Source organism: Marinilabilia rubra, from assembly GCF_003121985.1.
Classification (GTDB): domain Bacteria; phylum Bacteroidota; class Bacteroidia; order Bacteroidales; family Marinilabiliaceae; genus Marinilabilia; species Marinilabilia rubra.
In genome coordinates this window covers 230685-277382 of sequence record NZ_QEWP01000007.1, presented here as the reverse complement: position 1 = coordinate 277382, position 46698 = coordinate 230685, and the positions used below count along the sequence as shown (strand labels likewise).

Here is a 46698-nt window from a genome sequence, read left to right as displayed (position 1 = left end):
TTTATTGTTAAATAAATCACAGCAAATATATGAAGAAAATTCGACTATCATCCCGAAAGGGGTGAGTTGCGTCTGCTTACCAATCTTCAAATCAAGCACTTAGGCTTTGTAAGCCTGACGGCTATGCTCTCATGAGGTCGTAGCTGCTTCCATTGGGATACGCTCCTACTACTGTAAAATCCGAACTGTGAGAGATACATTTATGTCCAACTCCCGCCGGAATAACGACGATATCCCCGGCTTCTATTTTTACCTTTTCTCCATTTTTTCCTCCTACATGGAGCAATGCACTACCCTGAAAGCAACCTAATACTTCGTGACTTGTACTGTGATAGTGATGATATGGGAAAATGCCCCAACGCCATGAATTATACCAATTGTTTTCTTTAAAGTGCTTTTCCAGCCATGTGGCACCTTTATCCTTACGACCTTCAAAAGCATCACGGTAAAGCAACAAAGGATGTTTGCTGTTTGGTATATTTCCATCATCCTTAAAATGAAATTGTTCTGGAGTTGTTGAATTCATATTTGATTGAGCTTTTTTGGATAAACCAAGGATCAAAAACATCCCGGCCAATCCACTTGTTTTGAGAAATGATCTTCGGCTTTCCATATTTTTATCCCGCAGAAGTTTTTAAATCATATGAAGCTTAAAAGGAAATTTAAGGTCGTATTATATTTTACCGGGTAAAAAGCCCGTTTTAGCTTTGTTTTCTTATCAGTCGAAAACCATAGGTTTATGAAATCTGAATATTCATAAGTACGTGTGCACTTAAATTTCTGATATGTTTTTAATAGTTTGAGAACTATCGACTATAACTATTCACTAACCCCTATTTATACCCTCTTAATTGTGGAACCACTTTACTTCCATATAGTTCAATGCTTTTCATCAGGTCTTTATGTTTAGGGCCACCTACATCTATGTGAGCAATGAAGCGATCTAAACCAAACATTTCGATGGTGTTAGAAATTTTATCTGCCACTTCATTGGGTTCGCCCATATAAAGAGCTCCTTCAGGACTCATTCCTGCCAGAAACTGTCGCCGGGTAAAAGGTGGCCATCCTCTTTCTTTGCCAATCCGGTCCATCTGAGCCGCATAAAGCGGATAGTAGTTTTCCAGAAGCTCATCTCTTGATTTGGTTAAAAACGTATGTGAATGTACGCCTATTTCCATTTTTTCTTCATCATGGCCATGCTTGAGATATTCCTCCTTGAAAAAATCCACCAGAGTTTTGAATTGTCTGGGCATGCCACCAATAATGGCAAACATTATAGGCAGTCCGAGTCTGGCAGCCCGTTGAATGGATTCAGGAGTTCCTCCCACTGCAATGGAGACTGGCAATGGTCTTTCCGGTCTGGGGTAGATGGTTTGCTCTTTTAGAGGCGCCCGGAATTTCCCTTCCCAGGTAATGGACTCTTGCCGATTCAGTTTAAGAAGAAGATCCAGCTTTTCATCAAACAGTTGGTTGTAATCCTTCAGTTCGTAACCAAACAGTGGAAATGACTCGGTAAAACTGCCCCTTCCGGCAATGATTTCAGCCCGGTTATTGGATAGCAGATCAAGGGTAACATAGTCCTGCCATACTTTAACCGGATCGGCCGAGCTTAATACCGTTACGCCACTGGCCAGTTTTATTTTGCTGGTAGCCGTTGCTAAAGCAGAAAGCACCATTTCAGTTGAAGATACAGCATAATCTGGCCTGTGATGTTCCCCAAGCACAAAACTGTCGAGCCCCAATTTTTCAGCCAGTTTTACCTGTTCTATCATCTCATTTAGGCGCTCCTTTGGGGACTGAAAATTATTATTTTGATTGTTGAAGGTGAGGTCACCAAACATGCCTATTCCTAACTCCATGTTCATTGAATTTATGGTTTTTCAATAAACCGGGAATGAAAGGGTAATGTTTATATTTTGATAGTTAAAAATGGCGGTTTAAAACTGCCAGACCTGATTATTTTTTAACAAATTTCACCACCTCCCTCAAGTTTTTGTTTGAGCCGGCAAAGAAGTAAGTACCGGGTTTCAGTCCTGAAATATTGAGAGTAACTTCATTGTTTCCATTGCACTTACCAGCCATGATTTCTTTCCCCTGAATGTTGTTAATGGTATAAATGAAACGATGACCTGAGGGGTTTTTCAGGATGATCTCATCTTCTGCAGGGTTAGGATATATTTCGAATATTTTGTCAGTTGATTTAGTCTCCGTCTTAGCTAATGAAGTGGGGGGATCCGGTAATTCAAGTTTATACAATCGGTATTGGCCGTTGTAGTAGGCATGAAAGTAAAGATAACCGTCTATTTCAGTAAAACTCCCGGGATCTGAACTATTGGATAAATATCCCAGATTATAGACCATAGAGGTGCCTTCCGCCGTCCCGTCGGTTTGCCATAGTTCAGTACCATTGGTGCCATCATTGGCTGAAAAATAAAGACGACCAGCTGCTTCGTAAAACTTCGAAGGATACGAATGCCCATAAGGGGTACCTCCCGGTTCTTCATTAATATTTTTAAGCATGTAGGTGCCTTCTTCGGTTCCGTCGGATATCCAGAGTTCCTGGCCATATGTACCGTCATGTGCCTGAAATATTAGCTTGCCATTGTAGCTGATCAGTTCATCAGGGAATGAAGACCCGCTGCTTCCGGGCCATATGTCCTTCACGAGGTAAGCCTTTCCGGTGTTTTGGTTATAAGCCCAGAGTTCGGAGCCGTAATCGGAATGATAGGCTCTGAAAAAGACCAGCGTGTCAACCTGGGTAAGGTGGTAAATGGAAGAGCCCGATCCTCCCGGATTTATTTCATCGGCCATTTCAATTGTTCCGGGAAGCCCTGTTGACCTGGCCAATTCGCTGCCAAAACCTGTAAAAGTATTGCTGAAGTAAAGTGTATCTCCTGCAACGATGATTCCGGAAGGATTGTTTCCTCCAATAATTAAGGTGTTGGCTGATGTGGCATCAGAGCGGTAAAGAGCATTGGGTGATGCTTCACAATCTTCGGCGGCAAAGATGAGAATGTCTTTAAAATCGGTCAGTTCATGGGGATAGGATGGCTGGTTTTCACAAATATCTTTAACCATGTCCGTGCCTTCTGAAGTACCGTCAGATACCCAAAGCTCCAAGCCGATAGTTGGTCTGTAGGTTCTGTAAAAAAGCAGTCCCCCGGATTCGGTTAACATGTGGTTATTCTCTATTCCGGCATCGTCCACGTCGGCGATCCATTCTGTCCCTCCTTCTGTACCATCGGTTTTGAAGAGTTGTTTAGTTACGCTGAGACTGTCGGCAATAAAAAACAACACATTGTTTACCACCTCAAAACTATGAGGATATGCCCGTCCCGCAGGATTCAAATCCATAACTTCATAAGTGCCTGCTTCTGTGCCATCAGATCGCCAAAGTTCTGAGTCAAAATCGCCTGAATGTCCCGGAAAGTAGAGAATGTTGTTGAGCACGGCAACCGATTGACCTCTGACTTCAAACGTTAGGGTTGAAGAAACCAGCTCGGGCTCCTGGCCTGTGACAGTCAGAAAAAGACCGAAGATAAGAATGGAAAGTGTAATTGTTTTTTTCATGACGGATGGGTTTAATTGAAGAAAATCGGTGAACGAGGGGGTAAAGTATATTTAAGTTATGACAAACAGATGGGGTTGTCAAGCAGTTTTTAAGGCTGAATGTATGTTGTTGAAAGGATTGAAAACGAAAACATGAGGTTTTCAAAGGGTGCAATTACTTTTTGGTTGAATTATCCGGGTTGAGTGAGTTACTTCCTCCTCCTTTTTGTTCCCCTTATAGCCTCTTCTTCCCAGGGATTATCGGGCCACACATGCTTGGGATAGCGGTTTTTGAGTTCTTTTCGTACTTCATAATAGGTGTTGTCCCAGAAACTTCGGAGATCGCTGGTAACCTGAACGGGTTTGAAACCGGGTGAAAGAAGATGAAGCAGTACGGGAGTTTGACCGTCGTTGATACGGGGGGTATCGGCCAAACCGAACATCTCCTGCAGGCGGACTGCCAAAACCGGTGCAGAACCGTCAGCCTGATAAGTCAGCTTGATGTTGGAACCACTGGGCACCTTGATGCGTGCCGGAGCCAGCCTGTCAAGGGCTGCCTGTTTGTCTATATCCAGATGATAGTGTAGCGAACTTTTGAGGTCCAGCTTTTTAAGATCTTCGTTGCGTTTGACATTGGTCAGATAGGGTGCCAGCCAAATTTCGCAGGTTTTAAGCAGGGTAGCAGTGGATACATCCGGCCAGTTTTCATTGTTTCGCCACTGGCGGAGGCTTAGTACCCGGTTTTGCCATTGTTCTACTTCTTGGTTAAAATCCAACAGTTTTTCTCCTTCTTTGAGGATGGCTGCGCAAATTGCTTTTGTAACCAATTCGGGATTTGGGTCGGTTATCTTTTTTGACTGCAAAACAAGGCTGCCGATGCGTAAATCCTGAGAAGCGATCAAACCACCTTTGCGGGTTTCCCATGTGATGGTGGAAGAAGCTTTCAGCATGGGACGCAAGTCGCCGGGATTGAGCGGTGCAGCCAGGAAAATCTTTCCCATACCGCTGCGTGCATCCAGGTGTGCTACAGCCAGCCATTGCTCATGTCCAAGGTCGTCTTTGTGGGAAGCCATGGCGTAACTCCCGTTGGAGAGCTGAAACCGTGCCTCATTGCCGGGACGGGCTGAGGCGATGCGTTCCGGGTAGGCATGGACCAGCATCAGTCCTGTATCAAACGGATCGAATGTCCCATTATCTGGTTTGCTGCTAAACATTTTGTTGTAATAATCAGCCACTTTTATTATTTGGTTCCAGCGTTTATTATGGCGTTTCTCCCTGCGTTGACGCCGCAACTCTTCAATGCGAAGGTTGATATCAATACCTGTTTCGCGTGGCATTGGATCCCGCTCTTCAAGTATGGCTGCCAAATCAGCTGCCAGTGGCAAATGCCTTGATTCTTTTGCCTTGAGAAGCATATGAGCAATTCGCGGATGACAGGGGAGTGTGGCCATATCTTTACCGTGTGGGGTAATTTTATTGTTTTCGAGCGCTTCCAGTTGTTGCAGAGTATCCAAAGCTTCCAGTACATGAGTTTTAGGGGGAGGCGTGGGCCAGTTAAGACTGTAAACATCATCTATTCCCCATTGAGCCATATCGAGCATCATCGAAGCCAAGTCGGATTCCTCAATCTCCGGAACCCGGTGTTCCTGCATGCGGTGTTCATCGGCCAAAGTCCACAGGCGGTAGCATTTTCCGGGGCCCAGTCGCCCTGCCCGCCCTGCCCGTTGATCAGCCGCATCCTTAGTGATTTCAATGGTGGTAAGGCGTGACAATCCGGTGCCGGGGTCGAATTTTATGGTGCGGCCATAGCCACAGTCCACAACTATTGAAACGCCTTCAATGGTTAAACTGGTCTCAGCAATGGAAGTGGCCAGCACCACTTTTCTTTGTCCGTTGGGATGAGGTAAAATGGCTGCAAGTTGTGCTTTTGGGGGCAATTGTCCGTAAAGCGGATGGATAGAAACCCCTTCCAGGTTATTCTTCAGGATTTCCTCGCAACGTCGAATTTCGCCCTCTCCGGGCAGGAATGCAAGAATGTCTCCCTTGTTGTTTTTTACAGCGGTTGAAATGACATTTGCTACATTCTCAGGGATCACCATCATATCCCGGTTACCAGTGTGTTCTATTTCCACAGGGAATTGTTTGCCGCTGCTTTCCACAGCGGGGGCCTTTAGCATCTGCGTAAGCTGAGGCATGTTGAGAGTAGCCGACATGACCACCAATCGCAGGTCGGGACGTAATATTTGCTGGGTTTCATGACTTAATACCAGAGCGATATCAGCAAAAAGACTGCGTTCATGGAATTCGTCGAAAATGACCATGGCGGTACCTTCCAGGGCATTGTCGTTTTGAAGCATCCTGGTTAGAATGCCTTCTGTAACGACTTCAAGTTGTGTTTGTTTACTGGTTTTATTATCGAAACGGATGCGATATCCAACGCGCTGGCCAACCTCTTCGCCTAACAGCGAAGCCATGCGCATGGCAATGGTCCGCGCTGCCAGTCGCCGTGGTTCAAGCATGATGATTTTTTTCCCGTTGACCCAGGGCTCATCCATCAGTGCAAGTGGCAAAAGCGTACTCTTTCCGGCTCCCGGAGGTGCCCCGAGAATGAGGGTATTTCCTTTTGCCAGTACATCCCTGACTTCAGGAATGACTTCGTTTATAGGTAGGTTAATATTGGAAGAATTGAATTGCACGTCCCCTTATTTTAGTTGTGACAAAGATACCAGATTAGGGGCGTACTAAAAAAGTGGTTTTTCAATCCATTAATATTATTGCAACTGATAGAGTACAATAGATCGTTAGATTTTTAGACATAAGATGAATCGTATGATATTGAAAATCTGCACCTTAGTACAAACAGTTGTTTATATATAAATAACTGACTACAAGTGCCTTATAAAAGTTTAACGGAGTATTGAGAGTAAGAAATCAAAAAATATTTAGAGCATGAGAAAATGTTTTAGCTTAATTGTATTGGCGGTAATTATTCTTTCAGGGCAGGTTGCTGCCCAAAATTTTTCGGGAGAATTAAACAAAATGGGTTCCTCCATGAGAAAGAATCTTGGAAAATATAATGTTCTTGCCGGAGTGAACACTATGAGTCTCACTTTTGATGATGGTCAGGGCAGAATAAATAAACCAATATTCGGGAACGCTTATGGTTATTATATTGGGGGAAGTTCTTATAAAATCATATCCGAAAATGATCAATCCTTCTGGTCGAGCAGCACCCAATTTATCTTTGGAAAACAGACCATTAATTCTCCCTCCTCCTCTCCCTCCTTAATTCAGGATTCATTGAGCATTTTTAATTTCTCCGGATATTCGGGGTATTTTTTTAAAGCTCCATTGCGGCTTACTTACAATCGAAAATTGGACAAAAATATCTCATGGGGAATTAGTGCAGGGGCCGTTTTAAAGGTTCCCATGATGTATGGAACCATATCCAACGGAGACAAAACCGAGGATCTTACATCGGTTTACGGTCAATACCTTTTTGACTATGGATGGACTGTTGGTTTTGAACTGGGATTCCGGTCAGCATTTGTAGCCTGCGATTTTTCACAGGGGATAAGCAATATGTCGGATAGTGGGGGAGATACAAGTATCAGTGATAATGGAAGTATTGCTTTGACGGTTGGCTTACGTTTAGGAACGCCGAAAGGGAAAGAAGATGCCAAACTAATCAACTCTCTGCAAAAGAAATTGACAAAAAAATAGAGAAATTACATAGGGACTACTGAAAAAGTCAAAAGGTCATAATTTGCAAGCCGCCCAAACGAAATAGTATTGAAATACTTCTGGATTCGGGCGGTGCAGTAAACTTTGTTCTTTTGATTAGCTGTTTTTTTATGATTAAGTGCAAAGAAATCCGAGTTTGATGTGGAATAACCTTACATTTAGGAGTTTGTTGATATGATTAAAAGTTTTAAACGCTAATAAAGTAGGCCTTTTTCAGCGCTCCCTGCATAGCAGTTGTGATTAGGAAACAATATTAGAATGAAAAAAGGCCTCCGAAGAAATCTGGAGGCCTTTTTTTAAATTAAAATGATTTAATCAATTTCGAATGATATTTTAGCATTTACTGCATAGGAAACAATTTTGTTGTTTTCCACATTGGCATTCATGTTTTCGATGTAAACCGATTTGATGTTCTTAACGGTTTTTGAGGCTTGCTCAACTGCTTTTTGTGTTGCATCATCAAAACCCTTTTCTGATGCAGCAATTACTTCAATAACTTTTACCATCTTCATAAGCATTGATTTTTATTGGTTCAACAATTTTATTTGTTTCTGTAGTATTTGCCCATATATTCGGCTTCATCCAACTTTGACCCGTCAATGGCGCTGTAAAACTCCTCAAGACTGTTTATACCTTCAGGAGGTAGTTTCTTTTTGAGGGCAAAAATCCGGAAAAAATATCGGTGCTCGGTACCCGGAGGCGGGCAAGGTCCGTTGTACCCGATTTTCCCGAAATCATTTTTCCCCTGAATGGCTTCGTTGTCAAGATGTTTTTTTTTGGGGATTATTTTTTCAAGTTCATGGCAATCGGGGGGGAGATTGTAAACAATCCAGTGACAAAAAGTTCCTCCGGGAGCATCCGGATCTTCCATGATTAAAGCAAATGAAACAGTGCCTTTGGGTTCCCCGTCCCAACGAATACGTGGAGAGAGATCCTCTCCGTCGCAGGTATGGTCTTTGGGGATAGCTTTGGCATTCTCAAATGCTGTGGTAGTAATGTTAAAAGCCATAGTAAATCTTTTTATTCGTATTGAATAACTTCAACCGGACAGCTATCTGCTGCCTCTTCTATTTCACTGGCGTGATCATCGTAATTAACGCCTTGCTTTACTACTGCTTCATCATCGCCCATTTCAAAAACATCAGGGCAAATATCTACGCACATTTCACAGGCAGTGCAACCTTCTTCGATCCATACTTTTTTAATGGCCATAATTCTATTTTTTGAGATTAATAAATCAATACTCCGTTAAACTTTTGTAGACAGCTATAAATCACATGCATTGTTGCTTTAAAGTTATGTTTATTAGCGTTATATGGTTTGTCTTAAATCTGATATCTATCCCGAAGCATCGGGACTAACGATCTATTGTAAATTATTGCTTTAAACACATTGTCTAATGATTCGAAAGAAGTTACAAATTATGGGCTGGAAGGTCAATGGTTTTTGGGGATGAATTTTTGAAATAAAAAAAGGATTGCTGCAATTTTTGCAACAATCCTCTTTTGACAATTTTTTCAGGAAAGTATAATTATCACTTTCCCAATATATTCTTAACCTTCCAGTGAAGCATCCAGGCTAATGGCTACCCCTTGCTTCAAGGCTTTTGAAACCGGGCAGTTTTCTTTTGCATCTTCAGCAATTTTATGGAACTCATCTTTATTGATACCCGGAACTTTTCCTTTTGTAGTAAGGTGGATTTTTGTGATGCTGAATCCTTCTGCACCTTTCTCAATGGAGGCTTCTGCTTTTGTTTCTACACTATCAGGAGTATGACCAGCCTCCGACAAGGCATGTGAAAATGCCATGGAAAAACAGCCGGCATGGGCAGCAGCGATTAATTCTTCGGGACTGGTGCCGTCTTTGCTTCCTTCAAAGCGGGATTTGGCTGAGAAACTACCTTCCCATGCACCTTCGCCTACATTCATTTTTCCTGATCCCTTTGCCAGGTTTCCTTCCCATATGGCTGATGATTTGTGTACGCTCATAAAGTTATATTTTTCAGGGTTTAACTTAATTTGTTTCTTTAACTGTTAGTTCAACAAATTAATTTTTAAAAAGTTGTATTTAATGTAAGAATGTTAGATAAACAGTAGTTAGTTTGTTATCAATAGTTTTAGTTTAGAGCGGACAGTAATAGTTAGTAGCGAGCTAAGGAATAATTTGAATTGAGAGATATATTGCCCTTAAAAATTTGTCAGATTTTTAAGGTTTTAATGGTAAAATAACCCTCATAAATCTAACCTTACTGCCGTCAGGCAGGTATCTGTAAATCGTATCATCTATTTTTATGAAAAAGACAGGATTGCTTATTATTAATACCCTTTCATTGATTTATGCTTTGGTAATGAATTATTTATCCGGAACAGGTGCCATTGCCGGACGAAATGTGGGGGAAGTCAGCCGGATGTATGATAATCTTTTTACTCCGGCAGGTTATGCCTTTGCCATTTGGGGATTGATTTATTTATTGCTAATGGCTTTTGTTGCGCATCAGTGGTATGCATGGTTGATTAAAAGAGAGGACAGGGAATTGAAGCAGACCGGTATCTGGTTTGCAGTCTCCAATATTGCCAATGGTTCATGGATTGTGGCCTGGCTAAATCTTAATATGGGGATCTCCCTTTTGATAATGGGTATTCTTCTGTTTTCATTGATTATGCTTACCAGGAGGTTGAATCTTGAACGTTGGGACGCTCCAATACGAATTATTGCTTTGGTGTGGTGGCCTGTAACGGTTTATCTGGGCTGGATCATTGTGGCAACAGTTGCCAACACCACTGTTTTTCTGAAAAGCCTTGGATGGGATGGCAGTCCAATTTCCGAAGTTGCGTGGGTTAAAATTTTAATCGTTGTTGCAACTTTGATTTATCTTTTGCTGATCTGTTACCGAAATATGAGAGAAGCTGGAGCTGTGGGGATTTGGGCCTTAATAGCGATTGCTGAACGTCGCTGGAGCGACCACCCGGATATTGCCTGGTGGGCCCTCGTTGCCATTGGGGTTTTGTTTGTTGTATCGGCATTGCAGGCCTGGCAAAACAGAGCTACCTTGCCGGTTATAAGGAAGTGGTACGGAAATTAATTTCAATTACAGCGGTTTCTCCCCTGGCCCTGACCTCTCCGACCCATTCCCTGACCCATTCCCTGACCCTGACCTTTTCCCATACCCCGACCTCTTTTGAATTTATTGATGTTGGAAATGACTTCATTGAATCTTTCTTTTTGCCGGGGATTGCAAAGATTTTTAATGGCTAAAAAATGATCGGCTGTGGCTTTCTTCAGGTGGAATTGAATGGATCCCGCTTTTACGGCCAGGGAATCAAGTTTTTCTTCATTTGGTGAATTGCTTTTCAATTCATTAAGTATGGCAAGATCGATGCTGTCGATTAGTTGCATGTATTTGTGCATCCGGCTTCTATAACCGGCTTCAATTTCAGAAAGAGATGATATCTGTTCTTCCGATAAATTAAGACTGTTGGCCATTTGTCGGAAACCTTGTCCCTGACCGGCTCCCATCGTAAATGGCGCTGGATTTGATGAGGTGGTGTTATTAAAATACGGGGAGCCGGAGAATGGATTAAACCACCTTTGAATGGCCCATCCTACGATAAAAGCAGCCATCAGAATTAAAACTGTTGCTATGAGCGTTTTTTTATTCATCTTGATAGGTATTGATCCAGATTTCTTCTAATTGAGTTCCCGGGTTATCGCTAAAATAATACTCGGAGGCAATAATTTCTGCACTATCAAACATATTTGACTGGTTTTGGAATAGTTCAGCAGAAAAAAAGCCGAGAATCACCAAAATAACAGACATAACCGTTACGAACACAGGTCTTATCATTTTAGGCCTTGTTCGTTGGTTTTCAATTTGTACCCTAATCCGTGTGTTGATGTATGGCGATACACTGACCTGCTTTTCTTCTTCAATAAAAGCAAATAAAGCCTTTGTTTTTTTAAAAGCCTCCATGCATGAAGCACAGGTTTCTATGTGTTGGTGCATTTCAGAAGTCACATCTTTAAGGGGCTCCCGAAAAGCCAGTTTGTTATTAAAGTCATTACACTTCATGGTTTGCTTGCTTTCATATTTTTACTCTCTATTTTCTGTCAACTATACTTTGTAGTTTTTTTCTCGCTCTGAAAACCAGGCTTTCAACTGCTTTCTGCGAAATACCCAATACTTCTGCAACTTCTTTCATGTTCAAGTCCTGATAATAAAACAGGACAAAGGCTTTTTTTTGTTTATTGTTAAGCTGGTCAACAGCTTTTTTAATTTCTTCTTTCTGCTCCTTTACCGTGATGGCTTCTTCTGCATTGCTTTCGGTAGAAAACGGCTCGTTTCCTGCTTCGTTTAAACCGATAAAGGAACGGATTTTATTTTTTCTGATGACATTAATGGCTTTGTTGACAGCAATCCGGTACAACCATGTGCTAAATGCCGATCTCTGGTCAAATCCATCCAATGCATTCCAGGCTTTTACGAAGATTTCCTGTGTCAGGTCTTCTGCATCATCGGGGTTATGCAAAAATCCCATTGCCGATTGGAATACCTTTTGCCGGTACCTGTCCACCAAAGTGGAAAAGGCTTCGGTATGACCTTTTTTTGCCTGTATTACCAATTGATTATCTGTCGGCACCTTCTGCATTGGGATTTATTGGATGCAATGTTTTATTGGTTGGTTAATATTGTAGAGACACGAGATCTCGCGTCTCTACAATATTATATAAACAAATTTAATTATTCCGGGGACTTCCCTGACCCTTGCCGGAGCCATCTTGCAATCGCTGGCGTCCGGTTCCATTTTCCAGATTATCGCAAGTTCCGTTTTCATTGTTGTCCACGAAATTTCCATTGCCACCACGTCCCTGGCCACGACCTTGTCTGTTTCCGTTTCCACAATGGCCCAATCCTTTTCCGTTTCTACGACCTTGCCCCTGACCATTGCCCGGGCCCAAACCTTTTCCGGGACGGTTACCATCGTAATTGTCGCAAACACCATCACCATTGTTGTCTACAAATCCTGAGCGGACATTTTGGGTGGTTTCTTGTTTGGTGTCATTGCCACCATTGTTTTGTGCTTGTAAACTAGTTGCGGCAAAAGCCATTCCGGTTATCAATGCTAACGATAAAGCTAACTTTTTCATGATCCTTGTTTTTATAAGTTAATAATAAATTTTGAGCAATCTGAAAATTCCGTTTTGGTTAACCTTTTATGAATTTCTTTTCTGCTTTTACCCTTTTGACACCTCACTTTGAACAATCATTCGTTTAAAAGTTATTTTTTAAACAATACTACGTTAAACTTTTGTAAAAGGCTGTAAGACAATTTTTTGAGATTATGCACATAATTGTTTTAAAGCCCCGAATATTAGCATTATATGATTCGACTTAATTCTTATATCTAAAAATCTAAAGGTCTATTGTCATAGATGGTGGATAAGAATTCTGTTTCTTCCCAACAGGCCTTTTGCTATTGGCGGATTCATTTTTCATTCTACAAATACTTTCTAACCAGACTGCCGTAAACCGATTACCATTGGTATTGAATATTCTCTTTTATGAAAAAACAGACAAAATTTCATTATTTCATGAACCTTCTTTACACATGGATGTTTGATTATTTAACGCTGAAGATAATATTACGGTCTATGTTCAATTGAAAGCAATTCAGTATTTTATCTTTGGGAGTGAAATTTTTTTCAAAAAATATATAATAGGTATTTGTATTTTGGATAAAGATGTCCATATTTGCAAACAGATAATTCATCGAATGAAGCAACTCATCGAAAATATCGTTTATTCGGTTGCCGCAACAAAATTAATTTGCGCAACTTCCTTCACTACCACAACAGGTATGATGATGGGACGAATGTCTATGGCATAAGTCTCGTTGACGCATCATATCTGTATCTATCCAACAATTTTCAAGAAACTATTTTCAAAGTAAAATCAGATACCCGGTGCGTCAACGCAGCCGGAGAGGGATTTTTTATTAATAATTAACCTATAAATTCTTAAAACTATGTCTGATTTTAAATTTGAAACATTACAGCTCCACGCAGGACAGGAAGTAGACCAAACCACCAACTCACGGGCGGTGCCTATTTACCAAACGACCTCTTATGTGTTTAATGATTCCGAACATGCAGCCAATCTTTTTGGTCTTAAGGAATTTGGTAACATCTATACTCGCATCATGAATCCCACCACCGATGTGTTTGAAAAGCGCATCGCTGCGCTGGAAGGTGGCGTAGCAGCTTTGGCTGTTGGTTCAGGACAAGCAGCGCAGTTCATCGCATTGAACAACTTCCTGGAAGCAGGAGATAATTTTGTTTCTACATCCAACCTTTATGGTGGTACTTATAACCAGTTTAAGGTTCAGTTTAAACGCCTGGGTATTCACGTCAAATTTGTTGAGAGCGACGACCCTGCTGCTTACGAAGCTAAGATAGATGAGAATACCAAAGCCATTTACGTTGAGACTATTGGTAACCCGCGTTTCAATATTCCGGATTTCGAAAAACTGGGAGCAATAGCTGCCAAACATGGCATTCCGTTTATTGTTGACAACACATTTGGTACCGGTGGTTATTTGTTCCGCCCCCTTGAGCATGGTGCTAATGTTGTGGTTCAATCAGCTACAAAATGGATCGGCGGTCACGGCACTTCCATTGGAGGGGTGATTGTTGATGGCGGAAACTTCAATTGGGGTAACGGAAAATTCCCTGCATTTACTGAACCTTCTGAAAGCTATCACGGACTTAAATTCTGGGAAGTATTTGGAACTGATGGTCCGTTTGGCAACATTGCGTTTGCTATCCGTGCCCGTGTTGAGGGACTGAGAGATTTTGGGCCTGCGTTGAGTCCGTTTAATGCTTTCCAGCTTCTTCAGGGATTGGAAACACTCTCTCTCCGTGTGGACCGGACTGTTGAAAATGCTCTTGAATTGGCTGAGTGGTTGGAAAGCCATCCCCAGGTAGAGTATGTTAATTATCCCGGTCTTAAGTCAAGTCCTTACCATGAGTTGGCTAAAAAATATCTGAAACGGGGCTTTGGTGGGGTATTTAGTTTCAAAATAAAAGGAGCTACTGAAGCCGCCGATAATTTTATCAATAGCCTGTCTTTGGTTAGTCACCTGGCCAATGTGGGAGATGCTAAAACACTGATCATTCACCCCAGTTCAACGACTCACGAACAGCTGTCGCCTGAGGAGCAAAAAGCGGCAGGGATAGAACCCGGATTGCTCAGAGTATCTGTAGGTATTGAACACATCGACGATATTAAAGCCGACTTAACTGCAGCTTTTGAGAAAGTAGGAAAATAGTCCTTATTTTTGCAATTATATCATGAGTTCCGGTAGTGGCATTTTAGCTACCGGAACTTTTCACTCATTCACTTCCGCAAAAATTATTAGAAATGGCAAGGCAAAAATTAAATATTGGTTTGTTTGGTTTTGGTGTTGTTGGCAAGGGTTTATATGATGTTCTTGAAAAGAGCCCGGCACTGGATTCCAAAGTCAGTAAGATTTGTGTCAAACAAAAGATCAAGCGATCGCTTCCGGATGAGATGTTTTGTTATGATCCGGATGATATTTTAGAAGATGGAGGCATCAATACGATTGTTGAGTTAATCGACAATTCGGATGATGCCTATTATATTGTAAAAAAGGCCCTTCAGAAAGGAAAAAATGTGGTGTCTGCCAATAAAAAAATGTTGGCTGAAAACCTTTCTGAAATGGTTGCGCTTGCCAAAGAAAACGATGTTTCTCTTTTGTATGAAGCATCTGCCTGTGGCAGCATACCGGTGATCCGTAATCTTGAAGAATACTACGATAATGATTTGCTTCTTTCTGTGACCGGCATATTGAACGGATCATCGAATTATATACTTTCCAAAATATTTGATAACAATGAGAGTTATTCTGATGCTTTAAAAAAAGCTCAGGAACTTGGGTTTGCCGAGTCTAATCCCACTTTTGATGTGGATGGTTTTGACTCCCTTTTTAAATTGATCATTCTTACCATGCACAGTTTTGGCGTGGTGGTGTCTCCTGATGATGTGTTGAATTATGGTATTTCAAATATTTCAGAGTTTGACATTAACTATGCTCGTGAAAAAGGGTATAAAATAAAGCTGGTTGCTCAGGTTGAGCGGCTAAGAGACAATAAGATTGCCTTATTTGTTTTGCCACGATTTGTAACCCGGGACAAATACATCTACAACGTGGAAGACGAATTTAATGGGGTTGTGATAAAAGGTGTGGCTTACGATAAGCAGTTTATGTTCGGTAAAGGGGCAGGCGGTCATCCTACCGGATCAGCGGTTTTATCCGATATTACTGCTCTTGGGCACCATTACCGTTATGAATATAAAAAGGCCAATTATTTTGAAGGATTTACATACTTCAAGGAAGGCACCATTGAGGTTTATCTGCGTTACAGTAATTCTGATGTATTGAAAAATTTTGACTTCAAATCTGTTTCAGAGGAATATCACGGGCCAAAATTTAATTACAAAATCGGATTTATGAGGCTCGACAAACTTATCGCCATTAAAGAAAAATTGAGATCGCTCGATGTATTTCTTGCAGCTACTGGTAAAGCTTTGAATTATTAGAATAGGGAGCGCTGGAAAGCGCACGTTTCATTAACTTTTTAAATAACGTCAACAAACACTTAAGTGCAAGGTTATTTCACATCACAATCAGATTTCTTTGCACTTGATTATTTGAAAATCGCTAATCAAAAGAATAAAATTTACTGCACCGCCCAAATCCCGAAGTATATCAATACTCCTTAGATTGGGCGGTTTGTAAATTTAGCGCTTTTGATTTTTTCAGCAGCACCGGGAATAATCGCTTGCCGGAAAATGGGAGCTGTTTAAAAAGTCCCAAATTAATGGCATTCTGAGTGCCTACCCCAAATAATCTTGAGTAATAATGCGGATATGACAAGGGGAATGCCTCGTACCCGAAGGGGGCAAATCTGGATAACCCTCCCGATTAAAATGCGGGACAGGCTGGGTAAAAACCCGGGGCGAGATTCTCTATCCTGATGCTAAACCAATTGAGAGTACCGAGACTTTTACGTTCTGCACTTTCTTTAATGCAATGTAAAGGGCTTCAATTGTTGATCCTGTGGTTACAACATCATCCACTAGGAGAATGTGCTTGTTTTCAAGATGTTCCGGATGAATGACTCTGAAAATTCCCTCTACATTTTCCCATCGCTCATAGCGACTTCTCCGGGTTTGACTGTCAGAGTGTACAGTTCTGATTACAGATGTTTTATCAATTGGAATGTGGGTTACTGAATTTATGCCTTCGCAAATTATTTCACTTTGGTTATAACCTCTTTTTTTTTGCTTCCGGTAATGAAGGGGGACCGGAAGCAACAGATCAAACTTTTGTTGCAGCGATTCTTTTACGAGTACTTTACCAGCAATGCTTCCGAGATATGTGCCATTTGACTTTATGCCTCTATACTTTAACTGATGAATCAGACTCTGAAGCAATTCCCCTTTTCGATAAAAGAAGATAGAGGTGGCCAGTTCAAGCCTTGTTCTTCCCCAAAAGACTTGTTCCACCGGGTTTTTTGGGACTTTTTCGAAATAAGTTCTGGGTAAACTTGATTCGCAGGCCCGACAAAGGGCTTTTTGGGGTGTTCCCAATGATGTTCCACAGCCTTTGCACAGGGAAGGGAAGATTAGGGCTGAGAAGCCGGAAAGGTATTTTTTGATTTGGACGGGCATAGTGTTTTTTATTATCAACCCCAATTAACCTGGGAGGTATGCATGTTTATGACTTTTTTGATAATGATGTAATAAGTTTCAGTGATTTTTAGTTGGATTCTTCTTCATCCTCCTCATTTAAGGTTTCCAGCAGGTTATTGCTTTTCTCAGCTTGGAGTTCCTGTACTTTTTTAAGCTTTCGCATCATTACATTGGTGCGGGTAGTCACCAGCGTTTCTATTTCATTGTCAGCCTGACGGATTCTGTCCTGGGCCTTTTTCAGTACTTTTCCGAACTCACTAAACTGGGTTTTTACAGCCCCCAGAATATCCCATACCTCACTGCTGCGTTTTTGAATGGCCAGGGTTCGGAAACCCATCTGGAGGCTATTGAGCATGGCTGCCAATGTGGTTGGCCCTGTTATAATGACTTTAAAGTCACGTTGCAGAATGGTGACCAAATCCGGTTGTCTCACAATTTCGGCATACAAACCCTCCACAGGGAGAAACATGATGCCAAAGTCTGTTGTATGGGGTGGATCCAGGTATTTATCGCGGATTTCTGCAGCTGATTTCTTAACTGTAGTAATGAGTTGTTTAGTAGCCACAGTTACAGCATCCGGGTCGCTTTTATCATAGGCATCCTGAAGACGGGCATAATCTTCCTGTGGAAACTTTGCATCAACCGGCATGAAAACAGTTTCTCCGTTATCTTTCCTTCCTGGTAGCTTGATGGCGTATTCAACATGTCCGGATGAATCTTTTCGGGTTTTGACGTTCTTTTCGTATTGTTCCGGTGCCATAATCTGTTCCAGAATATTTCCCAGCTGAATTTCGCCCAAAACCCCCCGCGTTTTTACATTGCTCAACACGCGCTTCAGGTCGCCCACTTCTCCGGCCATATTTTTCATTTCACCCAGGCCTTCCCGCACCGCTTCCAGCCTGTCGGTTACCAGTTTGAAGGACTGGCCTAGTCTTTCTTCCAGGGTTTTGTGGAGTTTTTCATCCACGGTTTCACGCATTTTTTCAAGACGGGATTCGGTCGATTTTACCAACTCATCCTGTTTGCGGGCCATGTCATCGAAGCGTTGCTTTTGCAGGCCGTTGAAATCGTTGACATTTTGGGCAAATGTTTCACTGAAGGATTTAAGCGACCTGGAAAGTTCTTCACGGTTGTACCGGGCATTTTTGTCCATTCCTTCCTGCATTTTTAACAGCCGGCTTTCCAGACTTTGAGTCAACCTATCCAGATTGGCAGCCAGCTCTTCTCTGTTGTGGCGAAGGGCTGTTGATAATTCTGACCGGTTGTCGCGCAATTCACTCCTTATGAGCTGACGCACCTTTTCTTCAAGGTCATTTGCGCTACCTTGATTTTTTCGGAAAATGAGAATAAAAAGTAGAAGCAATGCAAGTGTTAACAATGCAAGAATGGCATAGTCCATATTAATGAAGGATGTTATTTAAGTTATAAGAGAGTCTTTTGGAACTGGATAGAGGATTTTAGCATATAATTTATTCAGGCAATCCATTCATTGCGATTTGATAAAATACAATAACTCTGGTTGATAACCTAGTGACAAGTCAAGCATAGTCTGACGGCCCAAGCCTTGCTCTTTCTACCTTGTGCTTCTCAAAAAAAGACTCACGTAGCTACGGCTATGCTTACTTTTTTATTGATTTGCACAAGGTGAAAAATAGCGGCGGCTTACCCGACATTCTACACTTGACTTGACACTAGTGACGTTTTGCCAAATATCATTAATTCTAAATTCAAACCATCGCGAATATATTTTCAAGTAAAATTAGTCTTTTCTTTCACTTCCCCTTAATGGCTGATGCGATCCACAGCAGAATAATGGCACCTAAGGTTGCAGAGATGATTTGCCAGGCCATGCCATGTACGTAAACACCTAATAAATCGAACACCCAGCCTCCAATAAGGCCACCAACTAATCCGACCACCAAATTCCAGAAGAGCCCCAAGCCCTTGCCTTTCATTATCAAACTGGCCAGATATCCGGCCAAAATACCAATAAGAATAATCACAATCCATCCCATAACTTAAAAGTTTTAATATTTGGGAGATCAATACTCCGTTAAACTGTTACAACTTATTTGTAATTAATTGTTTGAATATATACTTCGATTCAGGCTAATGAACAGTTTTTCAGTGTTATAAGAATTGTCTTACATCTCACCTTACTGCCGCCAGGCAGGTATCTAAAACTCTAACGATCTGTTAGGAGATGAATTTAACCAAAAAATCCCATCTGGTCAGGCTCCGGGCTGATAGAAATTTCGCAGAGATTTAACCAGGTTCACCGAATAGGTGATTAAGTTTCTGGTTTCACCCAAAAGCTCCATGTAGATGATGTTTATTCTGGTTTTGCCCTCCCCCGATCTGATTTTACGAATATGGTTCAGACGCATAGATTCAATAACACTAAATGTTGCTTCCTGCCGCTGAATTAACTCCGGAAGCATAAGGAACTTTTTATCCTTTTCAACATGTACCATAAAGTTGAAAAATGAAGTTATGTCTTCAAGCAAGGTTGTTAGGTGCTCACGTTGGTAATCGGTCAGTCCTTTATGCTGGTTTTTGATATGCGAATAGACCGGATTAACCATGGATGAAAGCGTGTTTCCGAGCTCTGTAAGATAATCCAGGGCCTGAATAAAAAACTGACCTGTATCCTGAGATTCTTCCGGCATCTTGCTCATAGCCCTAAAAAATTCTGTTTTGGCTCCGTTGATACGGGATTGAAGGCCTTCTGTTTTTTCTTTTATTTCCAATAACTTGGTCTCGTCCTCATCCAAAAGTCCCTGAACGACCAATAAGTAAATTTTTGAGGATTCGAGCATCATCCGGCGTATGGTCTCACTGCCGGCATTTTTCATCCAGCCGATGTTTTCAGCTATTTCGTTGTAAACCTCTTTTTTAAACTGTTCCTTCTCGGCTATTCTTTTTTTATGATATTTTGTGCTCTGATTTAAGTAAATGGCCATAAGAATCAGGGAAACAATCATGGCCAGCCAGGTGCCCCACCAGATGAAAAGAGTTAGTAAAAAAGCCCCTAAAAAGCCCAGACAGGCTGTGATAAACCATCCTCCCAAAATGGAAAGTACCCCGGAAATCCTGTAAACCGCACTTTCTCTTCCCCATGCCTGGTCTGCCAATGAAGTACCCATGGCTACCATGAAAACCACGAATGTTGTAGAAAGCGGAAACCCTAAATATGTACCCAGGCTGATTAATACACTTGCCACGACAAGATTGACTGTGGCTCGGAGGGTATCAAAGTAAATAACTTCATCCACTTGTTTGTTGGATTCCTGAAAATCCGGGCGTTTGTAACGGCTCGAAATGAATCGGTGCAGTTTGCCCGGAAGGTACTTGTCTGTTTTCCTGTATCCTGACAGGAAATTTCTTACAAGGGTTCTTGACAGCTGCGAGGGTTCGAAATGCTCCTGTCCGGTACTCTGCCGTCCGAGGTAGACTTCAGTTTCAGTCACCGACCGTGCCTTTCGTGAGAAAAAGATGGTCAACATCATAACGATTCCCGAAATAAGGAAAAAACCAATGTAAATGCCATCTTTAAAACCGTGATCGCGCAGCCAATCGTTACTAAGGAATGATAATCCGTATTGATCCGGCGACAAACTTGTTCCTGAAGTTAAATAGGCTTTAAAGCTTTCAATACCGGCAAGAGGTATTCCGATGAAGTTAACCAAATCGTTGGCTGCAAAAGAGAGTGCCAGTGCGAATGTTCCAAAAAGGACAACAATTCGTGGGATGTCCATTTCAAAAAGGTATCCCATTAAAAACAAAATGAAGAATGTCGCAGCAAAGACTATCAGAAAAAACGCTATGGCATGCTCGCGGAACCACGCAAAAACCGGATAATCCCAAAGAGTAGATGCATCAAGTCCCTTTTTTAGAATAAGAAACAGAATGGCAGCAATGGAAAATGCACCGATTATCGAAAACAATAATTTGAAACGTCCTTCATATCTGAAGGTAAAAACCACCCGGGAAATAAACTGTACTAAAGCACCTGATAAAAAAGCCAGGAAGATGGACACTAAAATACCGGCGAACAAAAGAAAAACCCTACCGGTGTTGATGAAATCTGAGAGATCTGCTTTTCCGGACAAAGGACCATTCGTTTTGATGGCCGCAATCGCAAGAGCAGCACCTGTTAATTCAAATACAACAGCTATTGTGGTTGAAGTTGGAAAACCAAGAGTGTTATAGGTGTCAATTAATATGACATCCACAATCATTACAGCCAGGAAAATGATCATTAACTCTGTGAGGTAGAAATTTTGTGGATAGATGACACCTTTTCGGGCTACCTCCATCATGCCGGTTGAAAAGAAAGCACCCAGAATTATTCCTGCCCCTGCAATCCAGTAAATGGTACGGCGCGAAGCTACCCGGCTGCCAATGGCCGAGTTCAAAAAATTCACAGCATCATTGGAAACTCCCACTATCAGATCCAGAACGGCTAACAGGGAGAGAACAATGGCAATGGTCCAAACAAATGTCATATTCCTGTATGTTTAGGGGACAAAAATAGTTTCATAAGCTGGTTCTTTTCCGACCCTAATGTTAAATTTATATTAGCTTTTTTTGAGGCTTTCTTCCAAAATTAGGGTTAATTTCAGAGTTTTCAGTGGTTCAAATTAATTAACCTTTAGTTAACACTGATTTTTCTCTCCTTCGGAATAGGTCAGATGTCATTTTCATATAAATTTGTCGTGCACAGCGTTTCGAAATTAAGCCGCACAAGATGAAAAACAAATTATTTAGGATTAAACCTACTTTATATTTTTCGTAACTTCATTATTTGTTTCGGTTAAACTTTATATTTGTTATGAAATCCATCGCACCACAACGAATAGTTGGATATATTACTGTTACTTTCCTGGTTCTGGCTTTGCTCTTTTTTGTGCTTAACTATTTCAGTCCTAATCTGACAATCTCCCTGCTCATTACAATTCCCCTTTTTACAGGAATTGCATTTTCTGCTGTTAATCACTTCATCAGTCTCTTTATTTACGCTAAAATCAAACCCATTTACAAAACCATCCATAATTTTAAGCCGGGCATTAATGAAATTGCCGAGGGGAGAAATGATATTTTTTCGGAAGTTAACAAAGAGGTGGCTGAGTGGATGAAAGGTAAAACCCTGGAAATTCAGCAATTGAAGCAGACAGAGAAATACCGGAAAGAATTTTTGGGAAATGTCTCTCACGAATTGAAAACCCCGATTTTTAATATTCAGGGGTATATTTTAACCCTGTTGGAAGGAGGAATCGATGATCCCGGTATCAACATGCTCTATTTAAATCGTACTGAAAAAAGCATTGACAGGATGATTTCTATTATTGAAGATCTGGAAGCTATTTCCAAATTGGAATCGGGTGAGCTGGAACTGGAATTTACCAGGTTTAATATTTACAGTTTGGTTGATGAGGTTTTTGATCTTCAGGAAGTAAGAGCGGCCAAGCGTAATATAAAGCTTGCATTTGGACGTAATGCCGATAAAACCATTTCTGTATTGGCCGATAAGCCAAGATTGTTTCAAGTCATCAGTAACTTGATAGTGAACTCTATCAATTATGGAAAAGAGGAAGGCAAAACAACTGTCAGCTTTTACGACATGGACAACCTGGTTTTAGTGGAAGTTAGAGATAATGGAATTGGTATATCCCAACATGATTTACCGCGAGTTTTTGAACGTTTTTACAGGGCCGATAAAAGCCGTTCGAGGGAACAGGGTGGAACAGGTCTGGGACTGGCAATTGTGAAACACATTATTGAAGCACATAAGCAAACCATCAATGTAAACAGTACCCCGGGCAAAGGGACTTCATTTACTTTTACGCTGGAGAAGGCCTAATCCGCTAATTAAAACAGATTTTTCTTTAATATTATAAAAATGGAAGAAACAGCAAATTACAAAATTCTTTTGGTAGATGATGAGCCGGACATTCTGGAATTTATTGGCTACAATTTAAAGAAAGAAGGGTTTAAGGTATCAACAGCAAATAATGGTGAAGATGCCCTAAAACTTGCACAATCAGAGAGTCCGCATTTGATAATATTAGATGTAATGATGCCCGGTATGGATGGTATCGAAGCCTGCGAAGAGATTCGTAAAATACCATCACTCAAAGATGCATTGGTTGTATTTCTCACTGCTCGTGGAGAGGATTACTCTCAAATTGCCGGATTTGATGCCGGTGCCGATGATTATATCACCAAACCTATTAAGCCAAAGGTGTTGATCTCCCGGGTTAAGGCATTGCTGAAACGCTACAAACCCGGCACTACTCCTATGGCTGAAGAAACAGGTACCAAAGTTTCGGTGGGTGATCTTATTATTGACCGTGAGAAGTATGTGGTTATTTCGGGAAATAATGAGTTGGTTCTTCCCAAAAAAGAATTTGAATTATTGCTTTTACTGGCTTCAAAACCGGACCGGGTTTTTACTCGTGATGAGATTTATACTTCCGTGTGGGGGGATAATATTATTGTAGGAGACCGGACCATCGATGTTCACATAAGAAAACTTCGCGAAAAGATCGGTCAGGAGCACATTAAGACCATAAAAGGCGTTGGATATAAATTTGTGGATTGATTTTTTTGCATTGTTGGTCAAATAATGACTTTATTTGTAATTTTATTTTGTAAATTTCAGTTTTTAGCCTGATTTTGACCTTTGTTGCAAAATTAATTACACAATATTATGAAGAAGATTCTTTTGGTGGCAGCAGCCTTCTTAGTGATAGGTGTTGCCTGTAAAGACAAAACCAAGCCGGTAAAGAAAACCCCTGTTAAAAAGGAAGTTAAAGCGCCGGTAAAGAAAGATACTGTTGCCAGGAAAGTTGAAAAACCGGAGCCTGAACCAATTCCTGAAAAGCCGGACAAGTATTTCCTGATTGCAGGCAGTTTTTCTGATCAGGCCAATGCTCAGTCCTTTAAAGAGGAACTCGTTGAAAAGGGATTTGAATCGCAGGTGATCACCCGCAACTGGGGTGATAACAGCGATTTCTATAAGGTTTCTTACATGGGGTTCAGCGACAAGGGTGAAGCCATCAAAAAAATGGAACAGGAGCGCATTCAGGCCGGCAAAGAGGATGTCTGGGTATTAGTAAAAAGGTAATAATTTCATTGCCGGTCTAGTATTTTTCAAACCATTTATTCAGCTCTAATTCCGGAGTGACAAGAAGCGTTTGAATGCCCAATTTTTTTGCTGTTTCAATATTTTCGGGCAAGTCATCGGCAAAAAGGGTCTCTGAAGGGATTAGATTATTGTCGGCTAATACTTTATTGTAAATCTCTGATTGGGGCTTTCTGAGGCCCATTTGATGTGAATAATACAGTCTTTCGAAGAGGTTCTTCAGGTGATCTACCCGGGGAACCTCTTTTTCGAACTTGGAGGCATGTATTTCGTTTGTATTGCTTAGCACGAAAATCCTGTATTTTTGTCTCAGCCGTTGAAGCATCTCAACATGGACTACCGGGAATTCCCCGATAATTGTTTTCCAGGCATTGGCAATCTCCTCTTTCTTTACCTCAGGTTTAAAAAAAGGAAGCAATTCATTTAAAAACTCATCAGTTGATATCCGGCCGGTTTCATAATCAAAGAAACACTTAGACGATTTTATGTTTTTGATGTCCTCTCCTGTTTTGCCTTCGGGCATGAGGTCAAGAAATGCCTTTGTTGCTTGTTCAGTCTTTAAGGGAATGAGTACATTACCTAAATCGAATATGATGTTTTTTATGCCGTTTTGTGGTGTCATGATTAATTGTTTTGCGCAAAATTAGCAATTAACGCGCATTTTTTCTTTAAATGACCGTTTTTAGCGCCCGGTAAATTTGAAAAATTCAACCCCGTTTTGTACTTTTGCATTCGCTGAAACGGAAGCATCGGGCCCATAGCTCAGTTGGTTAGAGCACCTGACTCATAATCAGGGAGTCGTAGGTTCAAGCCCTACTGGGCCCACATTGATAAAAAGCCACTTACAGAGTTTTTCTGTGAGTGGCTTTTTGTTTGCTACACCTTTCGAATTATGAAACTGTGATGATGATCAGGTGTTTGGATATTCATTATTTCTGAGAATGCTTCTCCGGTTAATTATCTTCATCATCAGCATACAGCCTTAAAATCATATTTAACTCCAAGTCAGAAGGCGAAAAATCGGTGCTTTCGTAGTTAGATGTTTGCTCAGAAATGACAGTTCCATTGCTTCCAAAGTTGGTTTTTTTATAGGTTGCATCTATCTTTTTTACCATGTTTAGGGTTTCCTGGGTATTTTGAGTATGAAACACAAGCGTATTGCTTCCATACTCAGTTACAAATTCGTCACTTGCTTCCTCTTCCCCGGCATAATCCATTATATTCTCCAGCCAATAGGTGTCGGTACGCTCTTCCATGTAATCAAGATGTTTTGGGTATACAAGTCGCTCTTCATAATCCATACCTGTACCACGGACTATTTCAATAAATTCATTAAGAAAGCGATATTTAATCTCCTGTTCGGAAATCTTAACCGTTTTGTCAGCAACATTATGTTCAAATATTTGTATGTATTTTGTACTGTCTTTAACCGTGGGCATCCCCTTTATGGGCCCTTCGTTCATTACAAGGGTGTATTCTGATCTAATTTCATAAGTACTGTTGTTAATCATTTGTTTTGATACTACCCTCTCGCTTCTGCTCACATCCCACTCAGTAGCCATCCTCAGATACGACACATTTGGCATACCAATGGTTATATAACCATTTCTGTTATCAAATGAGTGTAAAAGGGGAGATCTGTTTCTGTAAATATCCAATAATCCCACACTTTCCACATTAAGAGCCGCCATGCCTGTAAGTTCGATGGAAGCATTGAAATTGCTCATCAGGCTGCTGGCACCAATGTATTCTTTATTGATAAGTAACAAGAAACTGTAGTTCTTATATTCAGTAAGTTGATTTTTTTTACTTCGGTTATCAATTAAAAAGTTGTATTCTGCCGAATCTGAAATATCCAGATAGGTCATTTCTTTTTTCAAGAAATCATAAGTCGCATAGTACACCTTGTGATTATGATCGGGATCATGGTTCCGTTTGTAATTAACCATTACCAGTTTATCCGGGTTAATATTTTCCAAAAGCACTACTTTTGCAGCCATGTAAGGAATGGAGATGTCAATTTCATCCTTCTGGATCATTTCATCCTCCGGTTGAAAACGATAAGTTACCGGATGTGTAAAGACCCCTTTATTCTTTGGTTTTTGCAGATAGGAATAAGGATTTCCTTTCTTGTTGATAACGGTAAAATTTCCATTTTTCCCACTCAGCATATATTTCAAGTAATCCTCATACTCATCTCCTAAAATGGCATCTAAATGACTGCTTACATAACTTCCCAGATAGGTACGCCAACTTCCAAACCAGCTGGTTTCTTTTAACAGGGTTGCCGGCGACAGCTTTGCACCCTCGCGATAAGTACGCAAATAGTGCAAAAAATTTCCACCCATATAATTGTAGTGGATATTACCCATCAAATTATTGGTCAGCAAAGATTTATCCCAATAGTCCCACGAATTGGAAAGGAAATTAAAAATAGAGATGTTTGATTTTTTCCCTTTTTCCAATACCTCTTCAGGTTCACATACAGGTACTTCCTGATCATTCCAAACCATGCGGTCGGACAAAGTGGCATGGGCCTCCATCCAAAAACTGTTACCTGGATTGGCCGATATGTAATAATCCTGGGTGTAGTGCATGAACTCATGTGCCAGCACTTGTCTCATTTCTTCGGGCTTTAAAAGGTCTCTGCTGATTTTCATGTATCCGCTAAGCATTCCCATAATACCAACACATCCCGCATCATCCATCTTTTTTACATACACCGTAAATTTTCCACCGGGGCTGCTTAGTCCCAATGAGGCATATTTGTCAATAACAACCGGTAAATACTCGGTAATATCCTGAACCAGCAACGGATAATCCGCCACATGCCAGGGTTGGGAAGGCTGATTTTTGCCATAACCAAACCGCATAAAATCGGTGTCATTGTCTTTATATACCACACGTATGTTGTTTCGTTCATAAACATCGGTGTAGCCATTCTGCATTTCTGTGTTGTTCCAAAACAGAGACAGCTTGGTTAGATGTGACGTCAGAAATACTACCGAACTGTCTTTCAGACTTAAGTGCGAATCTTTAAATGGTTGCCATTGGCGTTCTGCGTCATCGAAATAAACCGCTTTAAACCTGTCAATCTCCATCTCCCTGACCTTTGTCTTGTCAATGTTTTTCAGTTTAATCAACAGTGGTATTTCAAATTTTCCGTCAAAACTTACCGAAACATCATAAGTGGAGGAAGCCGTTACTGTATCGGGTGCTAAAGGGGGATTGTATAGTTTTGTAATGGTAAGCCTGAACTCTTGATCATGAAAATTTACAGGTACAAGTACCTCAATGCTGTCCACACTAATGGTGCGTGACTCTTCAGTAACATCTACTATTTCATTAAAAAGTACATCTCCGGCAGCTTCTACCTTAAGTTGATCGCTGTACAAAGGTTCACAATTGGTCTCATTAATTCCACAACGGTAGAAAGCTGTGCTTTGAGGGGCAAGCAACAACTCCTCACTGCTCCAGCTTCTTATATTGGTCTGCAGTTCGGCATTATCCATTTCATCCGATACTTTTTCCCATGCAACACCATCCATAGAAGCCTCCCAAAAAACTTCACCTCTTACAACTTTGATGGGAGGAACCAGTCTTACTTCTCCATCACTGACAGAATTATTGGCAACCGTTGACAATGATGTTACAAATTCATCGGTATATTTGTCTGCTAAAATTTCCTCATCACTTGCCAGCTTAAATACAATGGTATCTGTATTCAAATACTGCATACTGACTCCTGTCACTAAGGATCCGTCATAATTGAAGGAAAACGAAGGCGCGTCAGGATTAAAAACCTTGCAGTAATATTTGTTATGAACATTGTTTTGATTAATGGCCATTTTAAAAACGGGGCTTTTTTCTACTCCGTTCAGTTGTTCATCAACCACATTAGCCTCAAACTCCGGGTAGGAAAGCCAGTAATATTCATTGGCCGGATGAGAAAGCCGGGAGATAGAACGCACATCGATGGTGACGGTATCTCCCCTCTGAACCTTGTAAACCTGCTTTTTGAGAGGGACCGTTTTTTGATTGCGGACTCCAAACTTTAATTCATCAGAAAAGGGTATATCTGCAAATACAAAACGGTTTTTGTTTAAACGAACAAATGTATTGTTGTCGTTAGCATTGGTCATCAGATTCTCCGGTATTTCCCCGGTCATTTCATTATCATCCAATAAAATGGTAGCAGCATGACGAATGTTTGCAAATGAGGCAGGGATTTGCTCAATTCTATTGTTGTTAAACAATATTTCGTACAAACCATCACAATTTCCTAACGCCTCCGGAATAGCAGTAAGCCTGTTGTTGGATAGATCGATGGTCTCGAGCATGCGGGACTGCCCCAGATTATCGGGAATATACGTCAGCTGATTATTAGCAGCATCAAGATGTTTCAGGTAAACGATATTTGCCAATCCATCGGGCAAAGCCATCAAATTGTTATTGTCCAGTTTGAGGGTTTCAAGTACAAGTAAATTATCCAGGTTCTCAGGAAGTTTATCAATCAGATTATTGGATAAATCAAGATATTCCAAAGCACTAAAGTTGCAAAAGGAAGGAGGCACTTCACCGGAAATTTGATTGTTCTGCAACTGTAAAATCTTAAGCAACGGAATGTTCCATTCACCTTGATCAATTTGAGAAAACCCATTGTCATTTAAATGCAAATATTCCAGATTTGGCAGTTTTAAAGAGGGAAGTGTACCGCTCAACTGGTTCCCGGATAAATTAACATCCCACAGAGCTGTAATGTTACTTATGCCGGCTGGTAAAGCCCCCTCAATTTGTTGATTGTTAATGTGGAGTGTGCGTAAATTACTTAAATTGCTTATGGATGAGGGAATGATACCTGTTAAGCCACCTTTCCCAAAATAAGTTGTATCTCTGGTTATGCTCAGAAACTTCAGGCTATTTAAGTTACCAATAGAAGCCGGAATACTACCCTCTAAGGAATTGGACATCACAAGCCACTCCATGTTTACAAGCTTATCGATATCATCTGGCAATTGTCCGGTGAAATTTCCGGTATGTACAACAGATCCTTCACGATGAATGGTATTGTTGATATCAAGTTTCTTTAATTCAGTAAGATTGGTGATTGTTGAAGGGATGTTACCATTCAGGCATCCTTGAAAGGACAGTTCCTGAAGCGCTGACAAATTACCTGTTTCCGGGGCAATACTTTGCGACGTAAGTGGCAGCCCGTTGGTGTTTACAGATAACCGGATCACTCTTCCATTCAGAAGCAAAACACCGGGCCAGCGGCACACCGGTTCAGATAAGTCCCATTGTAAGGCCTCATTCCCGCCTAAAGCATTGTAAACGGCCACCAAAGCCAGCGAATCTTGTTCATTTGCAACAGGAGGCGTTGGTGCAAGCATGTAATTATTGGTATAGCTAAGATAAAATTTGGTGTTACCATTGCCCGTGGCATACCATAAATTATTATTCACCAGAAAGTTGCCATTGAAGCTGCCTCCCCATCCAAAATTCAGGTGGAAAAACCCCTGGTCATCATATCCATCTATTACCACAGCATGGTTTTGCGGAATACCGGGAATAGAAGCATAAACAGGACGACGGTTTTGTAATTCGTTTTTTATATAGAAATCCTCATTGGGGCAATGGTCCACATAATAGTCAAAATATTCCTCAAATCTTTCTATTACATTTACTTCGGGAGGCGGGCTGCTTCCGACATCGGTATACCTCATATCCATGGCTATGCCCGTATGAAACGACAATAGTTCAGCCGAATTATACGTGGTATTTTCAAAATCGGCACAAATCTCTCCATAGGGTTCGTAGGTGTAGCAATGTGATCCATAACCTTTGACAAGCTTGTTTTGCTCTGCTGCATGAAAAAGCATTATTTGTGTAAAAGCTGTAGCCATACAACCCGACCAGCTGCCCCCTACTTCCGGGTGATGAAATTGATTGAGATTGATATTGTGCTCATACAACAATGGTTCTACTACAACAGTACCGGATTTCAACGTGGAATGAACAGGGGTGTCAAACTCTAAAGAATCTTCATAATGACTCATTAAAGCACGCAATTGGGGGGGAATGTTTTGGGTCTGAAAATTTCCTTCGTCGGAATATCCTACTACTTTTAACGTATTGTTGCTTTTTGCTATCATGGCAAACCCTTTTTCGCCATTCTGAAATACATACAGGGGGGTGTTAACTCCTTCGGACGACTGATAACTTTGAACCAGCGAAGAAGCCGACACTGCACTTTTTAATTTTGCGTTGGTTTGTGTCTGGGCATTGAAAAAGTCTGCCGCATATTGCCGCACATCAGCATTGCTGTTATCTTGAGAAAAAGCATTGCTGCAAAAGCAGAACAAAATCAAAAATGAAAAGACAGGCTTTATCCGTAAGGTCTTTGAGAGGAGTGAATTTGTTGTCATAGTAGGAATTTTTACCGGGCTAATATTTTTTCAACTTTATGCAAGTCACCAATTCTTACAGAAACAAAATAGGTGCCGGCCGACAGGTTGACATTCAGCCTGCTGCTGTGAGGAGTTGATTCGTGGTGAATTAGTTTTCCCTGCATATTAAAAATGCGTATTAAAGCCTGATTTCCCGCAATTGGTTCAAAATCTACCTGAATGTAATCTCGTACCACGGTAGGATAGATGTTAATCCCTTCAATTGCATCTGTGTTGGCGGCTTGCCTTAAAGAAGCCACTTTAAGATTAAAGGAGGTTGTAGCTCTGCATTTATTGTTGTCGATCACGTTAAGTGATAAGGCATCCCCCTTTGCCGGGGTAAAAATCATTACATCTGATGTGGAGACTATTTCATCGTTGAGGATCCATTCATATTGGTAAGGGGTAATTCCTCCCTCCACATCATACCCCATCAATCCCAAAACAACAGGTATGCCTTCCGGAATTTCTTCATCAAACAACGCAACGACCTTTAATGGTTGATCAGCCTGTAGCGGCATATCCATTTTCACCACTGTCTGAGCCGATGAGTAGCTCAGCGCCAGCGCAAAGGCAAAGATCAAAAAGAATTTTATTGTTCCCATCGTCCTAATTTTTTGGAATTACTATCCTGAACCCGGTATGATGATAATAACCATCGAAGAGAAAATCAGGCGTGTTGATATCTGGCGGCAAATAATTCCGTGTAGTTACCCTGCAACTGTTTCTGTCGTACTCAAATCTGTCAGCACTAAAATCACCTCCCCGGATTACCTTTTCAGTTCCGCTCTCCGGACCGGTTGGATTATTGGCCTCAGCAGGTGGCTTTTTGTCTTCGGTCCATTGGGCATACCAATCGCTGCACCATTCGCTTACGTTGCCACTCATGTCGTACAGCCCCAGTTCGTTGGGTGCTTTTAATGCCACCTTGTGCTTTCTGCCTTCGGAATTTAACCAATGCCAGGCTACTTCATCTATTTCGATGCTTCCCGCATAGCTTGTGTTTTGGTCTTTTTTCCCGCCCCGGGCGGCTACCTCCCATTCATTTTCTGTAGGTAATCTTAAGTTATAGTCGATGGCATCATTCAATTTTGGGAGAAATTTTTCGGAAATATCATTCCAGTTAACGATTACCGGAAGATTGGGTTTGCTATCTTCCATATCGTACGGCAAACTGCCCATAACTGCTTGCCATTGGGCATTTGTAATTTCTGTTTCGGAGATAAAATAGCTGTCGAGATAAACTTCCCGTTGGGCAAGGTAAGTACTGCCATCCAAACTGAAAGTGGTATCCCCTGCCACAGGCAATAATGAAAACCGGACCCCGTTTACTTCAAATTCTATTGAGGAAACGCCTGATTGCACTACTTTTATTTCCTTTGTTTTATCGTCCGATGAAATGGTAATTGTAGCTTCACGGGAGAATTTTTTATTGGCAGATGCGCCCACAATAAACCCGGTAGATTTATTGCCTTCTTTGGCAGATAGGGAAATCCATTCCTCATTGCAACTTGCACTCCAGTTATCATTTGTTTTTACAACGACTAAACTCGCATCCTCATTTGCACCGAAGTCAATGGTAGCTATGGACAACTCAAAAAAATCTACCACTACCGGAGGATCTGGATCAGGCTCAGGCTTTGGTTGCGGATCGTCATCTTTTCCACACGATACAAGCAGAAGAAAAAACGAGAACAGCAGGAGTAGTTTTGTGCTCATGGGTTTAATTTTGATTTACTTATCAAGGACTAAAAATTGCTTGATTTTTTGGCCAACACCGGATAAAATTCATTATCACTTATGCTGAAATTACGGCAAAAATTTTTAAAAGGATGTGTTTTTTTGACAAAAACATGAAACTTGTCATCAAACAGACTAAAAGTGACCTCAAAAAAGCACCTGCACAAAATAAGGTAGAATCACTACTCTGTAACTCACATAAATTGGATGAATTAACAGGGTCATGTTTCTTATCTTTTCTAAAACCTCCTTCAAGCCTGGCAGCTCGTTTTTTGGTTATCATTCTTGCTATTCTTTTTTTCTGCCATTTGATGTAAAATCGGATTTGATTTTTCTGCTGTGCAGCAGAAACTCTGTTCTCATTGGTCGCATAGGGGGCATGCGCCCCTGGAAGCGAACCGTTCTATGAGTTTTTTTTCCGGACAGCCTGCATAGTGCTTCGTGATCGTAAAAGCCAGGCTAACCTGAGGAGATAATATACTATAAGCTTGTTTTCTTTCGGCTTAAATGATCGTAATAGGTCTTTGCCGGGGAAAGCAATACAAATCTGGACCATATCTGGATACAGACTTCATCATAGTGTAAGCTGAAATCATGTTCAAAAAACGGCGGAATTGCTGCCTTAAAATTCGGAATATCTTGTAACCAGTATCACTAATAAAAATAAATGAACGCACGTTTTTTGGTTAAAATGCCCATTTTCGGGATTTTGGCTTTCTAAATAGAGCCTGTCTTTAAAGTAAGTAGGGTTTGCTAAAAGTCAAAAGAGGAGAATTTACAATCCGCCCAATCGAAGGAGTATTGAAATACTTCGAGATTGTGGCGGTGTAGTAAATTTTGTTCTTTTGAATGGCTGTTTTTTTATGATTAAGTGCAAGGAAATCCGAGTTTGATGTGGAATAATCTTGCACTTAGGAGTTTGTTGAGATGATTTAAAGTTTTAATGGTTAATAAAATATGCGTTTTTCAGCGCCTTGCGCCAAGCTAAGCCCGTGAAGAGGATTAGCATATAGTTCTTTGAAACTTTTCATCAGGAACCAGTAGGTAACCAATCCTACCCGGATAAGTTTAACCGACACCCGGAACTGAGTGTTTCGTAGTTAGCAGAAATGCTGGCACGAAGCGTACACAGGGAATGCAAAAGCCGTTTAGTTAAAGCCTCGAAAAGAAACCGAATGTAAGGGTTTTCACATTAGTGCTTGTGGGAACAGTAGCGCAGTAACCGTCATGGTAAGGGGACTGTGCCCGACCGGGCTCGTTGAGCATGGCAAATGCATATATTTATCTGCATTATGTGTTGGATGAATGGTTTTCAGAAGTTATCCAACCCAGATTGAAGGGCAGGAGTTTTATAGTTCGTTATGCCGATGATTTTGTTTTGGGTTTTGAGAGGGCAGGAGATGCAAACCGGGTAATGGAAGTTCTTTCCAAACGGTTTGAGAAGTACTATCTTCGTCTGCATCCGGATAAGACCCGGATAATCAATCTGAACCAACCGGAACGGGGAAACAGAAGTTTCGATTTTCTGGGTTTCACCCATTATATGGGCAGAAGCAGAAAGGGCAAACCTGTTCTCAAGCGCAAAACGAGCAAGAATAAATACTCGAATGCCTTGATAGCCATGGGGGAATGGTTAAAACGAAACAGACATAATAAAATCAAGGGCATAATCCGGGATTTGAATGTCAAACTTCGTGGATATTACAACTATTATGGAATAACTTTTAACTCACGCCGTTTGGCAAGCTATTACCATCAGGTAAAAGCCTTATTATATAAATGGCTGAATAGACGAGGTGGAAAACCAACCTGGATTTGGGAACGGTTCACCAAACTGGTGACCCACTGGTGCCCATTGCTAAAACCCAGGATATACCGTTCTTATCTTACAGCGAAACCAAATTGAGAGGAACCGTATGCGGGAAAACCGCTCGTACGGATCTGTGGGGGAGCGGTGAAGTAATGAGCCGCTCTACCCGGACACTTCTATAGTAATAATCTGCTTTAATCATTCTTACCCTTCATCTCCGACGGAGCTACACCAAATGCCTCTTTAAAACTCTTGCCAAAGTATTTGGGACTGGTAAATCCAACCATATAAGCAACTTCGTCTATTCTTATATTCTTATTTTCTGTCAGGATTTGCTTAGCTCTGCTCATTCGCATTTCATTCAATAGTTCTTTACCTGATTGCCCGGTTAAACTCTTTACCTTTCTGTAAAAGTTGGAATGGCTCATGCCGAGCTTTTCTTCCAGCGAGCTTACATTGAACTCTGAATCAGGTATTCCCTCCTCTAAGGCTTCCAATAGGTCTTTTAAAAATTTTTCATCAATGGAGTTTACGGTCACAGATGATGGTTCCAGTGTCGTGCCTTTTCTTTGAAAAACTTTCCTTAAATGCTCCCGTGATTGAAGCAAATTCTTGATTCTGATGACTAAATATTCCATATCGAAAGGCTTGGAAATATAGTCATCTGCTCCGGTTTCAATACCTTTGTATTTAGATTGATTATCGGTTTTAGCGGTTAACAGGATAAAAGGAATATGACTTGTTTTGAGGTTGCTTTTAATACGCTGGCAATACGTCATCCCATCCATGTTAGGCATCATTATGTCGCTTATAATTAGGTCTATATCATGGTTTTCTGCCATATTGATGCCATTAATGCCATCTTCTGCTTCTAAAACATTGTAATCTTCAATAAGCTCCGATTTGATGTAGGATCGCATATCAGCATTGTCTTCAACAACCAGAATTGTTTTGGCGGTGTTTTTTATTGGTTTTGGCTCTTCATTCAACTCTTCCACTTCCTTTCCTCTGAAAATATCGTCTTCACCAGATGATGTTTTTTGTTCTTCTGTGACTAAGAGGTTCATGTCAGGAATAAAGAAACGGATGGTTGTCCCATTGTTTTCTTCACTTTCAGCTTCAATATAGCCCTTGTGAGCCTCGATGAGTTCCCGTGTATGGGACAAGCCGATACCATATCCTTTTCCGTATGCATTCTTTTCCTGGTAGAAGCGGTCAAAGATTTTATTTAATTTATCAGGTGAAATACCTTTGCCTGAATCACTGACCTCTATTTTTGCAAAGGATTGATATTTTGAGTCATTGAGAATTTGGTGATCCTCCTTCTGAACCTTTGAAATTGAAATGTTGATCTCCCCAAAGTCGGTGTAATTTAAGGCATTAGATATGAGGTTGAAGTAGACTTTTGACAACATAGCCGGGTCAAAGGAGAGCATTAGATTTGGAGATGGACTGCTGACTTTATAGTCCAGTCCTTTTTTTCTAATGGCATATGTAAAGTGTGAGATTTCTTCTTTAGTAAATGCAACAATATCCTGGGTTTGCAATTTTGTGACGAGTTTTCCGCTTTCTGCTTTTCTTACATCCAACAATTGTTCAATAAGGTAATTCAGGCGCTTAACATTTCGCTTTATTAAAAGGAGCTGTTCCTTCGTGTCCTCACTCAGGTTATTCTTTTTAAGTATACTCTCAAGTGGACCTTTTATCAGTGTCAGGGGGGTTCGCAGGTCGTGAGATATGTTAATAAAGAACTCAGTTCTTAATTTATTAAGAACGTTTACTTTTTGATTGTGTTCCTGCTCTAATAATAGTTTGCTTTTTGTGGTATAGCGAATGATTGTGTAATATGAAAAGTAGATAAAAATTAATACGATAGCTATCAGGTATAAAACGTAAGCATACCAGGTGTAAATGAATGGCGTTTTAATAAAGATAACCAGCTCTTCGGCATCTTTTTCCCAGATCCCGTCACTGTTTGTTGATTTGATTTTAAAAGTATATTGCCCGTGTTTTAGATTTGTATAATTGGCGTGTCTTTTAGTAACATCAGTATATTGCCAGTTCTTGTCGAATCCCTCAAGTTTATAGGCGTATTTTATTTTTTCTGCATTAGGATAGAGCATGGAAGAAAAGTCAAAACCAATATTGTTCTGGTCCGGAAGAAGAACAATGGTGTCACAAATGCTAATGCCTTTATCTAATGGCACAGCCTTCCCGATTCGCTCACCCGGATTAATGCGTTCACCATCAATATAGAAATCGGTAATTGTTGTTTGAGGCATTCTGTCACTGGTTGTTATGTTTTCAGGGTAGAATGATGTAATTCCATTAATACCACCCATTATTATTTCTCCGTTTTCAGTTTTGATAGCTGTATGTTCAGAAAACTCATTGCTCTGAATGCCGTCGCTCACAGAATAATTTATGAAGCGCTCCCTGGAGGTAACAAACCTGGATAGGCCGTTATTGGTCCCAATCCATAAATTATCTTCATCATCTTCAATAATTGAATGGATCATGTTATTGGGCAAGCCATTGTCTTTGGTATAACATTTGAACAAAATTCTTTCTGATGTGGAATCATTAATCATCTTGTTTAGCCCTTCATAAGTGCCTATCCAGAAATCGCCGTTGCTATGCCTTGTGATAGATCGGATGTAATTATTACTGATGGACCCTTCCCGTTTGCTACTCCTGTATATTTTATCCCTGACAACCTCGTGTTTGTCATTGAGGGTAAGAATATGTAGCCCGCCTCCTTCGGTACCTACCATCAACTCATTCCTGTATTTATTAAAGTGAAGTACCCTGCAATTTTGTGGAGAAGTGGATTTGGGTGTTTTTAGCGGGTAGTTTTCATCAACGATTATTTTGTTGTCAATTATTTTTAAACGATAAATGCCATTGAATGTCGCCAGCCAGTAAAAATCTTGTATTCCTTTAGTAATATAAAATGCGGCAAAGGTTTTTAAATGACTAAATACGTCTATTGCATTATTTGATTCTTCAACTAAAAACAGCCCCTCGTCACTGCATATAAGTTTCCTATTATCAGTATGTTTTGTAATAAAAAAGACGGTCATATTCTCAAGTCCCAGCTTTTTTATTTTTTTTGTAGCTCTGTTTATTTTATATAAGCCATTGTTATGTGTACCGGCCCATATTTCTTTATCCGTATTGTTGTATACCGCTCTGATAAAATTGGAACCGCTATTTGTGGATGTATTAATGGTTAAATGGTTGAATTTTTTCTGATCAGTGTCAAAGTAATTAACACCGGCGCCTATTGTTCCAATCCATATTACTTTATCTCTTGAAACATATAATTCACGAATAAGGTTGGAATTTAAACTGGAAGAATTGAAGGGGTTATGTTTGATGTATTCGAAGCGAATACTGTCTTCATCTGTTTGATCAGCTGTAATTAAGTTGAGACCATTATCAAGCGTACCTATCCAGATGTTACCCTCTTTATCAATTTCAATACCAGAGCATCTGTAGGAAGACGGTTTCCCTGATGCACCCGATGGATTATAGTTAGTGATTTTTTGTGACGTAAAATTGTATTTAATAAGCCCATTCCGATTGGAGGTCACCCACAAGTTTCCTGCGGTGTCTTCAATAAAATCAAACATGCCCAAAGAAGGATCCTGAACAGGAGTTTCAATAGTAATTGCTTTTTTACTATGAGATTCAACAATTATGCGGCTTACATAACTGTCTGTTTGCATCCAAAACCCACCTCTGCTGCATGACTTTAAATTGATGACATTGATATTTGATAAATCATCTGTGAAATCAAGAATTATACTTTGTAAGGTGCAACTATCAACTTGTTCATAGTTGTCTTCCAGTTTAATTTTATACAACCCATTTCTGGTGCCCATAAATAAATGATCTTCATATACAAGAAGGTCATTTACAGTTAACTTGTTGTTTGAGATTGAATCAGGCGTAATTTGGTTTATTGACTCGGTTTTAGGATTATACATATTTAATCCGTCGTCGGTGCCAATCCATATACGCCCATGGCTATCTTCCACAAGACTATGTATTGTATTATTACTAAGCGATTGTGGATTATTCCTGTTGGTGGTAAAGGTTTTTATGCTATAACCATCATAACAATTTAATCCATCAACGGTTCCAAACCACATAAAACCCCTGCTGTCTTTCAAAAAGCAATAAACCTCACTTTGCGAAAGCCCGTCTTTAGAGGTTATATGATGAAATCGTCTGTTTTGTGAGTGGATACTAACACTTACGAACAACAAAAGACAAACTGTAGCGATTTTACCTTTTTTTCTCATAAACACAATAATACAAAATAAAACCTTTTAAATTCCAGTAATAATATAGCAAATCCCGGGGTGAACAAAATTCGCCCACATCCCGAACAAAAACTATCCAATAGAGAACAAATTTGCACCATAGGACGGTATTTTTTAGAACCATCCATGACTCTTAAAAGAAGTTAATTTGCATTGGAGAAGGTAAAATTTGTGTTTTATCCTAAAAGGTTGGATAAAGGCATAAGTTAATTTTGAAGCAATTAATTTTAAAATCTATGAAAGAAAAATTAAACCGACGTGTTCACCTATTAATAAAGTTATCCGCAATACTATTGTGGTGCTTTATTCCGATTAGTGCCTATTCGCAGGAACGTGTAGTAACTGGTAGGGTGATTGATAAGGAAAATCAAGAGCCAATTCCGGGTGTGTCAATCGTTATTGAGGGTACCAGTACTGGTACTATCACCGACATGGATGGAAATTATTCCCTTGAAGTTGATGGTCCTGATACAAAAATGACCTTTAGCTTTATCGGATTTGAGGCTCAAACAGTGGAAGTTGGGACCCAACAGCAGATTGACATATCATTAAGACCTGATATCGTTGATTTGGATGAAGTGGTAGTGGTTGGTTACGGTACAATGAAGAAGCGTGACCTTACAGGTGCGGTGGCTTCTGTGAAAGGCTCCAGTATGGACAAAGGAAGCCCGGTGTCAATGCAAAGTGCCTTAGCCGGTCGTGTTGCGGGAGTACAGGTTACACAAACCGATAACGGCCCCGGTGCAGGTGTAAAAGTTCTTATCAGGGGTGGTTCTACCTTAACAGGAGGTAATCAGCCTTTGTATGTTATCGATGGATTTCCGATTGTACCCGATGACAGTAACCCAAATCAGAATCCTCTGGCTGATTTGAATCCCAATGATATTGAGTCGATGGAGATTTTAAAGGATGCGTCTTCAACCGCAATTTATGGAGCAGAGGGTGCCAATGGCGTTATTATAATCACCACCAAGCTTGGTAAAGCAGGTCGTCCAAGTATCGATGTTAATTACAGCTATGGATTGTCTGAAATGACCAATGTCCCCAATATTTTAAGCCCCGATGAATATTTGAACTGGCAGATTGAGAAGGGACCAATTACGCAATTTTATGATCCCACTGTCTATACAGGTGCCTGGCAGCAGATTAAAGATTCCGGGCAGCCCGGGAATGTATGGATTGACAGAATTACGCGACAAGGTGAGACGCATAAAGCTGATGTTAGCTTTAGTGGTGGTTCTGAAGGTATGCAATATCGCCTTTCAGGGAGCTACCTTGGTCAGGAGGGGGTATTACAAAACTCCGATTTTGAGCGTTTTAATTTGAATGCCAATCTGGAACAGGAAATTGGGAAAAGAATTAAGATTGGTGCTTCTCTTAAATATTCTAAAGCTGAGAGCAATGGAATGGTCAATAGCTGGGATGAAAGCGCCGTGGTCAAAACCGCTTTCCAGATAAATCCTTTCATGCCGGAAGATTATGATATTGATCAGATAGATGAAGAGGCTGAAACATATACCTGGAACAATGAGAATGTTTTGACCTATATGGATGAAGTGGATATCTCATCTGCCACTGAGCGTATGATTGGAAATATGTTTTTCCAATACAAGATTGCCAATGGCTTGAATTTCTATACCAGCTATGGGCTCAATAGTTTTAGCGATGATTCTCATGAGTTTTATCCTTCTTCCGTAAGGAGAGGTTATCGTGTTGGAGGCTTTGCCAACTTCCGAAATCGTAAAATGTTAAATACTGCCTACCAGGCACGTTTCAACTTCAACAAAAGAGTCAACGACCACAGCTTTAATGTTACCACAGTATTTGAAGCTAAGAAGTTTGAGATGACCGATAAACGCTTTGGTGCTGAAGGGTTTGAAGATGAATCCCGGGGTGTCTACGACTTATCGTCTGTGGTTACTCCTTACTTTCCTTCGAATATATATTCGGATAATAGCATGATGTCTTACATGGGGCGTTTGGGATATAACTATAAAGGTAAGTATTTATTAACGGCATCATTTCGAGCGGATGGTTCTTCGAAATTCGGAGAAAACAATAAGTGGGGATATTTCCCCAGTGCCGCTATTGGTTGGTTAGCCTCAGAGGAAGGGTTTATTAAAGATTTAAACACTTTTGATTTATTGAAACTAAGATTATCTTATGGTGTAACCGGTAATAATCAGATCCCGACTTACCAGTCACTTGCAAATCTCTCTACAGAGAAATATGTATTTGATGAATCTGTATATGTGGGAATGGTTCCCGGGAGAATTGCAAATCCTGATCTAAAATGGGAAACCACCCAACAATACAATGTGGGAATGGATTTGGGGTTCTTCAAAAATCGCTTACTGGTTACAGCAGAGGCATACTATAAAGAAACCAATGACCTGCTGCTGGAAGTTCAGCTGCCCAATACCTCTGGGTTTAATACTGCAATTCAAAACGTGGGATCCATCAGTAACAAGGGATTTGAGTTGGCCATTAATACCGTAAATATTGACAACAAAGATTTCAAATGGACCACTGCATTTACCTATTCTTTAAACAGAAGTGAAGTGCTGGACCTGGGGGAAAGAGACGAAATGTTCTTTTCACGTAAGTTCTATCACAAGATTGAAGATGAGGTGGTTATTCGTGTAGGTGAACCTGTAGGCCGGTTTTATGGATATATTGAGGATGAAGTGCTAAATAGTGAGAATGAAATTGCCAATAGTCCAGATATGGTTATGCTGGAAAACGAGGTAGGACAGGTTAAGCTTAAGGATGTTAATGGTGATGGAGTAGTAACACCTGCGGATAAAGTGTTGATTGGCAATACGACACCTGATTTTATTGGTGGGTTGAATAATGAATTTAATTACAAGAATTTTGATTTAAGTTTCTTCCTGCGTTGGAGCTATGGAAATGATGTAATCAATGGTAACGTAAGTTTCCTGGACAGAGTAGGAAGGGGTAACTGGAACACCTTGCAAGGATATGCAGACCATGCTTATTCTCCTTTAAATCCGGAAGGAACAGTTCATGGTTCAGTCCCCGACACCTATTCAAACCTGATGCGAAGCAGTTATGTTGAGGACGGGTCCTTTTTGAAGTGTGATTATATTACCCTTGGGTATACCCTGCCAAAACCAATATTAACGCGAGTGAATGTGAATAAATTAAGAGTTTTTGCAAGGGTTGATAATCCGTTTATGATTACGCGTTACAGTTGGTACGATCCTGAAGTAAGTACCGGTTGGGGTACAGTAGCAAAAGTTGGACCTGGTGTTGACCTCGGTTCATACCCAAGATCCACTACTTATACTTTAGGTGCATCCATTAGTTTTTAATCTTAAATTTCGAAGAAATGCAAACTATAAAATATTTAATGATATTTCTGGCATTGGCTACTGTTTTTAGTTCATGTCAGGATTTCCTGGAAGAGGTTCCAAAATCTCAGGCATCACCGGAAAACTATTATCAAACAGCAGACCATGCTGAAGCTGCAGTTATTGGTGCATACAACGCTCTTCAGAGGAATGGTGTTTACGGTCAGAATCAACAGTATTTAACTACCGATATTATTCGTACTGCTACCTGGAATACCCAGGGAGGAATAGGAACCTATTCTTTTACTGCAGAAAACACTCAGGTTATTGCTCCTATCTGGAAAGATCATTTTCAGGGGATTAATGAGGCCAATGCTGCCATCACCCATGTTCCCAATATTGATATGGATGTAGACCGGAGGAACACACTGGTTGCAGAAGCCCGCTTTCTAAGAGCTTTATTCTATTTTAACCTGGTGCGTTATTTTGGTGATGTTCCTTTTATGGAAACAGAAACCAATTCTCTGGAAAATCTGCAAGTGCCAAGGGATCCGGTGGATATGGTGTACGATAAAATTATCGAGGATTTAGAATTTGGAATAGAACATTTGGATGTAAAAGGAGAAGCTGTTGCAGGCAGAGCAACAGTGGGTTCAGCCAAAACATTGCTGGCAAAGGTTTATCTTACCCGGGGAAGTATGGCGAAAAGAGATGGCACAGGTGATGGATTAGCCGATTTTCAATCAGCTGCAACACTGGCCGGTGAAGTTATCTCAGATGGTCGTTATCAATTATGTCCCTATTTCCCTGATGCCTTTGCAGAAGAAAATAAAAACAACGATGAAATTGTTTTTGATGTACAGTTTAAAGATGGTGGGGTGGAAGAAGGTAACTATATTGGGATGCACATGGGGCTTCAGGGGCCTCCGGCAAAAGGAGGTAGCTGGGGAAATGTCATTTCAACCCAATACTTTCATACCATTTATGAACCTTCTGATCTGGTTAGGCAGGAGTGGACTTCATGTCATGTACGTGTTCAAGGTAATGGTACGTTAAAAACAGATTACCCCGAAATGAACTGGCAACCATGGAAAATAGGGAAGTACAGACGTTGGCCGGTGCGCAGTTCCGACTTTGTGGCTACAGATCATGATATTCATTGGCCTGTGTTAAGGTATGCTGAAGTATTTCTGATTTATGCTGAAGCCTTGAATGAAGTGAATAACGGACCTAATGAAGAGGTGTTTGAAGCACTTAATGTGTTGAGAAGAAGGGCACGTAATGTCAACGGTGACGGAACCAGGGAGGCTCTTCATAATGATCCTTTACCAAGAGAGTTAACCTATGATGGAAGCATCCTTCCGGATATTTCTTCAATCGATTATCCTGATTACGAATCTATGAAGGAATACATCATGTTGGAACGTGCCCGTGAATTAGGGGGCGAATGCAAAAGATGGTTTGACCTGGTGCGCTGGGGCAAGTTGGTGGAGAATATTCAGTTCCTGGCAACTTATACCCCTCCGGGGCGAACAAGACCCGAAGATGCATGGGGAGCCACAGCCAATAATGTATCAGAACATCATATGTTGCTGCCCATTCCAATTTCTGACATCAATGCGAATCCGGCATTGGAGCAGAACCCTGGATACTAATTTTATTACTAATTGAAAGGAATATAACAATGATAGATAATATAAAGTCTTTAGCAATACTCTTTGTTATGATGACGATAGTGAGTTGTAGCAAAGATATAGAAAGTCCGGAAGTCAGCTTTACGGCTGATAAAGTTAATGTTCAGGTTGGTGAAACGGTTACTTTTACAGTCACTGGAGATGCACAAACCTATGCTATATTTACGGGAGATAGTTTGCATAATTTTGAAAGCAGTCACCTTGCCATTACAGCAGGTCTGGATCTGGATCAGGAAGAGGTAATGCTTACTGCTGATAGCATAACTAGCTTAACACCCTGGTTAACCGGAATAGTGGATGATTATAATGCGGATTTAGCGGAAGGTGTTACACCCGTAAATACTCAAACCATTCTTGAAGATTTAGGAACTGTAGTTGGTAAAAAATACACCAATAAAGAAACCGCCGCGTATGAAGCTTTTCTTATGTTGATTGAGCTTAATAATGGCGACGATAACAGTTTAGCTCAAAATGTTGCCCGAGATATGGTTGACCTGTTTTATGAAGACCACAGTGTTGTTCTTGCACCTGAGGAAGGATTTTCAACCGGATTTGCCATTAACCGGTATGATAAAACCTTTGAGTATGCCTATAGTGAGCCGGGAACTTATACTGCCACACTTATTGCTACTGATGTTAGTGATAAAATCTATTCAGGTTCCGGCTATCAGGACGATAGATCTTCTTCCGGAGATGAGTATGATTTAGAACGGACAATTAAAGAGTTAACGATTACCGTACAACCGGCCGAGTAAACTCGTTTCAAATTTGCTTATTATGCTATAACTCCCTGCTGGTATTATGCATGCAGGCAGGGAGTTTTATATCTGTTAAATTTTAGTATGAAACATATAATTGTTTGTATGTCTGCATTCCTGCTGAGTATGGTATCGTTTGCGCAGGAAGGGGAGTCAATTAAGCTGGAAATTGAAAAGAATGAATATTGGTGGGGTGGATTAAGTTCTATTGGTCATCAAACACCATATGACAAGGATTCCGAAGTTTCGGTAAACTTATTTGGTGATAACAGAGGCAATCAGGCCCAGCCGCTTTTATTGTCCAGCAATGGGCGATATGTATGGAGCGAAAGCCCTATAGAGTATGGCATTTCCAATGAAGTACTAACTGTTTCCACTAAGGAAGGGAAAATTCATTCAGGAACTGCGGGAGGCAATTTGAAAACAGCCTACCAATATGTTTCAGAAAAATTTTTTCCATCTAATGGCCAAATACCTGATGAATTATTGTTTACTCATCCTCAGTACAACACCTGGATCGAATTGATGTATGATCAAAATGAGGAGGATATACTTAAATATGCCCAAAGCATCATTGATAACGGGTATCCTCCTGGTGTGTTGATGATTGACGACAACTGGCAAGAGGACTATGGTACCTGGGAATTTTCATCGCGGAGATTCAATGATCCTAAAGGCATGATAAAGAAGTTGCACGACATGGGATTTAAGGTCATGTTGTGGATGTGTCCATTTGTTAGTGCGGATTCTGAGGTGTTTAGAAAGTTGGCCAAAGAAGGATTGTTATTGCTCGATTCTGAAAGAACACAGGATATTTTATGGGCTAATACCAGAAATAAAGCTGCTGTAATTCGTTGGTGGAATGGGGCAAGTGCATGTCTGGATTTAAGTAATCCCAAAGCAAAGGAATGGTTCAAAGGGAGGTTAGATTATCTGGTTGAGGAATATGGGGTTGACGGCTTTAAGTTTGATGCCGGAGATGCTCAATTCTATAAAAACGGAATTGTCTCTTTTAATGAATCTTCCCCCAATGACCATACGCGTTATTTTGCCGAACTGGGTTTACATTACCCTTTAAATGAATACCGGGCATCATGGAAAATGGCCGGATTACCATTGGCTCAGCGCTTAAGGGATAAAGGACATGAATGGGGGGACCTTCAGAAATTAATACCCGACCAAATGTCGCAAAGTGTGATGGGGTACGCCTATACATGTCCCGATATGATTGGTGGAGGGGAGTATCAGTCCTTTCTTAATGCTTCAACCATTGATGAGGAATTAATCGTTCGTTCTGCACAGGTGCATGCTTTAATGCCCATGATGCAATTCTCTGTAGCACCCTGGCGTGTCTTATCTAAGGAGAATGAAAGGATTTGTCTTGAAATGGCTGAACTGCATCAGAAATTTGGCCCTCATATTTTGGAGTTGGCCAGGGAGGCTTCAAAAACGGGTAATCCGATTGTCAAGCCTATGGAATTGGCTTTTCCCGGAAATGGATACGAAACCATTAAAGATCAGTTTGTATTGGGAGATGATATTATCGTAGCACCTGTTGTGAAAAAGGGAGCACGCTCGCGGGAGGTTGTTTTGCCGAAAGGAAGATGGATTGATGAAAAGGGCCAAAAGTATAAAGGCGGAAAGGTCATTGAAATTGATGTTCCCTTAGAACGACTCCCTTATTTTAAAAAGGTTAAATAAATCAATAATCTGATGATGAAGAATATTTATATAGTTATACTATCCGTATTTTTTTGCAGTCTGTTTTGTGTCAGTTGTTTGTCCAAAAGCGCAGAAAAAAAGGATAGTAAACAAGAGGAAGAGAAATTGGCTCAAACACCTCCAATGGGGTGGAATAGCTTCGACAGTTATGGGGTTTACTTACACGAGGAAGCAGCAATGGCCAACCTTGAGGCCTTTGCGGAGAAATTAAAACCTCATGGATATGAGTACTTTGTTATTGATGCCGGGTGGTTTGGTGAATTCAAATTACGGGAAGGAACCATGTACCCAGCAGAAAAGCATGCAGAAAAATTGAATTTTAATGAGTTTGGTTTACTTCAACCTTCCGAAACGTATTTTCCTAATGGTCTGCAACCTATTATTGACCGTTGCCATGAACTGGGTCTGAAGTTTGGAATTCATTTAATGCGTGGTATACCCCGAGCTGCCGTTGAAGCCAATACCAGGGTTAAAGGGACAAAGTATTTTGCCCGCGACATAGTTGATACTACCAGCATTTGTGAGTGGAATCATCAAAATTATGGGGTTGATATGTCAAAACCCGGAGCCCAGGAATTCTATAATTCCCTGATTAATCAAATGGCGGATTGGGGCGTAGATTTTCTTAAGTATGATGACCTGGTTCCTTTCCCTGAAGAAATAACAGCCAT

At 40.7% G+C, this 46698-nt stretch carries 34 protein-coding genes and 1 tRNA gene (1 of these 35 cut by a window edge); 14 read left to right on the top strand and 21 right to left on the bottom strand.

The window, feature by feature from the left end:
- Positions 1-121: 121 nt before the first annotated feature.
- The 4 genes from DDZ16_RS10990 to hrpB form a co-directional block, all read right to left on the bottom strand.
- Complete coding sequence (locus DDZ16_RS10990) at positions 122-613, bottom strand: cupin domain-containing protein (RefSeq protein ID WP_198416702.1); 492 nt, start codon at positions 611-613, stop codon at positions 122-124.
- A gap of 220 nt (positions 614-833) precedes the next feature.
- Positions 834-1865, bottom strand: a complete 1032-nt coding sequence (locus tag DDZ16_RS10985) for an Atu2307/SP_0267 family LLM class monooxygenase (protein WP_232526613.1) — start codon at positions 1863-1865, stop codon at positions 834-836.
- A 91-nt stretch (positions 1866-1956) separates the two neighbouring features.
- Positions 1957-3570, bottom strand: a complete 1614-nt coding sequence (locus DDZ16_RS10980) for a T9SS type A sorting domain-containing protein (protein WP_109264518.1) — start codon at positions 3568-3570, stop codon at positions 1957-1959.
- Positions 3571-3758: 188 nt separating this feature from the next.
- Positions 3759-6245, bottom strand: coding sequence for an ATP-dependent helicase HrpB (gene hrpB / locus DDZ16_RS10975; protein ID WP_109264517.1), 2487 nt, complete (start codon positions 6243-6245; stop codon positions 3759-3761).
- A gap of 253 nt (positions 6246-6498) precedes the next feature.
- Here hrpB and DDZ16_RS10970 point away from each other — a divergent pair, with 253 nt between their 5' ends.
- Positions 6499-7272: a hypothetical protein gene (locus DDZ16_RS10970; protein WP_109264516.1), complete on the top strand. Its 774-nt coding sequence runs from the start codon at positions 6499-6501 to the stop codon at positions 7270-7272.
- 332 nt (positions 7273-7604) lie between these two features.
- Here DDZ16_RS10970 and DDZ16_RS10965 read toward each other — a convergent pair whose 3' ends face one another.
- The 4 genes from DDZ16_RS10965 to DDZ16_RS10950 form a co-directional block, all read right to left on the bottom strand.
- Complete coding sequence (locus DDZ16_RS10965) at positions 7605-7805, bottom strand: dodecin family protein (RefSeq protein WP_109264515.1); 201 nt, start codon at positions 7803-7805, stop codon at positions 7605-7607.
- A gap of 29 nt (positions 7806-7834) precedes the next feature.
- Positions 7835-8302, bottom strand: a complete 468-nt coding sequence (locus DDZ16_RS10960) for a YbhB/YbcL family Raf kinase inhibitor-like protein (protein ID WP_109264514.1) — start codon at positions 8300-8302, stop codon at positions 7835-7837.
- Between the two features lie 11 nt (positions 8303-8313).
- Entirely contained in the window at positions 8314-8505 is a 192-nt protein-coding gene (locus DDZ16_RS10955; protein ID WP_109264513.1) for a ferredoxin, read from the bottom strand.
- Positions 8506-8846: 341 nt separating this feature from the next.
- Positions 8847-9281, bottom strand: coding sequence for an OsmC family protein (locus tag DDZ16_RS10950; RefSeq protein ID WP_109264512.1), 435 nt, complete (start codon positions 9279-9281; stop codon positions 8847-8849).
- A gap of 302 nt (positions 9282-9583) precedes the next feature.
- Here DDZ16_RS10950 and DDZ16_RS10945 point away from each other — a divergent pair, with 302 nt between their 5' ends.
- Positions 9584-10375: a tryptophan-rich sensory protein gene (locus DDZ16_RS10945; RefSeq protein WP_109264511.1), complete on the top strand. Its 792-nt coding sequence runs from the start codon at positions 9584-9586 to the stop codon at positions 10373-10375.
- A gap of 2 nt (positions 10376-10377) precedes the next feature.
- Here DDZ16_RS10945 and DDZ16_RS10940 read toward each other — a convergent pair whose 3' ends face one another.
- The 4 genes from DDZ16_RS10940 to DDZ16_RS10925 form a co-directional block, all read right to left on the bottom strand.
- A complete protein-coding gene (locus DDZ16_RS10940; protein ID WP_109264510.1) occupies positions 10378-10953 on the bottom strand; it encodes a Spy/CpxP family protein refolding chaperone in 576 nt (191 codons plus the stop codon).
- Positions 10946-11362, bottom strand: a complete 417-nt coding sequence (locus DDZ16_RS10935) for a hypothetical protein (protein ID WP_109264509.1) — start codon at positions 11360-11362, stop codon at positions 10946-10948. Before DDZ16_RS10935 ends, DDZ16_RS10940 begins: the two co-directional genes overlap by 8 nt.
- A 28-nt stretch (positions 11363-11390) precedes the next feature.
- Positions 11391-11939, bottom strand: coding sequence for an RNA polymerase sigma factor (locus DDZ16_RS10930; RefSeq protein ID WP_109264508.1), 549 nt, complete (start codon positions 11937-11939; stop codon positions 11391-11393).
- A gap of 88 nt (positions 11940-12027) precedes the next feature.
- The gene (locus DDZ16_RS10925; protein WP_109264507.1) at positions 12028-12438 is read right to left on the bottom strand and encodes a hypothetical protein; all 411 of its coding nucleotides are present in this window, start codon (positions 12436-12438) and stop codon (positions 12028-12030) included.
- An 878-nt stretch (positions 12439-13316) separates the two neighbouring features.
- Here DDZ16_RS10925 and DDZ16_RS10920 point away from each other — a divergent pair.
- Together DDZ16_RS10920 and DDZ16_RS10915 are read left to right on the top strand one after the other, a co-directional pair.
- Entirely contained in the window at positions 13317-14618 is a 1302-nt protein-coding gene (locus tag DDZ16_RS10920) for an O-acetylhomoserine aminocarboxypropyltransferase/cysteine synthase family protein (RefSeq protein WP_109264506.1), read from the top strand.
- A gap of 92 nt (positions 14619-14710) precedes the next feature.
- Positions 14711-15910 carry a homoserine dehydrogenase gene (locus tag DDZ16_RS10915; protein ID WP_109264505.1) on the top strand — a complete coding sequence of 400 codons (1200 nt, stop codon included), beginning with the start codon at positions 14711-14713 and terminating at the stop codon, positions 15908-15910.
- Positions 15911-16339: 429 nt separating this feature from the next.
- Here the strand turns inward: DDZ16_RS10915 and DDZ16_RS10910 are convergent, their stop codons facing one another.
- The 4 genes from DDZ16_RS10910 to DDZ16_RS10895 all read right to left on the bottom strand — a co-directional run bounded on the left by DDZ16_RS10910 (position 16340) and on the right by DDZ16_RS10895 (position 21573).
- On the bottom strand, positions 16340-17044 hold the full coding sequence (locus tag DDZ16_RS10910; protein WP_109264504.1) for a ComF family protein: 705 nt from the start codon (positions 17042-17044) through the stop codon (positions 16340-16342).
- Positions 17045-17132: 88 nt separating this feature from the next.
- Positions 17133-18464 (bottom strand): DNA recombination protein RmuC, encoded by a 1332-nt coding sequence (gene rmuC, locus DDZ16_RS10905; protein WP_109264503.1) that lies wholly within the window; start codon positions 18462-18464, stop codon positions 17133-17135.
- A 373-nt stretch (positions 18465-18837) separates the two neighbouring features.
- Positions 18838-19080 carry a GlsB/YeaQ/YmgE family stress response membrane protein gene (locus tag DDZ16_RS10900; RefSeq protein WP_109264502.1) on the bottom strand — a complete coding sequence of 81 codons (243 nt, stop codon included), beginning with the start codon at positions 19078-19080 and terminating at the stop codon, positions 18838-18840.
- Between the two features lie 216 nt (positions 19081-19296).
- Positions 19297-21573 carry an inorganic phosphate transporter gene (locus DDZ16_RS10895; RefSeq protein ID WP_109264501.1) on the bottom strand — a complete coding sequence of 759 codons (2277 nt, stop codon included), beginning with the start codon at positions 21571-21573 and terminating at the stop codon, positions 19297-19299.
- A gap of 326 nt (positions 21574-21899) precedes the next feature.
- Between DDZ16_RS10895 and DDZ16_RS10890 the strand changes: the two genes are divergently transcribed.
- The 3 genes from DDZ16_RS10890 (at position 21900) to DDZ16_RS10880 (ending at position 24194) form a co-directional block, all read left to right on the top strand.
- Positions 21900-22928: a sensor histidine kinase gene (locus DDZ16_RS10890; RefSeq protein ID WP_109264500.1), complete on the top strand. Its 1029-nt coding sequence runs from the start codon at positions 21900-21902 to the stop codon at positions 22926-22928.
- Between the two features lie 39 nt (positions 22929-22967).
- The gene (locus DDZ16_RS10885) at positions 22968-23669 is read left to right on the top strand and encodes a response regulator transcription factor (RefSeq protein WP_109264499.1); all 702 of its coding nucleotides are present in this window, start codon (positions 22968-22970) and stop codon (positions 23667-23669) included.
- A gap of 108 nt (positions 23670-23777) precedes the next feature.
- Positions 23778-24194: an SPOR domain-containing protein gene (locus DDZ16_RS10880; protein ID WP_109264498.1), complete on the top strand. Its 417-nt coding sequence runs from the start codon at positions 23778-23780 to the stop codon at positions 24192-24194.
- A gap of 16 nt (positions 24195-24210) precedes the next feature.
- Here the strand turns inward: DDZ16_RS10880 and DDZ16_RS10875 are convergent, their stop codons facing one another.
- The gene (locus DDZ16_RS10875; RefSeq protein WP_109264497.1) at positions 24211-24834 is read right to left on the bottom strand and encodes an HAD family hydrolase; all 624 of its coding nucleotides are present in this window, start codon (positions 24832-24834) and stop codon (positions 24211-24213) included.
- A gap of 129 nt (positions 24835-24963) precedes the next feature.
- Here DDZ16_RS10875 and DDZ16_RS10870 point away from each other — a divergent pair.
- A tRNA-Ile gene (locus DDZ16_RS10870) sits at positions 24964-25037 on the top strand.
- 128 nt (positions 25038-25165) lie between these two features.
- Here DDZ16_RS10870 and DDZ16_RS10865 read toward each other — a convergent pair.
- From DDZ16_RS10865 to DDZ16_RS10855, 3 genes are read right to left on the bottom strand one after another with little or no spacing between them, the layout of a single operon-like run.
- On the bottom strand, positions 25166-30637 hold the full coding sequence (locus DDZ16_RS10865; RefSeq protein ID WP_109264496.1) for a C10 family peptidase: 5472 nt from the start codon (positions 30635-30637) through the stop codon (positions 25166-25168).
- A gap of 11 nt (positions 30638-30648) precedes the next feature.
- On the bottom strand, positions 30649-31263 hold the full coding sequence (locus DDZ16_RS10860; protein ID WP_109264495.1) for a T9SS type A sorting domain-containing protein: 615 nt from the start codon (positions 31261-31263) through the stop codon (positions 30649-30651).
- A 4-nt stretch (positions 31264-31267) separates the two neighbouring features.
- Entirely contained in the window at positions 31268-32377 is a 1110-nt protein-coding gene (locus DDZ16_RS10855) for an SUMF1/EgtB/PvdO family nonheme iron enzyme (RefSeq protein ID WP_109264494.1), read from the bottom strand.
- A gap of 1285 nt (positions 32378-33662) precedes the next feature.
- Here DDZ16_RS10855 and DDZ16_RS10845 point away from each other — a divergent pair.
- Positions 33663-34304, top strand: coding sequence for a reverse transcriptase domain-containing protein (locus tag DDZ16_RS10845; RefSeq protein ID WP_232526612.1), 642 nt, complete (start codon positions 33663-33665; stop codon positions 34302-34304).
- 98 nt (positions 34305-34402) lie between these two features.
- Here the strand turns inward: DDZ16_RS10845 and DDZ16_RS10840 are convergent, their stop codons facing one another.
- Positions 34403-38518 (bottom strand): hybrid sensor histidine kinase/response regulator transcription factor, encoded by a 4116-nt coding sequence (locus DDZ16_RS10840; RefSeq protein WP_109264492.1) that lies wholly within the window; start codon positions 38516-38518, stop codon positions 34403-34405.
- A gap of 257 nt (positions 38519-38775) precedes the next feature.
- On the opposite strand from DDZ16_RS10840, the gene DDZ16_RS10835 reads away from it, so the two are divergent.
- From DDZ16_RS10835 to DDZ16_RS10815, 5 genes are all read left to right on the top strand, one after another.
- Entirely contained in the window at positions 38776-41874 is a 3099-nt protein-coding gene (locus DDZ16_RS10835; RefSeq protein WP_109264491.1) for a SusC/RagA family TonB-linked outer membrane protein, read from the top strand.
- 17 nt (positions 41875-41891) lie between these two features.
- Positions 41892-43508, top strand: a complete 1617-nt coding sequence (locus tag DDZ16_RS10830; protein ID WP_109264490.1) for a RagB/SusD family nutrient uptake outer membrane protein — start codon at positions 41892-41894, stop codon at positions 43506-43508.
- A gap of 68 nt (positions 43509-43576) precedes the next feature.
- Positions 43577-44302, top strand: coding sequence for a hypothetical protein (locus DDZ16_RS10825; protein ID WP_109264489.1), 726 nt, complete (start codon positions 43577-43579; stop codon positions 44300-44302).
- 87 nt (positions 44303-44389) lie between these two features.
- The gene (locus DDZ16_RS10820; RefSeq protein WP_109264488.1) at positions 44390-46006 is read left to right on the top strand and encodes a glycoside hydrolase family 31 protein; all 1617 of its coding nucleotides are present in this window, start codon (positions 44390-44392) and stop codon (positions 46004-46006) included.
- A 12-nt stretch (positions 46007-46018) separates the two neighbouring features.
- A protein-coding gene (locus DDZ16_RS10815; protein WP_109264487.1) for a glycoside hydrolase family 27 protein crosses the window boundary here: on the top strand, positions 46019-46698 show its beginning. 772 nt of this gene lie beyond the right edge of the window; 680 of the gene's 1452 nt are visible here — the first part of the coding sequence; the start codon lies at positions 46019-46021; the stop codon falls past the right edge of the window.

Coding starts and splice junctions, on each gene's coding strand:
- DDZ16_RS10990 (WP_198416702.1), bottom strand. CDS start 613: ATGGAAAGCCGAAGATCATTTCTCAAAACAAGTGGATTGGCCGGGATG.
- DDZ16_RS10985 (WP_232526613.1), bottom strand. CDS start 1,865: ATGAACATGGAGTTAGGAATAGGCATGTTTGGTGACCTCACCTTCAAC.
- DDZ16_RS10980 (WP_109264518.1), bottom strand. CDS start 3,570: ATGAAAAAAACAATTACACTTTCCATTCTTATCTTCGGTCTTTTTCTG.
- DDZ16_RS10970 (WP_109264516.1), top strand. CDS start 6,499: ATGAGAAAATGTTTTAGCTTAATTGTATTGGCGGTAATTATTCTTTCA.
- DDZ16_RS10965 (WP_109264515.1), bottom strand. CDS start 7,805: ATGAAGATGGTAAAAGTTATTGAAGTAATTGCTGCATCAGAAAAGGGT.
- DDZ16_RS10960 (WP_109264514.1), bottom strand. CDS start 8,302: ATGGCTTTTAACATTACTACCACAGCATTTGAGAATGCCAAAGCTATC.
- DDZ16_RS10955 (WP_109264513.1), bottom strand. CDS start 8,505: ATGGCCATTAAAAAAGTATGGATCGAAGAAGGTTGCACTGCCTGTGAA.
- DDZ16_RS10950 (WP_109264512.1), bottom strand. CDS start 9,281: ATGAGCGTACACAAATCATCAGCCATATGGGAAGGAAACCTGGCAAAG.
- DDZ16_RS10945 (WP_109264511.1), top strand. CDS start 9,584: ATGAAAAAGACAGGATTGCTTATTATTAATACCCTTTCATTGATTTAT.
- DDZ16_RS10940 (WP_109264510.1), bottom strand. CDS start 10,953: ATGAATAAAAAAACGCTCATAGCAACAGTTTTAATTCTGATGGCTGCT.
- DDZ16_RS10935 (WP_109264509.1), bottom strand. CDS start 11,362: ATGAAGTGTAATGACTTTAATAACAAACTGGCTTTTCGGGAGCCCCTT.
- DDZ16_RS10930 (WP_109264508.1), bottom strand. CDS start 11,939: ATGCAGAAGGTGCCGACAGATAATCAATTGGTAATACAGGCAAAAAAA.
- DDZ16_RS10925 (WP_109264507.1), bottom strand. CDS start 12,438: ATGAAAAAGTTAGCTTTATCGTTAGCATTGATAACCGGAATGGCTTTT.
- DDZ16_RS10920 (WP_109264506.1), top strand. CDS start 13,317: ATGTCTGATTTTAAATTTGAAACATTACAGCTCCACGCAGGACAGGAA.
- DDZ16_RS10915 (WP_109264505.1), top strand. CDS start 14,711: ATGGCAAGGCAAAAATTAAATATTGGTTTGTTTGGTTTTGGTGTTGTT.
- DDZ16_RS10910 (WP_109264504.1), bottom strand. CDS start 17,044: ATGCCCGTCCAAATCAAAAAATACCTTTCCGGCTTCTCAGCCCTAATC.
- rmuC (WP_109264503.1), bottom strand. CDS start 18,464: ATGGACTATGCCATTCTTGCATTGTTAACACTTGCATTGCTTCTACTT.
- DDZ16_RS10900 (WP_109264502.1), bottom strand. CDS start 19,080: ATGGGATGGATTGTGATTATTCTTATTGGTATTTTGGCCGGATATCTG.
- DDZ16_RS10895 (WP_109264501.1), bottom strand. CDS start 21,573: ATGACATTTGTTTGGACCATTGCCATTGTTCTCTCCCTGTTAGCCGTT.
- DDZ16_RS10890 (WP_109264500.1), top strand. CDS start 21,900: ATGAAATCCATCGCACCACAACGAATAGTTGGATATATTACTGTTACT.
- DDZ16_RS10885 (WP_109264499.1), top strand. CDS start 22,968: ATGGAAGAAACAGCAAATTACAAAATTCTTTTGGTAGATGATGAGCCG.
- DDZ16_RS10880 (WP_109264498.1), top strand. CDS start 23,778: ATGAAGAAGATTCTTTTGGTGGCAGCAGCCTTCTTAGTGATAGGTGTT.
- DDZ16_RS10875 (WP_109264497.1), bottom strand. CDS start 24,834: ATGACACCACAAAACGGCATAAAAAACATCATATTCGATTTAGGTAAT.
- DDZ16_RS10865 (WP_109264496.1), bottom strand. CDS start 30,637: ATGACAACAAATTCACTCCTCTCAAAGACCTTACGGATAAAGCCTGTC.
- DDZ16_RS10860 (WP_109264495.1), bottom strand. CDS start 31,263: ATGGGAACAATAAAATTCTTTTTGATCTTTGCCTTTGCGCTGGCGCTG.
- DDZ16_RS10855 (WP_109264494.1), bottom strand. CDS start 32,377: ATGAGCACAAAACTACTCCTGCTGTTCTCGTTTTTTCTTCTGCTTGTA.
- DDZ16_RS10845 (WP_232526612.1), top strand. CDS start 33,663: ATGGCAAATGCATATATTTATCTGCATTATGTGTTGGATGAATGGTTT.
- DDZ16_RS10840 (WP_109264492.1), bottom strand. CDS start 38,518: ATGAGAAAAAAAGGTAAAATCGCTACAGTTTGTCTTTTGTTGTTCGTA.
- DDZ16_RS10835 (WP_109264491.1), top strand. CDS start 38,776: ATGAAAGAAAAATTAAACCGACGTGTTCACCTATTAATAAAGTTATCC.
- DDZ16_RS10830 (WP_109264490.1), top strand. CDS start 41,892: ATGCAAACTATAAAATATTTAATGATATTTCTGGCATTGGCTACTGTT.
- DDZ16_RS10825 (WP_109264489.1), top strand. CDS start 43,577: ATGATGACGATAGTGAGTTGTAGCAAAGATATAGAAAGTCCGGAAGTC.
- DDZ16_RS10820 (WP_109264488.1), top strand. CDS start 44,390: ATGAAACATATAATTGTTTGTATGTCTGCATTCCTGCTGAGTATGGTA.